The organism is Listeria grayi DSM 20601 (assembly GCF_000148995.1).
In the GTDB taxonomy this organism is placed as follows: domain Bacteria; phylum Bacillota; class Bacilli; order Lactobacillales; family Listeriaceae; genus Listeria; species Listeria grayi.
In genome coordinates this window covers 980,149-1,028,760 of record NZ_GL538352.1, presented here as the reverse complement: position 1 = coordinate 1,028,760, position 48,612 = coordinate 980,149, and the positions used below count along the sequence as shown (strand labels likewise).

Genomic DNA, 48,612 nt, shown 5'->3' with positions numbered 1-48,612 from the left:
ATGATCAGGTAGATAGGTTTGGAGTGGAAGTATGGCAACATATGGAGCGGACAAATACTAATCGATCGAGGACTTAACCAATAAAAATGATTATCGGTGAAAACTTTACAATCTTTCTTCTCTAGTTTTGAGAGAATGTTTTTCTCTTATATTGTCTGGTAGTTATGGCGAGAAGGTCACACCCGTTCCCATCCCGAACACGGTAGTTAAGCTTCTCTGCGCCAATGGTAGTAGGGGGTTTCCCCCTGTGAGAGTAGGTCGCTGCCGGGCAGTAATTTGGAGGTTTAGCTCAGCTGGGAGAGCATCTGCCTTACAAGCAGAGGGTCAGCGGTTCGATCCCGTTAACCTCCACCATTTTTGCCGGCTTAGCTCAGTTGGTAGAGCAACTGATTTGTAATCAGTAGGTCGCGAGTTCGACTCTTGCAGCCGGCACCATTTTTCTTGTTTGAGCCGTTAGCTCAGTTGGTAGAGCATCTGACTTTTAATCAGAGGGTCGATGGTTCGAGCCCATCACGGCTCACTTTTATGCGGGTGTGGCGGAATTGGCAGACGCACCAGATTTAGGATCTGGCGCCGCAAGGCGTGGGGGTTCAAGTCCCTTCACCCGCATTATATTTGTTATAAGTTGCGGAAGTAGTTCAGTGGTAGAACATCACCTTGCCAAGGTGGGGGTCGCGGGTTCGAACCCCGTCTTCCGCTCCAATTTATTCCAAATATTGCCGGGGTGGCGGAACTGGCAGACGCACAGGACTTAAAATCCTGCGGTGAGTGATCACCGTACCGGTTCGATTCCGGTCCTCGGCACTTTTATAAATCTATATTGTTTTTGCGCCCGTAGCTCAATTGGATAGAGTACTTGACTACGAATCAAGCGGTTAGAGGTTCGACTCCTCTCGGGCGCACTTCTTTAGTACGGGAAGTAGCTCAGCTTGGTAGAGCACTTGGTTTGGGACCAAGGGGTCGCAGGTTCGAATCCTGTCTTCCCGATTTTTATTCTTTCTTTTTGGGGCCTTAGCTCAGCTGGGAGAGCGCCTGCTTTGCACGCAGGAGGTCAGCGGTTCGATCCCGCTAGGCTCCACTTTACAGGTAAATATACTCATATTTAGAGTAGATAGCACCATTATTATTATGGCGGTGTAGCTCAGCTGGCTAGAGCATTCGGTTCATACCCGAAAGGTCGTGGGTTCAACTCCCTCCGCCGCTATCTCTTTATGGACCTTTAGCTCAGTTGGTTAGAGCAGACGGCTCATAACCGTCCGGTCGCAGGTTCGAGTCCTGCAAGGTCCACTTATCACGTTATTGCTATATTGTAATGGAGGAATACCCAAGTCTGGCTGAAGGGATCGGTCTTGAAAACCGACAGGCGGGTAAGACCGCGCAGGGGTTCGAATCCCCTTTCCTCCTTTTTTGTTGTGATTGGTGGACAAAAATTTTATATTATTATCGCGGGGTGGAGCAGTCTGGTAGCTCGTCGGGCTCATAACCCGAAGGTCGCAGGTTCAAATCCTGTCCCCGCAATTCGGTTCCGTGGTGTAGGGGTTAACATGCCTGCCTGTCACGCAGGAGATCGCGGGTTCAAATCCCGTCGGAACCGCCATTTGGCTTGGTAGCTCAGTTGGTAGAGCACTTGATTGAAGCTCAAGGTGTCGGCAGTTCGATTCTGTCCCAAGCCACTTTTACATGCTTTTGCCATGGCGGATGTGGCGAAGTGGTTAACGCACCTGATTGTGGTTCAGGCATTCGTGGGTTCGATTCCCATCATCCGCCCTTTGTTAATCCGTTTTATATATGCGGGTGTAGTTTAGTGGTAAAACTACAGCCTTCCAAGCTGTTGTCGTGGGTTCGATTCCCATCACCCGCTCTTTGTTAATATTCTATTTATCTGTGAAGGGCCTATAGCTCAGCTGGTTAGAGCGCACGCCTGATAAGCGTGAGGTCGATGGTTCGAGTCCATTTAGGCCCATTTTATTCCACAGTAGCTCAGTTGGTAGAGCAATCGGCTGTTAACCGATCGGTCGTAGGTTCGAGTCCTACCTGTGGAGTTATTCTTTAGAAGAATAGATTTTTTAAAACATTTGGGGAAGTACTCAAGTGGCTGAAGAGGCGCCCCTGCTAAGGGTGTAGGTCGCGAAAGCGGCGCGAGGGTTCAAATCCCTCCTTCTCCGCCAGATGTAGGCCCGTTGGTCAAGCGGTTAAGACACCGCCCTTTCACGGCGGTAACACGGGTTCGATTCCCGTACGGGTCATAATTTTAAAAAAGTAATGCCAACTTTGGTATTACTTTTTTTATGTATGTAGAAAGAAGGTGTCTTCATGACGGATAGATTCCGATTTTGGGTCTTAACTACAGTAGTTGCAATATCAGGATTATCTCAGGGGTTATTGCTGCCTTTGATTGCAATTATTTTTGAAGAAAAAGGTATTTCTTCGAGTATCAACGGATTGCATGCCACGGGAATTTATATTGGCGTGTTGCTAGTATCACCTTTTATTGAGGCACCTCTTCATAAATATGGCTTTAAACCAGTTATTTTAGTCGGAGCAGCGATAGTAGGGGTCGCCATTCTTTTATTTCCGATCTACTTTAATCTTTATTTTTGGTTTTTACTGCGCTTGCTAATTGGAGTCGGTGATCATATGCTTCACTTTTCTTCACAAACCTGGATCGGGGCGATAAGCGACCCTTCTAAAAGAGGAAGGAACATGTCCATCTATGGACTGTTTTTCTCCGTAGGGTTTGCCGTGGGACCACAGTTAGTTAATCTAGCAAGTTTCTCACAAAATTTGCCATTTTATTTGTCTGGACTATTAATTTTAGTCACTTGGATCATTCTGTGGAAATTAGATAATGGTTTTATTTCCTCGGGCAAAAAAATCCGAGCGATTTCTTTCTTTGATAGTTTTAAACGGTTTTCCAGCGTGCTGAAAACAAGCTGGGTCGCAATGATTCCGCCATTTCTATATGGCGTATTGGAAACAGGATTGAATGCTACTTTTCCAGTTGTTGGCCTGCGTGAAGGGATGGGGACGGCTGTTATTACCATTATTATATCCTCATTTTCAGTAGGGACGATTCTATTTCAACTGCCGATCGGGATTTTTAGCGACCGGGTAGGAAGAGGAAACTTATTGCCGTTTCTGACGATTGGGGGAGCATTTTTGTTTTTAATACTTGCTTTTGTTCATCACACGCTACTTTTTATTCTCCTGTTCTTTATTCTAGGGATTTTTCTTGGTTCGCTGTATTCCCTCGGCTTATCCTATATGACAGATTTAACGGCATTGGAGCTATTGCCGGCTGGAAATATCCTCGTAGGGATGTGTTTTAGTGCTGGGAGTATCGTGGGGCCGATCTTTACGGGGAATTTGATTAGTCACTTTGGTCCGGCTAGTTTTTATTACACGGTGGCCGCCCTATTGTTGGCCGGTACAGTGTTGCTTTTTAATGGAGGAAATAATAAACAAAATTCAGTTAATTTCTAAAAAAGGGGTTGCTTTTCATGATATGGCTATGTATAATTATGAAAACAATACAAGTTAACACCAACTAAATATTAGCTCTTATTATGAGTGGTAGAGGGACTGGCCCGATGAAACCCAGCAACCTTTCAATTTTTTATTGAAAAGGTGCTAATTCCTGCAAAGCTTCAGTAAGCTTTGAGAGATAAGAGAGATGCGATATTATTTTTTCAGTGATAAATCAACCTCTCTAATTCTCTAGGGAGGTTTTTTCGTGTGTTGGAAGCTCGGAGAAAGGAGAAAAGATATATGGTAAAAGCAATTAGTTCAAATTTGGGGTATCCGCGTTTAGGGGAGAAAAGAGAATGGAAGCGAGCATTAGAGCGCTATTGGAATGGTGCGATCTCGCAAGAAGAATTGGAAAAGGAAACGAAACAAATTCGGTTGCAGTCATTGAAGAAACAACAGGAGAAGGGTGTAGAACTGATTCCTGTAGGCGATTTTAGTTATTATGATCATATTTTGGATACAAGTTTGACATTCGGTGTTATTCCGAAGCGTTTCGAAACGGATCAACCTTCCTTAGATACATATTTCGAAATTGCCCGAGGACGAGAAAACGCAGTTGCTTCAGAAATGACGAAATGGTTTAATACGAATTATCATTATATCGTGCCGGAATTAAAAGATGCAGCACCGCATTTAGCTTTCAACCGCCCGTTAAAATATTATTTGGAAGCAAAGGAAGAGCTTGGGATCGATGGTAAACCAGTTGTGGTGGGGCCGATCACTTATTTAAAATTAGGGAAAGGAAGCGAAGGCGATTTTGAAGGGTTATTAGATCAATTTATCCCGCTATATACTCAATTGATCAAAGAACTAGAAGAAGGCGGCGTGAAGTGGGTACAGATCGACGAACCTTATCTAGCAACAAGTTTTCCGAAAGAAGAGCTGGCACTTTATAAAAAAACATATGAAGCTATCCGTGCTGCGGCACCAGAAATAAAAATCGAGCTCCAAACTTATTTTGAAAGTTTGGACTATTATGAAGATATTGTTAAATTGCCTGTCGATGCGATTGGTATCGATTTTGTACATGATCATGGGGAATCTTTGGAAGCACTTGAGAAATTTGGCTTTCCAGCTGATAAAATTTTGGGTGTCGGTATCATCAATGGGCGTAATGTATGGCGGAGTGATTTGGCAAAACAAAAAGCATTGCTTGAAAAAATCGTTACACTTGCAAAGGCCGAAATCATTTTCGTCCAGCCGTCAAACTCTTTACTGCATGTACCTGTAACTAAAAAGACGGAACCTGATCTAGAAGAGGTATTGTGGAATGGCTTATCATTTGCTGATGAAAAACTAGATGAGATCGTTCTTTTGACAAAAGCACTGAATGGTGAAGAAACTGCTGATTTCGCGGCTTCTACCAATGCGGTTGCAGCACTGAATGCTTCCTCGCACCGTAATAATAATGAAGTCCAAACAGCGATCAAGAATTTAGAAAATGTCACGGTAGAACGGGACTTACCATTTGCAGAACGTATCAAACAGCAGCACGAATGGTTAAAACTACCATTACTTCCGACGACGACGATCGGTAGCTTCCCACAATCACCTGAAGTACGGAAAAAACGAGCAGAATGGCTGAAAGGTAATTTATCCGACAGTGATTATGATACGTATATCAAAGCAGAAATCAAACGTTGGATCGAGATCCAAGAAGATCTAGATATTGATGTATTAGTACATGGTGAGTTCGAACGTACGGATATGGTCGAATATTTCGGTCAGAAATTAGCTGGCTTTAAGGCGACAAAATTCGGCTGGGTACAATCCTATGGTTCCCGCGCGGTACGTCCACCACTTATTTACGGAGATGTCGCTTTTACAGAAGAAATCACTGTAAAAGAAAGTGTATATGCCCAATCGCTGACAGATCGTCCTGTAAAAGGAATGCTCACTGCACCGGTAACGATCATCAACTGGAGCTTTGTGCGTGACGATATCCCAAAAAGCGAGGTCGCGAATCAAGTTGGTTTGGCACTCCGTACAGAAGTAGAGGCGCTTGAGGCAAATGGCATTCGGGTCATCCAAGTTGATGAGCCGGCACTTCGCGAAGGACTGCCGCTTAAAGAATCACGTTGGAAAGAATATTTAGAGGATGCCGTTTACTCATTCAAGCTAACAACGACTTCTGTCAAAAATGATACGCAGATCCATACGCATATGTGTTACTCGGATTTTGATGATATTATCGATACGATCAGCGCACTAGATGCCGACGTGATTTCGATCGAGACCTCGCGAAGTCATGGTGAGATCATCTCTACGTTTGAAGAAGTAACTTATGATAAAGAGATCGGTCTGGGTGTTTATGATATCCACAGTCCACGTGTTCCAACCGTGGAAGAGATCCAAGACAACATCAAACGTGCGCTTCGTGCAATCGATGTCAAACAATTTTGGATCAACCCTGATTGTGGACTGAAAACGAGAAAAGAGCCAGAAACGATTGCAGCCTTAAAAGACATGGTCAAAGCGACTAAAGAAATTCGTGCGGAATACCAAGTAACGGAAAAGTAGAAAAGGAGGAGATAGGATGACTAAGCTAAATAAAGAAACAATAGTGGCGCAAATTGGAAATCGAAAATGTGAAACGACTGGTGCAGTTAATATGCCGATTTATTTTTCTACAGCTTACCGTCATACAGATCTCGGCGTTTCTACTGGATATGATTATACCCGCACTGGTAACCCGACTCGAGATGTGCTGCAAGAGGCACTTGCCAAGCTGGAAAATGGGAAACACGCTTTTGCAACGAGCTCTGGAATGAGCGCCATCCAGCTTGTATTCCAATGTTTTAAAAGCCACGACCACATCATTACGAATCAAGATCTATATGGCGGGACTTTTCGCTATTTTAAACAATTGGAAACTCAATATGCCATTGATTTTTCTTATTGGAATGGCGGTGTAGAGGAGTTAAAAGAAATTGTCACGGATCAAACAAAAGCCATTTATATTGAAACGCCTACTAACCCATTGATGCAGGAAACGGATATCAAAGCAGTAGCCGCATTCGCACATACGCATGATTTGCTAATAATCGTTGATAATACATTCTATACACCTGTGTTACAGCAGCCGCTAAATGATGGTGCGGACATCGTTATCCACAGTGCAACGAAATATCTTGGCGGGCATAATGATCTGCTCGCTGGGGTCGTTGTAGTAAATGATGATGATTTAGGCGCGTTTTATTTTGATCAGCTGAATGCGACGGGGGCTGTGCTCTCTCCGTTTGACAGTTGGTTATTGATCCGTGGTTTAAAAACACTGGTCTTGCGAGTAGAACGACATCAGGAGAATGCGAGAAAAGTTGCTTCTTTCCTAGAATCACATCCGCTTGTGGAAAAAGTACTTTATCCCGGAAAAGGTGGGATGATCAGTTTTTACATCAAAAACGAAAAACAAGTTTCTCCGCTTCTAAAGGCCTTGGAATTATTTTCGTTTGCAGAAAGTTTGGGCGGCGTGGAGAGCCTGATCACTTATCCGGCAACGCAGACGCATGCTGATATCCCCGAAGACTTGCGAAAATCATATGGACTTACGAATGAACTTTTGCGTATTTCGGTAGGTATCGAATCCAGCGATGATCTGATTCACGATCTCAAACAGGCATTTGATACCCTCACGAAAGAGGTGACGCAAAATGTCTGATAAAAAACAGCCAGCAACAGAAGTGATCGAAGCAGCTCTTGGAATCGATAAACATACAGGTGCCCTCAATACACCGATTTATTTGTCCTCGACATTCCACCAGCATGACTTTGATGATTATCATGAATATGATTATGCCAGAAGCGGAAATCCGACTCGAGCGGCTGCTGAAAAAGCGGTTGCAGCTCTGGAAGGTGCCGAACATGGTTTTGCTTTCGCCAGTGGAATGGCAGCGATCTCTGCCGCTTTATTCACATTATCAGCCGGCGACCACTTTATTATTTCAAAAGATGTGTACGGTGGGACGTATCGCTTGGTCGAGCAAGTATTGCCACGCTTTGGGATTCGTTATACATTTGTTGACACGACGAATCTGGATGAGGTAGCAGCAGCGTTTGAAGTCGAAACAAAACTGGTCTATGTGGAAACTCCTTCCAACCCACTGCTTCAAGTGACAGACATCGCGACGGTCGCCAAGCTAGCAAAGGCACATAACAGCTATTTATTTGTGGATAATACCTTTTTAACGCCAATCATTCAAAAACCGCTTGAACTTGGCGCAGACCTGGTTATCCATAGTGCGACGAAATTTTTGTCGGGGCACAGTGATATTTTAGCAGGAGCTATTGCTACCAATCGCTCGGAATTAGCGGAGCAGATCTACTTTTTGCAAAATTCAACGGGCGGTGTGCTCGGTGCGCAAGATGCCTGGTTATTATTGCGCGGTATCAAGACGCTTCATGTGCGAATGGAAAAAAGCGCCGAATCGGCATTACAGCTGGCTACTTTTTTAGAAAGCCATCCAGCAGTGGAAAGTGTTTATTATCCAGGGCTGATCTCTCATTTAGGCTATACTATCCAGGAGGCGCAAGCTAGAAATGGCGGAGCGGTATTGTCCTTCGATCTTGGTAGCGAAGAAAATGCTCGCAAATTTGTTGAACAAATCAAGATTCCGGTCTTTTCTGTGAGCCTTGGAGCAGTAGAAAGTATTCTTTCCTACCCAGCGAAGATGAGTCACGCAGCGATGCCGAGGGAGGAACGACTTAATCAGGGGATAACGGATGGACTACTGCGTTTCTCTGTTGGATTGGAAGCGATTTCCGATCTGCTTGCTGATTTTGAGAATGCTCTTCAAGTACTTTCAGAAGGGTGTGAAGTGAAATAATGAATCTTCGTAGAGATTTGAATGAAAAAGTATTGATCGCTGACGGAGCAATGGGGACGTTGCTATATTCCTATGGGATCGACCGTTCGTTTGAAGAATTGAACCTTTCTCATCCGGATGATGTCAGCGGTATCCATCGTGCCTACATCGAAGCCGGTGCAGATATTATTCAGACCAATACGTATGGCGCGAATTACATCAAGCTTTCTCGATATGGTCTGGAAGATGAAGTGAAAAAAATCAACCAAGCAGCAATCAGACTTGCGAAAGAAGCTGCTAGAGGGACTGGGACATATATTCTAGGAACGATGGGTGGTATCAACGGCTCAAGCGATACGAAGTTGCCGCTTGCTTCCGAAGAAGAAGTCAAACGCAGTTTTAGAGAACAGCTTTACTGTTTTTTATTAGAAGGTGTTGATGGTTTGCTGCTCGAAACTTTTTACGATGTCGATGAGCTCAAAACGGTACTCAAGATCGTACGAGAAACGACCGATCTGCCAGTTATCGCCAATGTTTCGATGCATGAACCAGGACTTCTCCAAAATGGCCAGCAACTGCCGGAGGTCTTAAAGGAACTTGAAGCACTTGGCGCGGATTGTGTGGGTATGAATTGCCGATTAGGTCCTTATCACATGGCGAGAGCCCTTGAAACAGTACCGATTTTGCAAAAAAGTCATTTAGCCGTTTATCCGAATGCCAGTCTGCCAGAAGTTCGCGGGGGAAAAGTCGTCTATCATACGGAAACAGAATATTTCCAAAACTATGGAGAGATTTTTCGCCAAGAAGGTGCAAGGATCATTGGCGGCTGTTGCGGAACAACTCCAGAACACATACGAGCATTGCGCGAAGGTCTGAAATCCTTTGAACCAGTAACAAGTAAAAAAGTCCGACCGATCATTGAACTGGTTCCTGCTGAAAAATTAGAAGACGATGGCGAAGAGCGTTTGTTGGATAAAGTGAAGCGCGAGCATACGATCTTGGTAGAACTGGATCCGCCCCGGACGTTTGATACCGATAAATTCTTTGAGGGAGCAGAAGCGCTGCATGAAAATGGTGTCGATGCCATTACGATCTCCGATAATTCACTCGCTTCTCCGCGAATCAGCAATATGGCGCTGGCTTCGATCTTAAAACACCAATACGGCATCAAACCATTGGTACATTTAACGACGCGTGATCATAATCTAGTCGGTATGCATTCTCATATCATGGGCTTCCACAAGCTAGGCCTCCATGATGTTTTAGCGATCACTGGTGATCCAACGAAGGTAGGTGATTTCCCTGGAGCTTCTTCCGTTTTCGACCTACGCTCAGTCGAACTTGTCCAGCTGATCAAAAAATATAATGCCGGTATTTCCTATACTGGAAAATCGTTAAAAGAAAAGGGCCGTTTCCATGTAGCAGCAGCTTTTAACCCGAATGTATTGAATGTGGAAAAAGCAGTCAAGTTGATTCAGCGGAAAGTGGAGTACGGCGCGGATTATATTATTACGCAGCCAGTCTACGATAAAGAAAAAATTGCGATCTTAAAGGATGCACTGCAAAAAGCAGATATCAAGGTGCCACTTTTCATTGGCGTAATGCCGCTTTTGTCAGGTAGAAATGCCGAATTCTTGCACAATGAAGTTCCGGGAATCAGACTCCCAAATGAAGTAAGGGAACGGATGCGGGAAGCTGAGGCGGCGGATCGTTCCAAAGAAGAAGGAATGAAGATCGCGAAGGAAATTATCGACAGTATCTATACCGAATTCAATGGTATTTATATCATTACACCTTTTCTTCGCTATGATTTGTCGGTGGAACTTGCGACATATATTCAAAATAAAAAAGAGACCCATGTGCTTGAAAAATAGCAGGGTCTCTTTTTTTAATTCAATAAATTGCGTGACAATAATCCTAATAAAAATCCAACGGCAAGCATCACGCCGAAAATCGTGATCGCTTTCGAGGTAGCTTTCATTCCCGGCATCATGGAAACTGGTTCCGATTTGCCGATGTAAGCAACAACCGCTTTGATGGCATGAGGCAGACTGAGTAAGATCAAGAGGATCCACCATGTTGCCTGATGCGTAAAGATCAATGAGATCTCGAAAATATAGGCAAATAGGAAAGCGGCAGCGAATAAAAAGGTTGCAGCTTTGCGTCCTAAAAGAATAGCCAGTGTCAATCGACCATTTTGTTTGTCAGGAACAAGGTCTCGCAGACTATTGGCTAGCAGCAAGTTGCCGACGAGTACCATGATCGGGATCGATACATAGACGATAAACGGACCGACAAAACCGGTTTGCAGGAAAAAAGAAATGAAGGTAATGATGCCTCCCATGAAAAAACCGGCCATGATCTCTCCGAAGGGTGTATAAGCGATCGGATAAGGCCCCCCTGTGTAAAGAAAGCCGACGATCATACAAATTGCCCCAAGTAGACCTACATACCAGGTCGTTTCCAAGGAAAGATAGACACCGCCTAGAATCGATAATGCATATAGGAAAATAGCTAAGAAAAGAACAAAGCCAGGACGCATGCCGTTCCGGACGATCGCACCGCCATTTCCGACTGAATGTTCATCATCATGGCCTTTGCGGTAATCATAATATTCATTGAATAAATTTGCTGATGTTTGAATGAAAAAGCATGAGATCAACATCACGAGAAAACGTGTGAAGTGAAAATTAGAGTAATTCATTGCTACTGCTGTTCCTAAAAAGACTGGTACAAAAGAAGCAACAAGTGTGTGTGGTCTGAGGAGCTGCCACCATTTTTGGAATCCAGTTTGTTTGGCAATGACTGGTTTTGAAGCTGTCGCCATTAATTCTCTCCCTTTCTATGTCTGTTTTTGAACAGACGCTCTTCTTTACATTTTAGAGAATAACGGGTTCGTAGTCAATGAATATCGCTCTAAAGGAAAATAAACACAAACCAAGCAGCATCTGCCGATTTTTGATATAATGGAAGATGTGAACGTTAAAGGAGAGTTGAAAAATATGAGCGTAAAGGATGCCCTTGAATTATTTGAGCAAGCAAAACAAGTCGCTGCGACGAAACAAAATACCTTACTCAGCTGGGTAACAGAACTGCCTGCTGATACAAATGTAATAAATGTTTTTGAAAAAGCAGCTTCTTCTTTTCGGGGAGAACGTTTTTTTTGGCAAGACCCTGAGCAAGGGTTTACGTATGTGGGTCTCGGCGTAACGAACCGTTATACGGCCGAGGAAGAAGATTCTTTCCAAGGATTAAAAGAGCGAATGGCAGAGCTAAAAAAACATCTTGTGACAAATAAGGTCGAAGTGGGCACAGGGCCATTATTTATGGGCGGTTTCCGTTTTGATAAAGAAAAAGCTGTGGCAAAGGAATGGCACAGTTTCCGTAAGGCGACTTTTTACTTGCCACTTTATTTGTTGAGCGAAGTAGGCGGGAAAGTATATCTGACCGTCAATACCTTTGTTTTTCCAGATGACAGCACTAAAAAATGGGCAGCAATGAAGGAACAGTGGGAAAGAATCATTTCCAGTGATGTACCGAAATTACAAGCACCGGAGCTCACTTTGGCGAAAGAATTAGATAAGGATTATTTCTTGCAATCAACACAAGAAGTGATCGATTTGATCAACCAATCCGAAAAGGTCAATAAAGTAGTCATGTCGAGAAGAATGTCCCTTAAATTCGGAAAACAAGTCGATAATAATTATGTCTTAGAAAAAATGTTGGAAACACAAGAAAACAGTTATTTCTTCATTATGGAAAATGGTAATACTAGTTTCTTCGGTGCTTCGCCGGAGCGATTGATCGCTATCAACGACGACACATTGATGTCTTCTTGTGTAGCTGGTTCAACGCCGCGCGGGAAAACCCCAGAAGAAGATGAAAAATTAGGAAGCGTTTTATTGCAGGATGGTAAAAATGTCAAAGAACATCATTATGTCGTAGATTATATGCAGGAGAAATTAGCACCATTTACAAATGATCTTACGTTGGCAACCGATCCGATCTTGCTTAAAAATCGTGATATCCAGCATCTTTACATTCGGATCGAGGCAGAGAAGAAAGCAGAAGCAGAGTTGCTTGATATCTTGCAAACGATCCATCCGACACCCGCACTTGGAGGCACTCCGCAAAAAATGGCGATGCAGATCATCCGCTTAAAAGAAGAATTGGACCGCGGCTTTTACGGCGCTCCGATCGGTTGGATCGATTTTGACGGGAATGGTGACTTTGCGGTTGCGATCCGTTCAGGTTTGATCACGGATGCAAACGGTTATTTATATGCTGGCTGCGGAATCGTAGCAGATTCTGTGCCAGAAGAAGAACTGCAAGAAACTGCAGTGAAGTTTCAGCCAATGTTGCGCATTATGGGAGGATTGAAAAATGACTGAACATCAGAAACAAATGACAGATTATTTAGCAGCTTTTGTAGAAGAAATTGTACAAGCAGGCGTTAAAGAAGCCGTTATCAGTCCTGGTTCAAGGTCAACGCCGCTTGCGCTATTAATGGAAGAACATCCAACGTTAAAAACATTTATCGATGTGGATGAGCGTTCTGCCGGCTTTTTTGCACTAGGAATCTCAAAAAACTCCAAGCGTCCGGTCGTTTTGCTTTGCACATCGGGAACAGCAGCAGCCAACTTTTTACCGGCGATCGCGGAAGCAAATCTTGCGCAAGTGCCGTTGATCGTGTTGACAGCTGATCGCCCGCATGAATTACGTCAAGTTGGCGCTCCGCAAGCGATCGACCAACTGCATTTATACGGTTCGCATGTAAAAGACTTTACGGACATGGCACTGCCGGAAAACAATCCAGAAATGTTGCGTTATGCAAAATGGCATGGCAGCCGTGCTGTGGACATCGCGATGAAGACACCGCGTGGACCGGTCCATATCAATTTCCCACTGCGGGAACCATTGATGCCGCTTTTAGATCCTTCTCCTTATACAATCAGCGATACGCCAAGACGTCATGTACATATCTATTATACGCATGAAGTTTTGGAAGAACGTGCTGTCAAAAGAATGGCAGAACAATTAAACAATAAGAAAGGGGTCATCGTGGTCGGCAGTTTGGATAAAAAGGAACTGGAACCTGCGCTGATAAGCCTAGCAGAAAAACTGCAATGGCCAATTCTGGCTGATCCATTATCGGGACTTCGCAGTTATGGCGACACCGATGATTTTGTATTAGATCAATATGATGCTTTCTTGAAAAATACGGAACAACTAGGCCAATTAGAGCCAGAAGTGATTGTCCGCTTCGGGAGCATGCCCGTTTCCAAACCACTGAAAAACTGGATGGAAGCTTTGACCAATACACGCTTATTTGTTGTAGATCCAGGAGCAGCATGGCGTGATCCTATTAAAGCCGTAACAGATATGATCCATTGCGACGAACGTTTTTTGATCGAAGCACTGCTAAAAGAAATTGCGGAAAGTGCTCCGGAAGCGTGGTTAGCGGATTGGCAACAAACGAATAGCATCGCCAGCGAAGTCGTTCGGGAAGTTATGGAGAATGCTACAAGCCTTGATGAGGGAAAGGTAGTAGACGTTCTTCGGACAGCTTTACCAGATCATGCCGGCTTGTTTATCGGAAACAGCATGGCGATCCGTGATGTCGATACGTACTTTGCGCAAACGAAAAAGAAAATCAAAATGCTTGCTAATCGCGGAGCAAATGGGATCGATGGTGTCGTTTCTGCAGCATTAGGCGCAAGTACCGTGACGCAACCGATGTATCTGCTGATTGGCGATCTATCCTTTTATCATGGGATGAATGGCCTTTTGATGGCTAAAAAATATCAGTTGAATTTAACGATTGTACTGATCAATAACGATGGCGGAGGTATATTCTCTTTCTTACCGCAAAATGATCATCCTAAGTATTTTGAGACGCTATTCGGTACAAGTACGGACCTTGATTTCACGCACGCAGCTAAGCTATATGGTGCTGATTATCAGCAAGTTACAGAAATCGATGCACTTAAAGATGCATTAGACCAAGCAGCTTATCATAAAGGGCTCGATATCATCGAGATCAAAACAAGTCGTCAAGCGAACAAAACAAACCATTTGGAACTATGGGAACAGATCGCTGGTAAAATGGCAGGTGAGTAAGTTTGCAAATAAATGGTGTCGCCTATCATGTAGTGGAAACAGGCGAGTCATCTCCGAATAAACCGACATTAGTGTTTTTACATGGTTTCACAGGAAGTTCGAAAACATATGCAGCATGGATGTCAGCATGGTCGGAAGCATATCATTGCCTAAGTTTCGATATGATCGGACATGGCAAAACAGATTCGCCCGCAACTAGCAGCCGTTATCACATGGAGAATGTTATTGCTGATATCTGGCAGATTCTCCAGGAAAAAGCGATTCGTCAAGTGGTACTGATCGGCTATTCAATGGGTGGTCGGGTAGCCATCAGTTTTGCCAGCCGATTTCCAGAAATGGTAAATGGCTTAGTCCTTATGGGCAGCTCGCCTGGCTTGCCGACTGCTGAAGAACGTGAACAGCGCCGGGCAAGTGATGAAAAGCTAGCTGCCTGGATCAAAACAGCTGGTATCGAAGAATTTGTTGATTACTGGCAAGAGCTGCCATTATTTGACTCACAAAAGCAGCTGACAGTAGAAAAGCAGAAAGCCGTCCGGAGCGAACGTCTTAAACAGCAACCGCTTGGTTTGGCAAACAGCTTGATCGGGATGGGGACGGGAGCACAGGAAAGCTATTGGGAGAAACTGCATCGCTTTACTTTCCCTGTTTTATTGATCACCGGAGAATACGATCAAAAATTCCAACAGATCGCGGCAAACATGCATACATTGTTGCCGATATCCGAAATCGCAATTATCGAACGGGCTGGGCATGCTGCTTACTTAGAACAGCCAGAAGTGGTACAATGGACAATAAATAATTGGTTAATGAACCAAATAGGAGGAAAGTTATCATGACAATCCAATGGAAAACAGAAAAAGAATATGAAGAAATCAAATATGAAAGCTACGAAGGAATCGCGAAAGTAACTATCAACCGACCGCATGTACATAATGCTTTTACCCCGAAAACAGTTATGGAAATGATCGATGCTTTCAACTTAGCACGTGATAATACGAATGTTGGCGTGATCATCTTAGCAGGAGAAGGTGAAAAAGCATTCTGTTCTGGTGGTGACCAAAAAGTTCGCGGTCACGGCGGCTATGTTGGCGATGATCAAATCCCTCGCTTGAACGTCCTTGACTTGCAACGCTTGATCCGCGTGATCCCGAAACCAGTGATCGCGATGGTAGCTGGCTGGTCGATCGGCGGCGGAAACGTCTTGCAATTGGTTTGTGACATCACGATCGCAGCAGACAATGCGAAATTCGGACAAACTGGACCAAACGTCGGTAGTTTTGATGCTGGTTACGGCTCTGGCTATCTAGCACGTGTCATCGGACACAAAAAAGCAAAAGAAGTTTGGTTCATGTGTCGTCAATACAATGCTCAAGAAGCGCTTGACATGGGCTGGATCAATACTGTTGTTCCACTTGCCGAACTCGAAACCGAAACAGTGAGCTGGGCAAAAGAAATGTTGAAGAAAAGTCCGACTGCTCTGCGCTTTATCAAAGCTGCTTTCAACGCAGATACAGACGGCTTGGCTGGTATCCAACAATTGGCCGGCGATGCAACTTTGCTTTATTACACAACGGACGAAGCAAAAGAAGGACGCGATGCTTTCAAAGAAAAACGCGATCCTGATTTTGATCAATTTCCAAAATTCCCTTGATTTAGGGGTGGCTTAAATGGAACTAACAAATTGGCTTGAAAAACGAGTGCGGCTTTCTGGAGAGAAGACCGCGCTTGTTTTTCAAAATAAAAGTGAAACATTTAATGAAGTTTATCAGGTTGTACGTCAATATGCCGACCGCTTATATGCGATCGGTATCCGCAAAGAGGATTATGTAGCGCTGATCGGGAAAAATGATCGTGCTACGTTTATGTTGATCCACGCACTACAGCAGTTGGGAGCAGTAACTGTTTTCTTAAATAATCGGCTTACTGCACGGGAACTTGCCTATCAGATCAAACAAAGTGATTCCAAATATGTCCTAGCGGCTGATGAATTTGCCGAGAAAATAACCGTGCCATTTCTTTATCGCTTTTCTGAATTACAGGCAGAACAAGCTGCAGAATTGGTGGCTGTTTTTGAGATGGAGCGACCTGCTTCGATTATGTACACTTCCGGAACAACTGGAAATCCAAAAGGCGTGATCCAGACTTATCAGAATCATTTTTGGAGTGCGATGGCTTCTGCCCTTAATTTAGGGATTTCTGATTCCGATAGTTGGCTGTGTACCGTCCCGATTTTTCATATCAGCGGTCTGTCGATTCTTATGCGTTCAGTCATTTATGGGATCCCTGTTTATTTGGAAGAAAAATTTGATGAGCGACGGATCAATGAGTTGCTCGTACATGGGGAAATTACAACGATTTCCGTCGTTACAACGATGTTGCAGCGGCTTTTAGCTATTCGCTCGGAAGCATATTCGTCTCGATTGCGAACTGTTTTACTTGGTGGTGGTGCTGTTAGTGATACTTTGCTGGAAGCATGTGCGAAGTATGATATTCCCTTGATCCAATCTTATGGGATGACAGAGACAGCTTCGCAGATCGTGACATTGTCAAAAGAGGATGCAGCTCGGAAACGCGGTTCATCAGGGAAAGCTTTATTTCCTTCTGAGGTGAAAATCGCAGCAGACGGCGAGATATTGTTGAAAGGGCCTAGCATCATGGCAGGCTATCTGAATAATCGGGCGGCTACGGAAGCTGCTTTTACAGATGGTTGGTTTAAGACAGGCGACATCGGCTTTCTTGACGAAGAAGGTTTTTTATACATTCAAGAACGGCGTAGCGATTTGATTATTTCCGGCGGAGAAAATATCTACCCGACCGAGATCGAACATATTCTGAGCGCCCATCCCAGTATCCACGAAATTGCAGTGGTAGGTAAACCTGACGAACAGTGGGGCCATGTGCCAGTTGCTTTTATTGTAGGGGATGAAACGGCAGAGGCAGCTATCAAGCAGTTTGCCGAAACGGAGCTTGCTTCTTATAAAGTGCCGAAAGCTTTCTATTTTATCAAAACGATGCCGCGCACCGCATCCAATAAGGTCCAGCGTCATCGGCTGATAGAATCTATGCACAAAAAAAGCTAGCGACGAATTTTTTTCGTTTCTAGCTTTTTTTATGATGATGATGCGAGCAGGCTTGTCCTTTTTGAGGAACAAAATCAATGCCGCCTTTATGAAAGGGATGGCATTTAGAAATTCGGATAATGGAAAGCAGCAAACCCTTGAGGGCACCATGTTCTTGAATCGCTTCTACACTGTAAGCAGAACAAGTTGGATAAAAGCGGCAAGTCCGCGGTGTGAAACGAGAGATATATTTTTGATAAAGCCGGATCGCTCCGATCAAGATATGTTTCAAAATCGTCACCTCTTTGATATGTTAGTTCTAGCTTATCATAAATTTTGAAAAAGAAAAGGAAGAAGAATCCATGTATAGATATCAAGATGAATTCCGCAATCAGGTAACGATCTCGCTAAAAGCACAAACAAAGGAAGCAGACGACTGTTTAGTGATCCCTGTTTATCAAGGGAAATTTCTCTTTACGATGCACAAGACCAGAGGAATCGAATTTCCGGGGGGGAAAGGCGAGCACGGTGAAACAACGCTCATGGCTGCTCATCGGGAGCTATTAGAAGAAACTGGCGCCCGTGCAGAGGAGCTTTATTTTGTGGCGGATTATTTAGTAGAAGGAAAAGAGCGAACGTTTACAAAGCGTGTGTTCTGCGCAGAGATAGCGACCCTAGAAGAACGAACCAATTACCTGGAAACAAATGGTCCGCTGCTACTTGGCGGGGAACTGCAGAAATTGATCAGACAGCCGGAATACAGTTTTTTCATGCGGGATGCGGGAATGCAGTTTATTGCTGAAGCTGCTGTCAGTCTTTTGCTGGAAAAAGGTATTCTGGAATAAAAAGATTGGTAGGCAGCAGCGATATTTTTTGCTATGATAAAGGTAATGGAGGTGAGAGCGATGGGAATGCCACTTGAAGTCAATACCATCATTGTCACAAAAGGAAAAGAAAAACGATTAGATGATAACTTTTTTGAATTGACGAAAGCAGGATATCGGATCTATCCGATCGACATCCCGGTTGATGTACGTAAAACAAGAGACGGGGAAACAAATGGGCAAGGGATCGCACGCAAACTGATTTGGGAAAATAACCAAACGATTATTAAATATGAATTGATGACACTTAATTCAAGTAATTAGAAAGAGGAGGCGAGGGCATGCGGAAACTTGGAATTATCGGAGTAGGTCATGTCGGGGCAGAAGTTGCTTTTTCCGTAGTGACGCAAGGCATTTGTGATGAAATCGTTTTAATAGACAAGAATCAGGAAAAAGCAGAAAGCGAGGCGATCGAACTACGCGATATGGCTTCGCTGACAGCTTTTCATACCACTATACATACACAGGATTACAATGAACTTCGCACGGCAGACGTTATTGTCATTGCTGTTGGGCAATCAGATCTGCTTCATGAAGATCGAATGGAAGAATTAAAAGCAACGAGTAAAATCATTAAAGAAATCGTTCCTAAAATCGTTGCGAGCGGATTTAAAGGGATCATCATCAATATCACAAACCCATGTGATGTAATCACGATGATGATTCAAGCGGAAAGCGGTTTTCCAAAGGACCGCGTCTTTGGAACAGGGACTTCCTTGGATACGGCGAGAATGAAACGTGTTGTCGGAGAAGCACTTGCGATCAATCCCAAGAGTGTAGATGGCTATGTTTTGGGTGAACACGGCGAATCGCAATTTATCGCTTGGTCAACTGTCAACGTGGCGGGTACAGCAATCCAATCGCTTCCAGAAGCGAAAGACTTTGACCTGCCAGCATTAAAAGACAGTGTGCGGGGTGGTGGCTGGAAAATTCTGCTTGGTAAAGGTTGGACCAGCTTTGGAATCGCTACGATTGCAGCGAAGCTCACAGCAGCAGTTTTCAATGACGCCAGACAAGTTTTCCCGTTGTCTGTTTACGATGAAGCACTAGACGTCTACATCGGCAAACCGGCATTACTTGGGAAAGAAGGAATTATTCACTCCGTAGCGATGCATTTAAAAGAGAGCGAAACAGCAGCGCTAGAAGCATCAGCGCAAGTGATTTCCGCTGCTTATCAAACTGTAAAATAAAAAGACCGGACAGTTCCGGTCTTTTTTATTTTGTATACGAATAAATCGTTTCGGCGATATCATTCAAGTTAGCATGAGCTGTTTGATTACCTAGGAAAATCACAAATTTTCCTGTGTCTGGATCGCCGTAGATGACTGAACCAAAGCCGCCTCGTTGTCCATCTGCCGAAATATTTCCGCTAAATCGGATCTTATCTGTAGCAGGATCCATAAATCCGGAAACTAGCAAGATCTTTTTCGTTGTTTGCGCAGTCAGCAGTTTATTCGTTGTCAACAAACTTTGAAAACGCCAGAGATCCTCGACATTGCTGTATAAATTACCAGCACCGAGCAGGCTACTCATTAATTTCTGAGAATATTGCAGTTCTTTCTGTGTATATTCTTGCTTGGTTGCTTCATCATATCGGTACTCATTCGGGAGAAAGGCAGTAGTAGGAAGTTCATCCCAGAAAAGGGTATGGGCGAGTTGCCATTTATCGAGCAGTCGCTTGTGAACGACCGCTTGATAACTTTTTTGTTCTAAATCAGCAATGATCGCTGCTAAATAGGTATAGTTGACATTAGAATAGGCATACGTCTGTTTATCCGAAAAAGTCGTATGCTGGATTGCATTCCTCAATTCAGTAGATTCGGTAGTCAATAGAGTGCTTGGCGCGGTTTCCGGCATGGAATAGCCTGAGGTATGGCTCAGTAACTGCTCGACAGTGACCTTATCAGCTTGAGGGGCAGTTTTTACAAAATCGGATAATTTGCTATCATAGCGAAGCCGGTGTTCTTCAATCAATTGTCCGACAATTACCGCCGTATATAATTTCTGCAAGGAGGCAATTGGATAGAGCTGCGCTTTTTGGTTCGCCTTATTTGTCGAATGATTCGCATCTCCATAAGTATGTATCGAGGTGACTTTGTGATCAGCGGCAAGCAGAAGCGTTCCACTCACATGTTTTTGTTTTATAAGATTGGAGATTTTTTTATCTGTTTTATCAGTTTGCGCTCGTTTTGGCTGGGCAGTTTTGTAATAAAAAAAGAATACCAGCAAAATTCCCAGAAAGACGATGCCAAACCAAAGCTGTTTTTGGTATCTTCGCATGCTTGTATCTCCTTTCAATAAAGAGCCCACTCTACACAGAATGGGCTCAGCTTGGCGAAAAACGCTCATCTTCGTCGTTAAAGCCTGCGTTCCGGTGCTCACGTACAGAAGTACGCTCCGCTTCGGTACTCAGCTTTGCCTAGAATCTAATCATTTTTCACCAAGCTGAAAACAGTAAAATAATGATTGAAATGGTGTTTTTCTTCAGTCTGAGCCCACTCTATACAGAATGGGCTCAGATTTTATGCTTTGGTTGCTTTTTTTGGCTTAGAGCCGCGCCGAACAAAGAGGTGGATCAGGCTGAGCAGCAGGGAAAAGATATAAGCTGCAAGTGTTGCTAAAAATAATGAGATCGCGATTTTGGTTTGACTTAAACCAGCCCCGTAAAAGCTGAAGAAAAAGATCACGCCACTTGCGATCAATGCGAGCGTCACGATCAAGTATTTGAACCAGCGCCATTTTAAAATAAATTCAAATAAACAAATCACTGCAAAAAAGCCAATAAAAATAATGCCTGCTAGAGGAAAAATATCCATAAAAAAACTCCTTTATACATCTTGCCAAATTAAAATCAGTTTCCGTTCAAGCAATGACTTGCTACTACCACGCTCGATAACGGAACTATATTTCTATTTTCCTATCATACCATATGTTTAAATTAATGATAAGCGGAAAAAGAAAAGTAGGAGGGGTTATGATGAAAGATATTGTCTTGTATGATGGAAACTGCGGGTTCTGCCGGCTTTCCAAAAATATGGCGAAAAAATTAGATTGGCTGCGAAATTTGGAATGGATCGAACTAGAGCGCTATCAAGGTGTTCTGTTTTCACAAGAAGAACTGGAATCAGAGATCCATCTAGTGACATCGAGTGGAAAAGTTCTGCGTGGCTTCAGCGCGATCAGAAGGATCCTTTGGCAGCTGCCACTGACAACGATTCTGTCTTTACTACTATATTTGCCTTTTGCAAAATGGTTTGGCGACCGCGTCTATGCTTTTGTGGCGAAGTATCGTGGCAAGATCATGGAGCTTTTAAATGCGATCGGAGTGGCGACTCCGGCTGTTTAAATGAAAATCTTGCAAGAACCCAACATTGTTTGATTTTCATATTGCTTTTATCCACAGTTTAATTTATAATTAGTTTTATCACTGATTGAAGAAGCGCATGAATTCTTCTAAAGATGTGGAAGTACAATCAAATATTAAATTTAATCTTATCCAGAGCGGTAGAGGGACTGGCCCTTTGAAGCCCAGCAACCTACATGAAATTGATGTAAGGTGCTAACCTGTTGCAGGAAAGTGATTTCCTGAACGATGAGAGCGAAGGTATACAAATTCTGCCTTTTCTCTGTGCGCCTATGGCCATATTAGAGAAAAGGTTTTTATTTAGCCCGGACGCCTTGTAAGATTTAAAGGAGGAAATACAATTGGCAAAGAATCGTCACTTATTTACATCAGAATCCGTTTCTGATGGGCATCCAGACAAAATCGCAGATCAGATCTCTGACGCGATTTTAGATGCAATCATTGCGAAAGATCCAGATGCACGAGTTGCATGCGAAACGACAGTTACTACTGGCCTTGTGCTTGTAGCAGGGGAAATCTCCACTTCTGTTTATGTAGACATCCCAAGGATCGTACGGGATACGATCAAAGGGATCGGATACACACGTGCTAAATACGGGTTCGATGCAGAAACCTGTGCGGTATTGACAGCTATTGATGAACAATCACCAGATATCGCGCAAGGTGTGGATGAAGCATTAGAAACGCGAGGGTTGACAAAGGATGAAGCAATCGAATCGATCGGCGCTGGAGACCAAGGGTTGATGTTCGGTTTTGCAACGAATGAAACAGAAACGTTAATGCCACTGCCGATTTACTTGGCACATGGCTTATCACGGAAAATCGCCGAATTGCGCAAAGATGGGACAATCGATTATTTACGTCCAGATGCAAAAACACAAGTTACAGTGGAATATGATGAAAATGATCAGCCTAGCCGTGTCGATACCATCGTTATCTCGACGCAGCACCATCCGGACATCGAGCAAGCGCAAATCGCAAAAGATCTGCATGAACATGTAATCAGTGCTGTTATTGATCCAACATTATTAGACGAAAATACAAAATACTTCATCAATCCAACTGGCCGTTTCGTCATTGGCGGACCACAAGGGGATGCCGGGTTGACTGGCCGGAAAATTATCGTAGATACATACGGTGGTTATGCAAGACATGGCGGCGGTGCGTTTTCCGGTAAGGATCCAACCAAAGTAGACCGTTCCGGTGCATACGCTGCTAGATATGTAGCGAAAAACATTGTAGCCAGCGGTTTGGCGGACAAAGCAGAAGTGCAGCTTGCTTATGCGATCGGTGTTGCTAAGCCAGTGAGTATCTCCATCGATACTTATGGAACAAGCAACTATTCGGAACAGGCTTTGATCGATGCGGTGAACCAATTATTCGACTTACGTCCGGCAGGAATCATCCAAATGCTTGATCTAAGACGCCCGATCTACAAGCAAACAGCTGCATTCGGTCACTTTGGCCGCGCGGATATCGATTTGCCGTGGGAAAAAACCGATAAAAAAGATGCTTTGCGTACCTTAGTAGAAAATGCTTGATTCAATGTCTCTTGCCAAGTAACCGGCAAGGGACATTTTTGCTTGTAAAACTATTCATTGTTTCACTATTCAAATACCGCTTTTTTATGATATGATAGACGTTGTGATATAACTAGATTTAAGAATTATGAAGATGAGGAGAATGAGCATGTGTGGATTTATCGGATGCGTGCATGACCGCATCGCCGAGATTACAGGCGAAGAAAAAGACGTATTTAGAGAAATGAATAAAATGATCACTCATCGTGGTCCAGATGACGAAGGCTATTATACAGATGAACATATCCAATTTGGATTTAGACGATTGAGTATTATAGATGTAGAAAACGGGCATCAGCCGCTTACTTATGAAAACGAACGTTATTGGATCATTTTCAATGGCGAGATCTATAATTATGTAGAGCTACGTGAAGGATTGGTAAAAGAGGGTATGCACTTTGAAACAGAAAGTGATACAGAAGTCATTATCGCAATGTATGCTAAACATAAAGAAGAAACGGCAAAACACCTGCGCGGTATGTTTGGATTTGTCATTTGGGACAAAGAAACAAACCAAGTTTATGGTGCGCGCGATCATTTTGGGATCAAACCATTTTTCTATGCAGAAGAAGACGGCAAGCTGTATGTTGGTTCTGAAAAGAAATCGATTTTGCATGCGCTGAAAAATCAAACATTAGACGAAGTTTCTTTGCAAAATTACATGACATTCCAATTTGTTCCCGAACCAGATACATTGACGACTTCTGTGAAAAAATTACTGCCAGGTCATTATTTCACGAAGAAAATTGGAGAACCAATGCAGATCACAAAATACTGGCAAACAAGTTTTGCACCCGTGAATACGGCTGAGCAAACATTGATCAAAGAAATCCGCGATGTGCTGTATGACTCTGTCAACGTACATATGCGTTCTGATGTACCAGTTGGTTCATTCTTATCCGGCGGGATCGATTCTTCGATCATTGCCTCGATCGCCAAAGAATACCACCCAGCCATCAAGACATTTTCTGTCGGTTTTGAACGCGACGGATTCAGCGAGATCGACGTTGCGAAAGAAACGGCTGATAAATTAGGCGTGGAAAATATCAGCTACGTGATCTCACCACAGGAATATATGGATGAATTGCCGAAAATCGTTTGGCACATGGACGATCCATTGGCTGACCCTGCTGCGATTCCGCTTTATTTCCTATCTCGTGAAGCACGCAAGCAAGTTAAAGTTGCATTGTCGGGAGAAGGTGCTGACGAATTGTTCGGCGGTTACAATATTTATAATGAACCCAATTCATTAGCCGGCTTTAACAAAATGCCAAAAGCACTGAAAACAATGCTTAACCGCGTTTCCCGCATCATGCCAGAAGGAATGAAAGGAAAGAGTTTCTTAGAACGCGGAACAACGCCGATGGAAGAGCGCTACATCGGAAACGCTAAAATGTTTACCGAAAAAGAAAAACGGATCTTGTTGCCGAAATATCAAGAAGGCCATGATTATACCAACATCACCGATCCATTTTATGCCGCAACAGAGGGCTACAATCCAGTGGAACGCATGCAGTACATCGATATTCACACATGGTTGCGCGGCGACATCTTGCTGAAAGCAGACCGTATGACGATGGCCAATTCGCTAGAAGTACGTGTACCATTCTTGGATAAAGAAGTATTCGATGTGGCAGCAAAAATTCCAGCATCCTTAAAAACAACCCAAGGAACAACGAAATATATCTTAAGAAAAGCTGCAGAAACATTTGTACCGGAACATGTACTGAACCGCCGCAAGCTAGGTTTCCCAGTTCCGATCCGTCATTGGCTGAAAGATGAAATGAACAGCTGGGTGAAAACGATCATCCGCGAATCTGCCACGGACCACTTGATCAACAAGGAATATGTCTTGCAATTGCTAGATGATCATTGTGCTGGCAAATTTGATTACAGCCGTAAGATCTGGACCGTCGTTATCTTCATGATCTGGTATTCGATCTATGTAGAAGATAAGTATGACTTTGGTAAATAATAAAAAAATAAACGCTCTCTGCATTTCCCTGCGGAGGGCGTTTTTTAAAATGAGGTGAATAGATTTGCTAGGATTCTTGATTGTACTTATTGTTTTTGTGATCACGGCAATTATCTTGATCCAGATCAGTAGCGCTAAACGGTCCAAACTTACTTGGGTCGAGACTAATGCAGAAATAACTGCCAGTGAATTTTCAAGCCATACATCAGGAAATGATATCAGCCGTGCTCGCGGTGAATCAAGTCGTAAAGTAAAACTGACAGTGACTTTCAAACTTAAAAACGGAGAAACTTATCAAGCGACCAGAAAAGTTTGGACCGCAACGAAAAACCGTAGCATGTTTGAGCAGGGCAAATGGGTCAGCATCGATTATGCGGAGGAGGATCCGAAAATATTCCGGCTGCATTATCAGTTATAAAAAATCCCTCAATCATGATTGAGGGATTTTGTTTATTTACTTTCGTTAGAAGCATCATAGGTTTTATGAATACCTGGGATCTTCGCACGTGATAAGAAGATAGAAACGATCAATCCTAAAATCGTAACAAGGGTAGCAACGATGAAAGCGTCGTTGATGCCTTGTACAGCGGAATGACGGGAAACATAGGTCACGATTTGACCAATGATGGTTTGCTGCGCTTCTTGTGCACTGATACCCATGCTTTGCATGAGGTGCATGATTTTTTCTTGAAGACTTTGCATAAAATGCATATTGTTCGTGGTGTAAACACTATTTGCAATCTCACGATGAACATTAGTACGTGTACTCATTACCGTAACAAGAATGGCTGTTCCTAGTGAACCAGCGATTTGCCGTAGTGTGTTGAATGTCGCTGTAGCATGAGCCGAAAGTTCACGTGGTACGCTGTTAAGAGCTTCGGTCATAATCGGCATCATAACAAGTGAGATACCAAATGAGCGGATCGTATATAATGTTCCAATATAAAGTAAGGAATCATCTAGTGTTAGATTCCCGAATTCCCATGTCGTAAAGATCATGACCAAAAGGCCAACGATCGCAAGCGGGCGGGCACCGACTTTATCAAAAAGGGCACCGGCTATCGGGGACATGATCCCCATGATGATCGCACCTGGAAGTAGCAAGAGTCCGGATTCTACTGGCGTAAAACCACGGATGTTTTGCAAGTAAACAGGTAGTAAGATCATACTTGCGAATAAAGACATCGTCACGATCAAATTGATCACAGATGCAAGGGTGAAAATCGGGAACTTGAAGACCCGCAAATTGAGCAGCGGATGATCCGTCAAGAATTCTCTGACGACGAAGGCGATTAGGAAGATAACCCCAATGGCAATCGTCACTTCCACGGTAGTGCTTGTCCAGCCGTCATTACCAGCTTCACTGAATCCGTAAAGTAGGGAACTAAGACCGATCGTGGAGAAAATGAGTCCCCATACGTCCAATTTCGGATAAGATCTTTCACCAACATCTTTAAAGTAGATTAGCGCTAGAATAATATCTAAAAGCGCGATTGGAAGCACGACCCAGAAGAGTAATCGCCACGTAGAATATTCAACGATATACCCGGAAAGTGTTGGTCCGATCGCAGGTGCGAAGATCATCGCGACCCCCATGATCCCCATGACGGAACCACGTTTTTCTGGTGGGAAAAGCACCATGAATAAAGTAGTCATAAGTGGCATGATGATACCAGCACCGACTGCTTGAACCATCCGTCCGATCAATAGGATCGAGAATGTAGGTGCGACCCCAGCGATCAAAGTACCGATCCCAAACATACTCATGGCAAAGATGAATAGTTTACGTGAACTGATCGTTTCAATCAAGAAAGCACTAAAAGGGATAACGACACCATTTACAAGCATATAGGCTGTAGAAAGCCATTGCGCTGTATTCGTGGTGACATTGAAGCTGTTCATGATTTTTGGTAGGGCATTATTTAGTAAGGTTTGATTCAAAATAGTAACAAAGGCACCCAAGATCAAAACCATCAATAAGGTGACGAGATGATCGGGGTAATTGTTATTTTTGCTAGGTGCTTGTGCTTTTGGTTCTTCAGAAGGAGCGGCAGGAAGCAACTCTTCTGTTTGATTTTGCTGTAGCGTTTCCTCTTTTGCCAGCGCAGTATCTTTCTCAGTAGCAGCTGGTTTCCTCGTTTTCTTAGGTCTGTTTTTTAAGGTATTGTTTCTGGACGAACGTTTCTTTAGAAGTAAGTTGAAAACAATCAGAAAAGCTAAGGCAGCAAGAGAGTAAACCAAAATAAATGTCATTTTTTTCAGCTACCTTTCTGTATAGATTCGATTTGCTTCATTAGATGTGTACCTTGACAGAAACATTCATACCTGGGCGAAGATCAAAGCCTTGCGCGTTATCGATCGAGATTTTGACCGGAACGACTTGACCGACTTTTGTATAGTTCGCATCAGAATTAGAAGAAGGAAGCAAGGAGAAAGAGCTAGCTGTCGCATTGGTGATCGTTTCGATATGACCAGTAAAGTCTTTATCTGCGAAAGCATCGATCTTGATGTCTACTTTTTGCCCTTTTTCAATTTTTTCGATTTTTGCTTCGTCGATATTTGCTGTGATGTACATGTCATCTTTATTGTATGCTTGGCCGATAGAAGCGCCTTGTTGTACTAATTGATCTTCTACATCATTGGCTTGTACGACTGTACCTTCTTGTGGTGCTTTAACAGGGACTTTTTTGGCTTTTCCAGAAGCATCTTGTGTAGTGATTTCTGCAATGGTATCATCTTTGGAAATATGTTTGCCGACTGTTAGGTCATAAGTGCTGAGCGTACCGGATGCAGAGGCACTAAGTGGGATGACTTTGGCATCGATCATAGCGTTATCTGTTTTTACAAAATTGGTGGATTGGTAATAGTAGAAGTAGCCAAGTGCTCCGCCTCCAACTAACACCACGATGATGATGATATTTAAAATAATTCCTTTTACTAAACGACTCATTATTTCTACCCCTTTATTCGTTGATTATTTTTCCTCAGTTTGCGCACAGTGCTTGTCGATAAGCGACTGCTCAATTAATTTTACGGAATGGATCAAGTTTTCCAATTGGGTCTCATCAAGAGGCGAAACCAATTGTTCCGTCAATTCATCCATTTGTTTGGTTACTTCTTGAAACAATTCTTCGTACTTGCTAGTTGTACGGATCAACTGCGCTCTGCGGTCATGCGGGTTATCTTTCCGAATGATCAGATCGCTTTTTTCCAAACGATCTAAAATCCCGGTGATCGTCGAACGCAATACATTTGTCTTTTCAGATAAAACAGCAGGCGAAATTCCATCAGGATAGGTTGTTTGATTCGCTTTGATTTCTTTGAGGATAATAAATTGCGGCAATGTCAAATTTTTCTCTGCTAACACTTTTGCAAATTCGATTTTTGCCAAGCGACTAACATTTCGGATGATTGGAATTAATTCCCCAGGGCTATTCATGGCGTGCTCCTTTCTTTAATTTTATAAATAGTTTCTGTAGTAATTATTTCTAGGGTAACTATTATTTTAACTTTTTCTATGTAAAAGTCAACATAATTGTTTCGATTTTTTAAGTTTAATTTTAGTAAGCGTTATCAAAGAAGGGAGAGGCGTTAGCGATATTTTTGAAAAAAAAACTGACCTTCTAAGCAGAAGATCAGTTTTCAGAAAAAGGAAGAGGTGGTTATTTTCTTTTTTCAATCACTAAAACATAGGGTGGGTTATTTTTCTGATTTACATAGCGATACTGCAACACATGAAATTCCTGCTGAGGTAGCTCGGTAGTGAACGCTTCAAGTTGTTCTTTTTCGATTTTTCCTTCAGGATGACCGTGATACACCACGATGATCAAAATGCCGTTCGGTTCGAGCAACGCTAGAATCTGTTCCACGCTCTTAATCGTAGAGCTAGCTCGCGTCGTGATTTGTTTATCGCCGCCTGGTAGATAACCGAGGTTGAAGATAGCAGCTTGGATGGGTGTTTTGACGTGCTCGGATATCTGGTCGTGCGAATCCTGGATCAAGGTAACGGGAGCCAGCAGATTTTGCTCAGTCAATTTCTGTCTGGTCGCTTCGATCGCCTGCGATTGGATATCGAATGCAAAAACTTGACCATTTTCCCCAACTAATTCGGCTAAAAGAACGGTATCATTGCCATTTCCACACGTGCCATCAATGACCTGACCACCCGGACGAATTGCTTTTTTTAAAAGATCATGTGCAAAAGGGAGAATGGGTAATAATGTCATCTCAGCTTTCCACCTTTTGCTTATATTTAGCGCCTTGATAGCTGCCGCGCTGCACGAGTTCCGCATCAATCGCATTCAATACTTCAAATTTACTCAAACTCCAGATTGGTCCGATTAAATCTTCGACCGCACCGTCTCCAGTGATTCGATGAATGACCATTTCGGGAGGGAGGATCTCCAACTGATCTGCAACCAAGCTGACATAGGCTTCTTTTGAAAGAAAAGTCAGATCACCATTTTGATAATCTTTTACCATCGGTGTTCCTTTTAATAGATGAAGTAAATGGATCTTGATACCATCTACGCCACTGTCCACGACCTTACGTGCTGTTTCCATCATCATTTCCGGCGTTTCTTTTGGTAGGCCATTGATGATATGCGTGCAAACACGGATCCCGCGGGCTTTTAGCTTTTGTACACCTTCTAAATAACACGCATAATCGTGAGCCCGATTGATCAAGATCCCGGTTTCATCATGAGCGGACTGAAGGCCGAGTTCGATCCAAAGATAAGTACGCTCATTTAATTCTGCCAAATAGTCTACCACATCATCAGGCAGACAATCGGGGCGAGTGGCGATGGACAAACCGACAACGCCGGGCTCATTCATGACTTGTTCATATTTTTCTCGCAGTTCGCTCACTGGCGCATGCGTATTAGTAAACGCTTGAAAGTAAGCGATATAACTCGCTTTTTTCCATTTTTGATGCATTTGATCGCGGACCACTGCGAATTGTGTCTTTAAATCAAGCGCGCGATCGCCCGCAAAATCGCCTGAACCGGCAACGCTGCAGAAAGTACAACCGCCTTTCGCAACTGTACCGTCACGATTCGGACAATCAAAACCGCCGTCTAATGAAACTTTAAAGATCTTTTCACCGAAATGTTCGCGCAGACAATAATTCCAAGTATGGTAGCGTTTATTGTCTTTGCTGTATGGGAAGGGATTGGTAGTCATCAATTTTTCGTCTCCTTTTACAAACTGTTTTTATTTTAACATAAAGTGCGTAATTATTCTTGTGAAATCGCTATTGGAAGATGTCGATAGAATAGACAAAGAAAAGGAACATTTCTAGGAAGCATTGTTTAGAAAAGCATGTTGATTTCACTTTTCCAAAAAACAAAAGAGGTGATATTCTTCTTGAATCTGCGTTGATTCTTGAGATAAATATAGATTTCCAATAACCGAATGTATTCGTTCCGAGAGTGAATTGTAAGATCTACAGTATTGCAAGCATCTAGGAACAATGACCTACAAGTTATATAACTCCGTATACAGAAATTATAATTTTACAACTGTTTTTTTATTGTTTAGGACAAAATATAGACCTTTCACGATAAGAATGTTGAAATCCTATTTCTATTATTTTAAAATTTTGTTAGTTGCGCAACTTAGATTATACAAAAATGGAGCTGACTATCAAATGAAAAAAGAGAATAAAAAAAGTTGGATTAAGTCCGTATGCGCATCCCTTGCTTTAGCAATGGGTATGTCTGTTGTTACACCTTCTATTGGGGTATATGCGGTTGAAAAAGAACAAATGCAAACTTCTGAAAAAGAGGAAGTAGGGTATCAACCTAGTTATGACGAATTAAAAGAGCTTGGCCTGACCGATGAAGAGATCAATGAACTTAAAAATATTAAAGATACTGGAATTACCCTCGAAAATGGTGTTGCTTATAAAGATGGAAAAGTTTTAAAAGACGGCAATTCTATGCAGAGAGGAAGGCTGTCATGGGCAGTAAAGGCTTTAAGAGCAGTATGGAAAAAAATTCCTAAAAAAGTTAAAAAGAAGCTTGGAGGAGTTGCTGGATTTGAAACCTTATTAGGATATATCGATCATTTTACTGGTAGTGTAGAGAGCAATATGCAAAAAGGACTTAGAAAAATGGGATTTGGAAAAACTACAGCATGGTGGATCACAAAAATATTAACGGCTATAGCATTTTGAGTAGGAGGTTAAAATGAAATTCAATAAAACTACTTGGATAGTTATTATTTTATTTATAATTTCATTTATTGTTCTACCATTACTTTTCCAGGATAGCTTGATAGTATTAATTGTTAATACTATTTTCTTTATCTTAATAATCATTGGGATTATTTATGATTTATTCGAGGAGAGAAGGACGAAAAAAAATAAATGAAGTTAAAACTTAAACCTCGCTTCTGCAGAGTGTTTATTTTTTAAAAGAGCTTGGGGGCATAAATCAGTTCCTTGCTTGGAATAAAGAATAACGGCAAAAAAGAATCGCTTAAAACAGCAAATGGATTTTAAGCGATTCTATCGTTATTTCGGCTTATTTCTCAGTCTCATTAACTTTCCTTCATGCCCCTAGTAATAGTCTTCTTTAGATTTATATAGATTTTTACACAAACTTGCTAATTTCCGTGAAATCAGCTACAATTGGGGTAATATAAATTGGCGTTGAAGAGGAGTAGTAATCTTATAAGTGGATGAGAAGAGAGTCAGCGGGTGGTGCAAGCTGAACATCGACTAAGATGAACTTGCCTTGGAGCTGGGCATTGCCCCGTTTTCCGCGTTAAGGAAAAATAAGTTGAGTGGTAAAACACTAATGTGGGTGGTACCGCGGGAGATGTCTCTCGTCCCATGGCCGAAGGAAGGCTATGAGATGGAGGGCTTTTTTTATGCAGAAAATGAAAGAGAGGACTAGAAATGACATTCAATCATCAAAAAGTAGAACCGAAATGGCAGCACTATTGGGAAGCAAATCATACTTTCCGTACAACTGAAAAAAATGGGAACAAGAAGTTCTATGCACTGGACATGTTCCCTTATCCATCAGGAGCAGGACTTCATGTTGGACATCCAGAGGGGTATACAGCAACTGATATCCTATCCAGAATGAAGCGGATGCAAGGTTTTGACGTTCTTCATCCGATCGGCTGGGATGCATTTGGGCTTCCTGCTGAACAATATGCGATCGATACTGGGAATGATCCAGCGATCTTTACTGAAAAAAACATTGCTACTTTTAAACGCCAGATCAAATCACTGGGTTTCTCCTATGATTGGGAACGTGAGATCAATACTACCGATCCGGAATACTATAAATGGACGCAATGGATTTTTGAAAAACTGTATGAAAAAGGCCTTGCCTATGAAGCGGAAGTCGCAGTAAACTGGTGTCCGGCTCTGGGAACCGTACTTGCGAATGAAGAAGTTATCGACGGCAAAAGCGAACGCGGCGGCTTCCCAGTCTATCGTAAGCCAATGCGCCAATGGATGCTTAAAATCACCGCGTATGCAGATCGTCTATTGGATGATCTGGAATTAGTCGACTGGCCGGAAAACATCAAAGACATGCAGCGCAATTGGATCGGTAAATCAGAAGGTGCCGAAGTAGAATTCCACATTCAAGATACTGACGAAAGTTTCACGGTCTTTACTACTCGTCCAGATACTTTGTTTGGAGCAACTTACACAGTGCTTTCACCAGAGCATCCGCTGATCGCGAAAATCACTACTCCTGAACAGCAAGTAGCTGTTTTGGCCTATCAAAAAGAAGTAGAGCTGAAAAGCGAACTAGAGCGCACCGATCTTTCTAAAGAAAAAACAGGTGCTTTCACAGGCGCATATGCCGTCAATCCTGCTAATGGCGAACCGATTCCAGTCTGGATCGCGGACTATGTACTTATGAATTACGGAACTGGTGCAATTATGGCTGTTCCTGCTCATGACGAACGCGACCATGAATTTGCGAAACAATTTGCTTTGGATATTCGTCCTGTTTTGGCGGGAGGAAATGTCGAAGAAGCTGCTTTTACCGGCGACGGTGAAATTATCAATTCCGAGTTTCTAAATGGTCTTGATAAAGCTTCTGGTATCGCGAAAATGATCGACTGGTTGGAAGAAAATCATCATGGCACCCGCAAAACGACCTATCGTTTGCGCGACTGGCTGTTCAGCCGTCAACGCTACTGGGGTGAGCCGATTCCAGTTATCCACTGGGAAGACGGCGAAACAACGCTTGTTCCGGAAGAAGAGCTACCGCTATTGCTTCCAAAAACAACCGAGATCAAACCGTCCGGAACTGGAGAATCACCACTTGCGAATTTGTCAGACTGGGTAAATGTGGTGGATGAGAATGGCAGAAAGGGACGCCGTGAAACGAATACGATGCCGCAATGGGCTGGTTCGAGCTGGTATTTCCTTCGCTATATCGACCCTACCAATCAAGAAGCCATTGCCGATAAAGCGAAATTGGAACATTGGTTGCCAGTAGATGTCTATATCGGCGGGGCAGAACACGCGGTGCTACATTTGCTTTACGCGCGCTTCTGGCATAAGTTCCTTTACGATATTGGTGTCGTACCAACGAAAGAACCATTCCAAAAACTATTCAACCAAGGAATGATCCTCGGTGGAAATAATGAAAAAATGTCTAAATCGCGTGGTAATGTAGTCAATCCTGATGATGTTGTTGCAAAATACGGTGCAGATACACTTCGTCTGTATGAAATGTTCATGGGACCACTAGAAGCATCAATCGGTTGGAACGACAACGGTCTAGAAGGAGCACGCAAATTCTTGGATCGCGTATGGCGTTTATTTGTTACTGACACGGGCGAGATCAGTGACAAGATCACAGCGGAACCAAATCACGATTTAGAAAAGAGTTATCATCAAACCGTCAAAGTAGTGACCGAACATTTTGAAAACCTTCGTTTCAATACAGGTATCTCACAATTGATGATTTTCATCAATGATGCTTATAAGCAAGCACATTTGCCAAAAGACTATGTAGAAGGATTCGTTCGTCTGCTAGCACCGATCGCACCACATGTTTCCGAGGAACTTTGGCAACTGCTTGGCCATACGGAAAGTTTGGCGTATGCCGAATGGCCGACTTTTGATGAAAGCAAACTGGTAGAAACCGAAGTGGAGATCGTCTTGCAAGTAAATGGCAAAGTCAAAGATAAAGTCCACGTAGCAAAAGACAGCAGTAAAGATGAATTGGAGAGAATCGCGAAAGCAAATGATAAAATGCAGGCGGCTATTAGCGGAAAGACCATTCGTAAAGTAATCGTCGTTCCAAGCAAACTTGTTAATATCGTTGCCAATTAAAGTCCTAGGTAGAATGGAGAATCGACATGAGCCAAGCAAGTATTCTTAATCGTATCGAAACGCTTTTTAAGGATTTGCCTAAATCAGAGAAGAAGGTCGCGGAAATGGTATTGCAGGACCCGGCCTTTGCCTCAGCTTCTTCGATCCACTCATTAGCCAAGCGAGCGGACACAAGCGCTGCGGCGATCGTCCGTTTTTGCAAATCGCTGGGATTAAAAAGTTTTCCCGACTTTAAAAGGCAACTGTACTCCGAGCTGTCTTCGCCGGTCGCCTCTGGTTATTATGACTTTGAAGAAGATGAATCTTTTGATGGTATTTCGCAAAAATTGCTGGCAAATTATTTCCAGACTCTAAACGATACTGCGGGGCAAATCAGCGAAGCGAAAATCCGAACGGTTTCTGAACAGCTGGAAAAAGCCGACACGATCTATACCTACGGGGTGGGAGCTTCTTGGCTAGTCGCACAAGACATCGCGCAAAAATGGCTGCGGGCTGGTAAACAAGTCGTTATTAGTCAAGATGAACATGTACTTGCGATGGCATTCGCTGCCCGAAAGTCTGGTGTGTTCTTTGCCGTATCCAACAGCGGCGAGACCACTTCGGTCATCGAGTTGGCCGAACAGGCGAAGCAAAATAATTTGACAGTTATTGGGCTTACACGTTTTGGACCAAGCAAGCTGAAAGCGAAAGCCGACTTCCTCTTAGAGACTTCCAGGGCACCAGAAGCAAAATTCCGTAGCACCGCGACCAGTTCCAAGCAAGCGCAATTCTTTATCATTGATGTCTTGTATTATCATTATGTTTCCAGACATTATGACCAAATGATCGAACAGATTCGCGAATCGCGTCAGGCAACGGATCGGTTTCGACAATAATAAAAACGGTTTGATATCAAGGCTAGCGGATTTCAAACCGTTTTTTTCATTCTTGCAATAAAAAGCGAATCTTTTTCATTTGTGCTGCATATGGCAGACAATCGTGAAATGCCGGATCGATATAACCAATGATATTGGTCTTAGGTTCGGGAGGAAGCGTTTTTTTGCTGATCATGACTTCACCTTGATATCGCCCGAAAAGCGAATTATCCATTGTAACGGCACCTGTTTCCCGAACTGGACTTGAGTCTTGCGGCGGGATCAACTGATCTTGAAAATAACTTCTGCTATTTCTGAGTCGGACAAAGTCGGCCGCTGTATCTGGTCGGTCACAATCGCCGTTAGTTAAATAGGTTGCCAACTGCGGGGAAATCGGATGAGCAAGTTTCAGCGGCAAAACAAGTTCGCGCTGACGAATATTTTTCCAAAAATAAAATCGCTCCGTCTTCATTTCCGCATCGCCGATATAAACATCATCGATCCCCAGCGACTTTAATTCTAAGAAAGCCGCATAGGGCGAGGCATAACGGTGAGCTTCTAATGTCGGTAGCCCCTCATGAAGCGGAAATCGTTTTGCAGCATCACCGGGAATAAAAGCAGATATTCGCAGGTCATGCTCTTTTAAAAAAGCATTTTTGGCAGTGAAAAAGGATTTGCTAAGGCCTGTTCCTGGTTTTGGGTAATAATTATGAAATGCCTCGATTGCTTCCATTCGCGGATGATAGTGGGCCAATTCGTGAAGAAACGAAGCCGTGATGGTACTGGCGTTCAAATAAACATTTAGCTGCTGCGAAAGCGAAGCAATATCAGCCGCCGCGACTCCGTCATCAATGCGCAAGCCGGTTACGCCAAGTGTCGTTAACGGCTTTGCATGCCGATAATCCGCCTTTAAATAGTGCAATGATTTTTCCGAAATATCCATAATCAGCTGCATGTTATGTGATTTAGCAAGAGCACTTAAGGAAGAGAGTGTTTGAAAATAAGTTTCAGGATCACCTTCCGGAATGTGCAGCGAGCTGAAAATAAGCTGAAAACCATTTTCAGCTGCCTGCTTGATTTTTTGAGGAGCCGCCGAGAGATCTTGCAAATAAACACTGATTCCAAGCATAAAGGATCTTCCTTTCTAACGATAGTTTCTACTTTTATTATAAAGGAATAAACAGCGACAAGCCACTAAAACAAAAAAATATTTTAAAATTAAATAAAAGTATTGAAATTATATTTCAGTAGTTTTATAATAGTGGCATAAGGAGTGATCATCATGTTGGAAAATTTAGCAACAGAAAAACGAAACAGCAAAACATTGCGTTTAGATGAACTAACCACTGCGGAAATCCTGGCGATCATGAATGAGGAAGATAAAACTGTCCCGCAGGCAATCAAACAAGTGCTACCAACGATCGAAAAAATAGTAAACGGTGTCATTTCTACTTTCCAAGCCGGAGGTAGGTTGATTTACCTCGGTGCCGGGACAAGTGGTAGACTTGGCGTACTGGATGCGGTGGAATGTGTGCCGACATTCGGCGTTGAACCTTCACAAGTAGTTGGTTTGATCGCAGGTGGCGAAAAAGCTTTTGTCCAAGCTGTAGAAGGCGCCGAAGATTCTATGATTCTCGGAGAAACAGATTTAAAAGAACTAGCGCTTACGGAAAATGATTATGTGATCGGTATTGCAGCAAGCGGCCGAACGCCCTATGTCATTGGAGCGCTAGACTATGCAAAGCGTATCGGGGCTAGAACGGCCGCTGTTTCTTGCAATGCGGATGCTGCTATTTCCAAACATGCAGAGCTAGCAGTCGAAGTGGTGACAGGTCCAGAAGTTTTGACCGGCTCAACACGCTTGAAGGCTGGAACAGCTCAAAAGTTGGTCCTCAATATGATCTCCACCGCTTCTATGATCGGGGTAGGCAAAATTTATAAAAATTTGATGGTCGATGTCAAACCGACCAATGAGAAGCTAGTCGAGCGCGCCAAACGCATTATTATGGAAGCAACCGATTGCGATTATGAAACAGCCGCTAAATTTTATCAATTAGCAGATACCCATGTCAAAGTAGCGATTGTCATGCTTTTAACGAATTCAACGAAGTTAGAAGCAATTAAAAAGCTTGAACAAGCAAATGGTTTTGTAAGAAAAACTTTATAAAAGGGAGTGTTCAGCATGACAAAAGAACAAGAAATCGCAAAACAGATCACCAGTAAAGTCGGCGGACTTGGAAACATTTCACGAATCGCTCATTGTATGACGCGAGTTCGTCTGGGCATCAAAGATCCTGCAAAAGTTTCTTTGGAAGAATTGAAAGCGATTCCTGGCGTTTTGGGAGTTGTAGAAGATGAAACCTTGCAAATCATCGTCGGACCGGGAGTAGTAAATAAAGTAGCTAAAGAAATGGCTGACATGGCAGGTGTTAAGATCGGCGATACGATTCCGGAAAATTTAGACCATGAACTGACCGACACCAATAAATCTGGAAAAGAATTAGTAGAGGAACGTGCAGCTGCTACTAAAGCAGAAATGAAAGCCAAGCAAAACAATTCGTCCAGCTTCAAAAGATTATTAAAATCTGTTTCTAATATTTTTGTCCCATTGATCCCTGGTTTTGTCGGAGCCGGACTGATTGCTGGGATTGCCGCTATCATAACAAATAATATCCTTGCTAAAAATCTAGATGCCGCAACATGGAATCAATTTGTCGACATTTTAGGTGTTTTGAATAAAGGGATTTTTGCTTTTCTTGCCATTTATGTAGGTATCAATACCGCCAATGAATTCGGTGGAACGCCAATTTTAGGCGGAGGCGTTGCCGGTGTGACATTGCTTCCTGGCCTTTTAGACGGGCATATCATCAAAAACATCTTTACAGGTGCGCCCATAACGGCAGGTCAAGGCGGAATCATCGGCGTTTTGTTCGCAGTGTGGCTAATGTGTGTGCTCGAACGTAACTTGCGCAAAGTGATCCCGAACGCAATCGATATCATTGTCACACCGACGATCATATTGCTTGTTATCGGCCTAATAACGATCTTTTTGATCATGCCAGTAGCTGGACTAGTTTCGACATGGTTGGTTACCGCAATCAATTGGGTCATCAGTGTTGGCGGCGTATTTGCCGGGTTCGTACTGGGGACACTATTCCTACCAATGGTTATGCTAGGGCTTCATCAAGTTTTGACCCCGATCCACGTAGAAATGATCAATCAAACCGGCTATACAGTTTTACTGCCGATCCTTGCCATGGCAGGCGGCGGACAAGTAGGAGCAGCGATCGCGCTTTGGATCCGTTGCCGTAAAAACAAACCGCTTGTTACTATGATCAAAGGTGGTCTACCAGTCGGCATCCTCGGCATCGGGGAACCACTTATTTATGGGGTAACGATCCCACTCGGTCGCCCATTCATCACCGCTTGTATCGGTGGCGGTATTGGCGGGGCAGTCGTCGGCTTCTTCGGAAACGTCGGCGCGATCGCGATCGGTCCAAGCGGCGTCGCACTGATCCCGCTCATTGCGAATAATATGTGGTTGGCATATGTGATTGGTTTGATTGCTGCATATATCGGTGGCTTTATTTTGACTTATCTATTTGGAACACCGAAAGACGCGATGGAAGCTGTGGAGAAATAAGAGGGAAGAGCACTGCATGTGGCAGTGCTTTTTTTGTGTGGGGAGTGTTAAAGGATTGTTGTTGTATATAGATAGATTCAAAGACTATTTTAAAAATCAAACGGGAACGATCCGATTGGTTATCAGCTTCTATATAAACAAGGGTAAAACTTGTTTGGGAAATGTCCGTACAAGTTCGTTTAAAATTAAAGAAAAGTCGCCCAAAGGACGACATTTTAATACTTATTTCTTTTTTCACAGCGGGAATAATCGCAACTGTATAAATCACTGTAGTAATTATTAGCATAATAATATTAAAGTTATTAAAAATAGGTGATGCCGCTGTGAAAAGAATAGCATAAAAACCGATGTATAGAATCCATTTAATATAAGACATCTAGTTGTTTCGCTTTTTTGTAAATTGAATCAAATTAGTAGCCACTATATAAACGATAGCTCCCCAAAGAAAATATCTTTTAGGACTATCTAAGTTTACATAAACGAATAGTAAGAACATAGCAGCTAAAATAATCTGAGTCATTACGTATGTTTTTTTACTCAAATTGGATCCTCCTTAACGTGTATATATATGACTGACTGTCTTTACATGTTTTTTGCGAGCTTTATCTCCATAAAACTTATAGACTACTTTTTCTTGATAAAGATATCGAGTCCCATTTTTATTATATCTCCATTTATAATAACTTAATTGAGTTACGTAGGCCTCTGAACCATACATACTATAAAAAAGTTGAGCAATCTGTAGCGGCACACGGTACTTAGCCCAAGGAATTATAGAAGAGATTGTAATTCCTATAGCACTAACTGTAAATTTCTGGGCTTTTTTACTATACTTAAGAGTGTTTGCAAGCATCCATCCGGATTCTCCTTTTTTACCGCCTCCACCACCATCAGTTTGATTAGATCGAACTGATATAGTTGGTTTTGCTACGTCGAATCCATCTTTAATTAAGGAATCATCAAGTTGTAAATAATCAAAATCAGCAATTACTTCTGCTTGATTCTCCTCTGTTTTTGGCATGCTCGCAGCTGATGCTACAGAAGGGGTCAATATGCTACCTAAAGCTAATAAAAGTGTTAATGCTGATGCTAAGATTTTTTTCATGTAAGTTCCTCTTTTCTATAGATGTGTTATTACAATTTCAATGTTAGCATAAACTTGCAGAAAAGTCTGTGAACATTTTGCGATAATTTTCAGAAAAATAAAAATTTTTATAGAAAACTTGACAAAGAAAAAGCCTTGCAATCACAGTGCGGCTTAATTTTTTGATTGCAAGAAATTAAGCATATTGAATTAAATCATTACATTTGCCTACGGATATATTGGCCAATAGTTCTACAACATCAAAGCCTATGTTATCGCTAATCAACTGGCTGGCAGTCAGGTTAAAATAATCCCCACTAATTTGATCATTGAGAAGTTGGGATAACTTCGCGCCAACACCGAATAAAACTGCTTGTAATACAATGTTCAAAAAACTATGAGGTATAATAAAAAACGTGAAAGACGCGCACAAATACACATTCGCATATTGCGCGATATTAACATTTATGTTATGATATTTAATGGTGTTAAATCACACACGCATGGTGACAAGCGAAAGGGTGCTTGATGAATTTCAAGTCTTTCATTTGGCTGACCTATGCGGAGGGCGATTAGTCGCAAAAAAATAAAACCAATAGGAGGGAATAACATGCCTGTTATTTCAATGAAACAATTGCTAGAAGCTGGTGTTCACTTCGGTCACCAAACACGCCGCTGGAACCCAAAAATGAAGAAATATATCTTCACAGAAAGAAACGGAATCTACATCATCGACTTACAAAAAACAGTTAAAAAAGTAGACGAAGCGTTCAATTTCATGCGCGAAGTTGCTGCTGACAATGGTACTATCCTTTTCGTAGGTACTAAAAAACAAGCACAAGACTCCGTAAAAGAAGAAGCAGAACGTTCTGGTCAATACTACGTAAACCATCGCTGGTTGGGTGGTACGTTGACTAACTTCGATACTATCAAAAAACGTATCCAACACCTTAAAAAAATCGAAAAAATGGCTGAAGACGGCACTTTTGAAGTACTTCCTAAAAAAGAAGTTGTCTTGCTTAAAAAAGAACAAGAAAAACTAGAACGTTTCTTAGGCGGAATCAAAGAAATGAAAGGCATTCCTGATGCTATGTTCATCGTTGATCCACGTAAAGAACGTATTGCAGTTGCAGAAGCTCGTAAACTTAACATCCCGATCATCGGTATTGTAGATACAAACTGTGATCCAGATGAAATCGATTATGTTATCCCTGCAAATGACGATGCAATTCGTGCGGTTAAACTATTGACTGCTAAAATGGCAGACGCAATCATCGAAGTAAACCAAGGCGAAGAATTAACAGAAGCAGACGTTGCTCCAGCTGAAGAAGCAAAACCTGAAGCTGCAGAAGAAACGAATGCAGAAGCTTAATTTTTCATTTTAAACAGACAAGGTGATAAGGCAAAAATCTTATCACCTTTTTTAAAGAATTTAATCTTGGAGGGAATATTAGATGGCAAATGTAACAGCTCAAATGGTTAAAGAATTACGCGAAAAAACTGGTGCAGGTATGATGGATTGTAAAAAAGCATTAGTTGAAACAGACGGCGATATGGAAAAAGCTGTTGACTTACTTCGTGAAAAGGGAATCGCAAAAGCTGCTAAAAAAGCAGACCGCGTGGCTTCTGAAGGTATTACACGTGTAGTAAGCAATGACAAACATGCGATCGTATTAGAAGTTAATGCAGAAACAGACTTTGTTTCTAAAAACGATAACTTCTTAAACTTAGTTAGCGACTTAGGTGATCACTTGCTTGCAGTGCGTCCAGACAACTTGGATGAAGCACTTAAAACAGAAATGTCGAACGGCAAAACTGTTCAAGACACGATCACAGAAGCAATCACTAAAATCGGTGAAAACATTTCCTTGCGTCGTTTTGAAATCAAAGAAAAATCAGAAGGCTCTGCTTTCGGTGAATACATCCACATGGGCGGACGTATCGGCGTATTGACACTTCTAGAAGGAACTACCGATAACGAACTTGCAAAAGACGTTGCAATGCACATTGCAGCAATCAACCCTAAATACATTTCGCGTGACGATGTCGATGCAGAAGAAATCGCACACGAAAAAGAAGTGCTAACACAACAAGCGCTTAACGAAGGCAAACCAGAAAAAATCGTTGAAAAAATGGTGGAAGGCCGCCTAACTAAATGGTTGAGCGAAATTTCCTTATTAGATCAACCATTCGTTAAAAACCCTGACATCACTGTTGGCCAACTAGTAAAAGAAAAAGGCGCAACAGTTGCTTCCTTCGCCCGCTTTGAAGTTGGAGAAGGTATCGAGAAAAAAGAAGATAACTTTGTTGAAGAAGTTATGAATCAAGTTAAAAAGTAGAAGTCGATTTCTATACTTTTATATGATTTTTAAAAACCCGTTAATCATCGCGATTAGCGGGTTTTCTTTAATTATCGATGTGTTAAAAGGTATGAAAGGGTATTTAAAAATGGGAACTAAATGGGAACTTTTTCTAGTTAACAAAAGTTCCCATATTAGTTAAATTTTTATCCATAATATCAACGAGCTTTTGTTTTCCTTCTTTTGTCGAGTGCGTATAGTAATCTGTCATGCTCATGTTTTTATGGCCAATAAAATTTTACACTTCTGATCGATCTATTCCGGATAATGCAGCTTGTGTTGCAAACGTATGTCTTAACATATGTGGATGGACGTGAAAGCCAGTTTTTTGCTCTACTTTTTTTAGTAATTCATTTAATCTAGTAATGGCCCAAGGCTTTCCAGAAACGGGATTCAAACTTACAACTTTTGATCGTTTAGGACAAAATATAGACCTTTCACGACGTTCCTATACAAATTAAACACCCATTTTGTTATCCTAAAGGGGATATTATATAATGGAGTGTGAGAAAATGAAATTAAAGCATCTACTGTACATATTAGCAGCTAGTTTAATGTTATTTTCTGTAAGTGTATCAGCGACTGTAGCAATAGCAAAAGAACAAACTGCTAGCCCTGCGGCAAATCAGACAGATGGGAGTGCACCTTCACCGGGTGTTGGAGTAGGACGTGCACATGCATCGGGCGGAGGGAATGCAAAGCCAGCTCCGAAACCAAAGCCAAAACCAAAATCGAACAAAGGAAAAAAGAAGAGTAAAAAGAAAAAGAAGAAGAAAAAGAAAAAGACTAAAGCTCAAAAATACAAGTCAGCTAAGAAAAAAGGTAAAAAGGTTAAGGGGAATAATAAGAAAGTCACGAGCGAGAAAAACTTTCCGAGAAAGTATAAAAAATATTCTTCAATTGATTACTATAAAAATGGCAAACTTATGAAGAGGCGTTACTATGGGAAAAATAGAGAAGCTCAAACAGACATCCATTACACGGACCATAATAATCCTAAGCAACATCCAAAAGTACCGCATCGGCACGATTGGTATAAGGATAAAAAAGGTGAACTGAAATTGAAAAAGAAATGGTACTAATGAGGAGGAAAACAGTTGACAAAAGAAGAGTGGAAGCAATTTAGAAAAGAAATTGAAGAGCACGATCAAGAACTTTCTTTTGACTATAAGAACGAGGAGTGGTGGATTAGCCGAGTGCCAGAAGAAAAAAGTTTCCTTCTGTCCGCTCCTAATTCAGATACACAATACTTTGAAACCGCAGAAGCTTTATTTATGCAAGGTATAATTGATGGGAAAACATTCATTGAGCAAGTTCCAAACTTAGAGTGGAACTAAAATAAACCTCGCTTCGGCCCGGAATTATTATTTTTTAGATCATAGAACTTTTTATGAGCCGAATCTATAAATAACGTAAAAACAATTATGAAAGTAACTTTCGGACGTTTAAAGGTTTTTTTGCTGATCTTATTGGTAAGAATAAATTTAGTCTTACGCTATTAGGGCAATGACCTTAAAAAAATTCCTTAAGTAGTTAATATAGTATTTACTTTTTATAAAAGCCAGGAAAGAAAATCTAGATTCATGATTTTCTTTCCTGGCTTCTTTGTTTCCATGTGCTTTTTAAATTCTAACTTGAAAATTATTATTGACCGTTGCTTTAACAATCGGGTGCCGTTTCAGGTAGTCAGCAATCAGTTCTGTCATATCTATTTGGATCTCGCGGATGATCTTACTGGCATCAAACATAGGATAATCACCGCCGCCGACCGCTCGATATTGGTTGATAACGATTTCCAGCACATCGTCAGGTTGAACTTGTTTTCCCTTGTAAAGAATCGGAGAAACGCGTTCGCCGATTGGTTGCTGAACGTGGATCGTATAATTGATGCCTTCGTACATATCGTAATTATAATATTGGGGTTTAGGACTGATGAATGTTGGATTGATACCAATCGAACCGTCAGCTTCCATTTGAAAGAAGGAAGCGGAACGCTCTAGAGCAGCGCGTAGATCCGCGCCAGTAACTTTTAAAACGGCCAATGTATTTGGATAAATATAATTGGTCACAACGTCACGCATGGTAATGGTATGACTGAATCCAGTTCCTTCGTTATTAAATAAAGCTGTCCCGGAAATGGCTGCACTGCTTGCCTCCATTTGTACTTTTTGGATAAATTCCACGTACGGATGTTCAAAGAGGCGGGCTTTATCGGGATCTGTGATACGCATATCGCCGCTTACTGTCCCCAGGGGGGCATCTAGCCAATTCTCTACTTCGGCAGCAATTGGCGCGATTTGTTCGCTGACGGTCTTATCCGGTATAGCATCTTTTGTCGCTAATAGGGAAGGCGTGGCACTTGTAATGCTGTAATTGCCGTTATCAGCTGCCAATTCTAAAACTATCTGCCCGACATATTCCCCGCGAAAGCCTGGCTGGATAATGGGGACACCGTTGATAGTATCTGCGATCACGCGATGCTGATGGCCGGTAATGAGGGCATCGATGCCTGGGACTTCTTCCAAAAGTTGGTAGCCTTGATTTTCTTTGGTCAGCGCTTCGGTTGGTTCGCCACTTATTAAATCACGCTCAAAACCGCCATGGTAGCTAACGATCACGATATCTGCCAGTTCGCGAAGCTTGGGAATATATTTTTTTGCAGTTGTGGCTACATCTAAAAACTGCAGGCCCTCAATATGGCTAGGATGTTCCCAGTTTGGAATATAGGAAGTCGTCAGACCTAGAATAGCGATCTTGAGACCTGCTTTTTCTAAGATCGTGTAGGCTTTGCCAAATGCTGGTGAACCATTTGCATCAATGATATTTGCGCAAAGGATGGGATAGTGATAGGCTGCTGTCGCTTGTTCTAGATAATCGCGACCATAGTTAAACTCATGATTTCCTAAAATGCCGGCATCATAGCCGATTGCATTTGCGACATTCGTCAACAGTTCGGGGGATCCAGCTTGCTGCTTAGCAATATAATAACTCAATGGTGAGCCTTGGATAAAATCGCCGTTTTCAATGACAACTGTAGGTCCGTCCGCATGATTTCTAGTCGCTTCGATGACTGCTGCAGCTTTTGCGGCACCAAATGGCTGGTTCTGTCCGCGGCTGCCGAAATTGGTTGGTTCGATATAGCCATGCAGGTCACTTGTTGCTAAAATAGTTAGTTTCATCTTCTTATAACCTCACTTCTTAAACTAATTTTTTGCGGAGGGCGCCTGAAATCAGATCAATACAGGTGACCATAACAATTATCCCGATCAAAATAATGCCGACACGGTCCCAAGAACGGCCGTCGATCGCAAAGATCATCGGCGTCCCGATCCCGCCGGCGCCAACAATACCTAAAATCGAAGCGGAACGAACAGCGAGTTCGAATCGATAAAGGGTGTAGGAAATAAATTCAGGAATCAATTGTGGCAAAGTAGCAAAGAACAGAATGTTTACTTTACTACCACCAGAACTCATCACCGATTCACTCGGGCCATGATCCATATTTTCGATTGCTTCGCTGTAAAGTTTTGCCAGCATGCCGATCGAATGGATACTCACGGCTAAAACGCCGGCGTAAGAACCTGGTCCAACCATTTTGATAAAGATGATCGCCAGTACGATTTCTGGGAATGTCCGGATCGCGGTCAGAATGATCTTTCCAGAACCAGAGATTGCTCGGTTGCTTTTCCGATTTCGAGCAGCCCAAAAAGCAAGTGGTAAACTTAAAATTGCGGAGATGAATGTTCCTAGGAAGGCAATTGCCAGCGTTTGGATCAGCATACTGATCAAATCTTCGCCGTCACCTGTATAAATATAGTGCCAATCCGGATGAATGATTCCGGATAAAATCGATTTTGTTATCTCACCAGCGGAATCTTTGATGCCGACAAATGGTGTGCCTGCGATTGCCCAAACATAGATCAAGGCGATGATTATAATGGTGGCAATCATTTTATATCTATTTTTTCGCGGTTCAAGTGGTAACATTATAATAATCGCTCCCTTAATTTATTACTGATTGTATCGATAATAAGTACGACCACAAAAATAACGATAACAATAATAGAGGTACGGTCATAACGAAACTGACTGAGTGACCGTTGTAAGAAGATCCCGATCCCGCCAGCGCCGATGTAGCCAAGTACCGTGGAAGCACGAACGTTGATTTCAAACGCATATAGAAAATAGCTGAAGAAATGGCTACTTACTTGAGGAACAACTGCAAAACGAATGATCTGCCATTTGTTAGCGCCGGCAGCTGTCATTGCTTCGATCGGTCCTTCGTCGATAGTTTCGATGGCTTCGTAAAATAGTTTCGAGATCATTCCGAATGAAAAGATCGCAAGGGTGATAATACCAGCCACAGGGCCAATACCGACGATCGCCACAAACATAGCGGCTAACATCAAATCAGGGATCGTACGAATGATATTTAAAACAAAACGCAGTACTGCGTTGATTATTCGATTTTTAATGATATTACGCGCGGCTAGGATCGAGAAAGGCAGCGCGACAATTGCACCGATCGTAGTACCTAGGACCGCCATGCGAATCGTTTCTAATAAAGGTTCGATAATGATTGTAATGTATGCCCAGTCTGGGTGTGCCATTTTGGAAAGGATAGATGTGATCTGATTGCCATTTGTCAACAAAGAGGCGATATCTACGCCGGAAAGATCGGAACTGTAGAGCAAAGCAACGATAAAAATCGCCAACCACAGCCAATTTTTCCATTTGCTTTTTGGCTTCGGTAAAAGTGTAGCGTTTTCTTTCATTATTCCACTCCCTCATTTTCTTCGAGGATTTTTTCTCCATAGATTTCTCGAAGGGTCTCATCTGTCGCCGCAGCAACAGGTCCATCAAAAACCAGTTCGCCATCGCGCAGACCAATGATCCGTGTCCCGTATTCTCTAGCTAATTCCACGGAATGGAGGTTGACAACGACAGTGATATGTAGATCTTGATTGATACGCTTCAAGTCATTCATTACTTTTTGAGTCGTAAGCGGATCAAGTGAAGCGACCGGCTCGTCAGCCAAAATGATTTTCGGCTCTTGTGTCAAGGCGCGGGCAATGGAAACACGTTGCTGTTGACCACCGGAAAGTTCGTCGGCGCGTGTATAGATCTTTTCTGCAAGGTTTACGCGCTGTAATGCTTGATAAGCGAGTTCTTTATCTTTAGTGGGGAAGAGGTTGAACATTGTTTTCCAAGTTGGATGATACGCGACACGCCCAGTCAGCACATTTCGCAAAACAGAAGAGCGCTTAACTAGATTGAAACTTTGGAAGATCATCCCAATATCACGGCGGATCAAGCGCAGTGTTTTGCCTTTTGCTTTTGTGATCGAATTGCCATCGATTTGGATATCGCCTTCAGAAATCTCATGAAGCCGGTTGATCGCACGAAGCATGGTGCTTTTTCCAGCTCCAGATAATCCGACAACAATGACGAATTCACCTTTTTCGATTTCAATATTGATATTTTTTAATCCTTTAACCCCATTTGGATAGATTTTGCTGACATTTTTAAATGAAATAATCGATTGTTTTGCATTTAGTGCTTCCATACAATTATATTCCTCCAGTAGATTGCGTTTCTCTTTTTGATAGCAGAAAAGGTTATCTCCCGCCGAAGCAGAAGACAACCTCATTCTATCGGTTTTCTTACTTAAACTGCGTATCGGTTATCATTGACCGACTTCTTTAGCGTATTCACGAACGATATCAAAGTTGCTGTCTTTTGATTTTTTATAGCCTTCATGAGAATAAACAGAAGAAATGATATCGTGGCCTTTTTTCGATTTACCGATTTTGATAAAAGCATCTTGGATTTTTTTATCCCATTTTTTGCTCATATCCGAACGGACAGTGATTGTATCGTTGGGAATCGGTTTTGTGAAATAAACGGGAACTACTTTGTCAAAGATATCTGGAACATCTTTTGCTACTGTATTACGAGCATCTTCAAAGACAAAAGCGGCGTCCACGTCACCATTCAATACGGAAAGAACGGCTTGGTCATGGCCTTTGACTTGTACTGTCTT

General features: G+C 42.4%; 44 protein-coding genes, 21 tRNA genes, 1 rRNA gene, 2 riboswitches and 1 other annotated feature (1 of these 69 only partly in view). Of the genes, 48 read left to right on the top strand and 18 right to left on the bottom strand.

Annotated features, from left to right (window positions below; translation table 11 throughout):
- The first annotated feature begins 154 nt into the window (after positions 1 to 154).
- The 27 genes from rrf to HMPREF0556_RS05095 all read left to right on the top strand — a co-directional run bounded on the left by rrf (position 155) and on the right by HMPREF0556_RS05095 (position 10,204).
- Positions 155 to 270, top strand: a 5S ribosomal RNA gene (gene rrf, locus HMPREF0556_RS05225).
- An 8-nt stretch (positions 271 to 278) separates the two neighbouring features.
- Positions 279 to 354 (top strand) — tRNA-Val (locus HMPREF0556_RS05220).
- A gap of 5 nt (positions 355 to 359) precedes the next feature.
- Positions 360 to 435 (top strand) — tRNA-Thr (locus tag HMPREF0556_RS05215).
- Positions 436 to 447: 12 nt separating this feature from the next.
- Positions 448 to 520 (top strand) — tRNA-Lys (locus HMPREF0556_RS05210).
- Between the two features lie 7 nt (positions 521 to 527).
- Positions 528 to 609, top strand: a tRNA-Leu gene (locus HMPREF0556_RS05205).
- A gap of 18 nt (positions 610 to 627) precedes the next feature.
- Positions 628 to 702 (top strand) — tRNA-Gly (locus HMPREF0556_RS05200).
- A 16-nt stretch (positions 703 to 718) separates the two neighbouring features.
- Positions 719 to 804 (top strand) — tRNA-Leu (locus HMPREF0556_RS05195).
- A 24-nt stretch (positions 805 to 828) separates the two neighbouring features.
- A tRNA-Arg gene (locus HMPREF0556_RS05190) sits at positions 829 to 902 on the top strand.
- A gap of 11 nt (positions 903 to 913) precedes the next feature.
- Positions 914 to 987: transfer RNA gene (locus HMPREF0556_RS05185), tRNA-Pro, on the top strand.
- 18 nt (positions 988 to 1,005) lie between these two features.
- A tRNA-Ala gene (locus HMPREF0556_RS05180) sits at positions 1,006 to 1,078 on the top strand.
- Between the two features lie 52 nt (positions 1,079 to 1,130).
- A tRNA-Met gene (locus HMPREF0556_RS05175) sits at positions 1,131 to 1,204 on the top strand.
- 9 nt (positions 1,205 to 1,213) lie between these two features.
- Positions 1,214 to 1,287, top strand: a tRNA-Ile gene (locus HMPREF0556_RS05170).
- 27 nt (positions 1,288 to 1,314) lie between these two features.
- A tRNA-Ser gene (locus HMPREF0556_RS05165) sits at positions 1,315 to 1,404 on the top strand.
- Positions 1,405 to 1,444: 40 nt separating this feature from the next.
- Positions 1,445 to 1,518, top strand: a tRNA-Met gene (locus HMPREF0556_RS05160).
- A 3-nt stretch (positions 1,519 to 1,521) separates the two neighbouring features.
- Positions 1,522 to 1,597, top strand: a tRNA-Asp gene (locus tag HMPREF0556_RS05155).
- A gap of 3 nt (positions 1,598 to 1,600) precedes the next feature.
- A tRNA-Phe gene (locus tag HMPREF0556_RS05150) sits at positions 1,601 to 1,673 on the top strand.
- Between the two features lie 21 nt (positions 1,674 to 1,694).
- Positions 1,695 to 1,767 (top strand) — tRNA-His (locus HMPREF0556_RS05145).
- 23 nt (positions 1,768 to 1,790) lie between these two features.
- Positions 1,791 to 1,861 (top strand) — tRNA-Gly (locus HMPREF0556_RS05140).
- A gap of 28 nt (positions 1,862 to 1,889) precedes the next feature.
- Positions 1,890 to 1,963: transfer RNA gene (locus tag HMPREF0556_RS05135), tRNA-Ile, on the top strand.
- 6 nt (positions 1,964 to 1,969) lie between these two features.
- Positions 1,970 to 2,042: transfer RNA gene (locus HMPREF0556_RS05130), tRNA-Asn, on the top strand.
- 35 nt (positions 2,043 to 2,077) lie between these two features.
- Positions 2,078 to 2,168 (top strand) — tRNA-Ser (locus tag HMPREF0556_RS05125).
- Between the two features lie 6 nt (positions 2,169 to 2,174).
- Positions 2,175 to 2,246: transfer RNA gene (locus HMPREF0556_RS05120), tRNA-Glu, on the top strand.
- A 67-nt stretch (positions 2,247 to 2,313) separates the two neighbouring features.
- A complete protein-coding gene (locus HMPREF0556_RS05115) occupies positions 2,314 to 3,483 on the top strand; it encodes an MFS transporter (RefSeq protein ID WP_003756196.1) in 1,170 nt (389 codons plus the stop codon).
- 75 nt (positions 3,484 to 3,558) lie between these two features.
- Positions 3,559 to 3,671, top strand: a riboswitch (SAM riboswitch).
- A 97-nt stretch (positions 3,672 to 3,768) separates the two neighbouring features.
- Entirely contained in the window at positions 3,769 to 6,048 is a 2,280-nt protein-coding gene (gene metE / locus HMPREF0556_RS05110; RefSeq protein ID WP_040486492.1) for a 5-methyltetrahydropteroyltriglutamate--homocysteine S-methyltransferase, read from the top strand.
- Positions 6,049 to 6,064: 16 nt separating this feature from the next.
- Positions 6,065 to 7,186, top strand: coding sequence for an aminotransferase class I/II-fold pyridoxal phosphate-dependent enzyme (locus HMPREF0556_RS05105; RefSeq protein ID WP_003756193.1), 1,122 nt, complete (start codon positions 6,065 to 6,067; stop codon positions 7,184 to 7,186).
- Positions 7,179 to 8,351 (top strand): cystathionine beta-lyase, encoded by a 1,173-nt coding sequence (metC, locus tag HMPREF0556_RS05100; protein ID WP_003756192.1) that lies wholly within the window; start codon positions 7,179 to 7,181, stop codon positions 8,349 to 8,351. The genes HMPREF0556_RS05105 and metC overlap by 8 nt, the downstream gene beginning before the upstream one ends.
- Entirely contained in the window at positions 8,351 to 10,204 is a 1,854-nt protein-coding gene (locus HMPREF0556_RS05095; RefSeq protein ID WP_003756191.1) for a bifunctional homocysteine S-methyltransferase/methylenetetrahydrofolate reductase, read from the top strand. Before metC ends, HMPREF0556_RS05095 begins: the two co-directional genes overlap by 1 nt.
- Positions 10,205 to 10,218: 14 nt before the next feature.
- On the opposite strand, the gene HMPREF0556_RS05090 is transcribed toward HMPREF0556_RS05095, so the two are convergent.
- On the bottom strand, positions 10,219 to 11,157 hold the full coding sequence (locus HMPREF0556_RS05090) for a 1,4-dihydroxy-2-naphthoate polyprenyltransferase (RefSeq protein ID WP_003756190.1): 939 nt from the start codon (positions 11,155 to 11,157) through the stop codon (positions 10,219 to 10,221).
- Positions 11,158 to 11,332: 175 nt separating this feature from the next.
- Here HMPREF0556_RS05090 and HMPREF0556_RS05085 point away from each other — a divergent pair, with 175 nt between their 5' ends.
- Genes HMPREF0556_RS05085 through HMPREF0556_RS05065 form a run of 5 tightly spaced genes read left to right on the top strand, consistent with a single transcriptional unit; the run spans position 11,333 to position 17,530 of the window.
- Entirely contained in the window at positions 11,333 to 12,721 is a 1,389-nt protein-coding gene (locus tag HMPREF0556_RS05085; protein ID WP_040486491.1) for an isochorismate synthase, read from the top strand.
- Positions 12,714 to 14,450 carry a 2-succinyl-5-enolpyruvyl-6-hydroxy-3-cyclohexene-1-carboxylic-acid synthase gene (gene menD, locus HMPREF0556_RS05080; RefSeq protein WP_003756187.1) on the top strand — a complete coding sequence of 579 codons (1,737 nt, stop codon included), beginning with the start codon at positions 12,714 to 12,716 and terminating at the stop codon, positions 14,448 to 14,450. Before HMPREF0556_RS05085 ends, menD begins: the two co-directional genes overlap by 8 nt.
- A gap of 2 nt (positions 14,451 to 14,452) precedes the next feature.
- On the top strand, positions 14,453 to 15,286 hold the full coding sequence (gene menH, locus HMPREF0556_RS05075) for a 2-succinyl-6-hydroxy-2,4-cyclohexadiene-1-carboxylate synthase (protein WP_003756184.1): 834 nt from the start codon (positions 14,453 to 14,455) through the stop codon (positions 15,284 to 15,286).
- Positions 15,283 to 16,101, top strand: coding sequence for a 1,4-dihydroxy-2-naphthoyl-CoA synthase (menB, locus tag HMPREF0556_RS05070; RefSeq protein ID WP_003756183.1), 819 nt, complete (start codon positions 15,283 to 15,285; stop codon positions 16,099 to 16,101). The genes menH and menB overlap by 4 nt, the downstream gene beginning before the upstream one ends.
- Before the next feature lie 16 nt (positions 16,102 to 16,117).
- Positions 16,118 to 17,530, top strand: coding sequence for an o-succinylbenzoate--CoA ligase (locus HMPREF0556_RS05065; RefSeq protein ID WP_003756180.1), 1,413 nt, complete (start codon positions 16,118 to 16,120; stop codon positions 17,528 to 17,530).
- 19 nt (positions 17,531 to 17,549) lie between these two features.
- On the opposite strand, the gene yidD is transcribed toward HMPREF0556_RS05065, so the two are convergent.
- Positions 17,550 to 17,801, bottom strand: coding sequence for a membrane protein insertion efficiency factor YidD (gene yidD / locus HMPREF0556_RS05060; protein WP_003756178.1), 252 nt, complete (start codon positions 17,799 to 17,801; stop codon positions 17,550 to 17,552).
- Between the two features lie 70 nt (positions 17,802 to 17,871).
- On the opposite strand from yidD, the gene ytkD reads away from it, so the two are divergent.
- The 3 genes from ytkD to HMPREF0556_RS05045 are packed head-to-tail and all read left to right on the top strand — an operon-like array spanning position 17,872 to position 19,583.
- A complete protein-coding gene (gene ytkD, locus HMPREF0556_RS05055; protein ID WP_003756175.1) occupies positions 17,872 to 18,354 on the top strand; it encodes an RNA deprotection pyrophosphohydrolase in 483 nt (160 codons plus the stop codon).
- A gap of 60 nt (positions 18,355 to 18,414) precedes the next feature.
- The gene (locus HMPREF0556_RS05050) at positions 18,415 to 18,657 is read left to right on the top strand and encodes a DUF2584 domain-containing protein (protein ID WP_040486490.1); all 243 of its coding nucleotides are present in this window, start codon (positions 18,415 to 18,417) and stop codon (positions 18,655 to 18,657) included.
- A gap of 17 nt (positions 18,658 to 18,674) precedes the next feature.
- Positions 18,675 to 19,583: an L-lactate dehydrogenase gene (locus tag HMPREF0556_RS05045; RefSeq protein ID WP_003756172.1), complete on the top strand. Its 909-nt coding sequence runs from the start codon at positions 18,675 to 18,677 to the stop codon at positions 19,581 to 19,583.
- 25 nt (positions 19,584 to 19,608) lie between these two features.
- On the opposite strand, the gene HMPREF0556_RS05040 is transcribed toward HMPREF0556_RS05045, so the two are convergent.
- Positions 19,609 to 20,673: a serine hydrolase domain-containing protein gene (locus HMPREF0556_RS05040; protein WP_040486489.1), complete on the bottom strand. Its 1,065-nt coding sequence runs from the start codon at positions 20,671 to 20,673 to the stop codon at positions 19,609 to 19,611.
- Between the two features lie 242 nt (positions 20,674 to 20,915).
- Entirely contained in the window at positions 20,916 to 21,209 is a 294-nt protein-coding gene (locus HMPREF0556_RS05035) for a hypothetical protein (protein ID WP_003756168.1), read from the bottom strand.
- A gap of 161 nt (positions 21,210 to 21,370) precedes the next feature.
- Between HMPREF0556_RS05035 and HMPREF0556_RS05030 the strand changes: the two genes are divergently transcribed.
- From HMPREF0556_RS05030 to HMPREF0556_RS05015, 4 genes are all read left to right on the top strand, one after another.
- On the top strand, positions 21,371 to 21,739 hold the full coding sequence (locus HMPREF0556_RS05030; protein WP_050776991.1) for a thiol-disulfide oxidoreductase DCC family protein: 369 nt from the start codon (positions 21,371 to 21,373) through the stop codon (positions 21,737 to 21,739).
- Positions 21,740 to 21,882: 143 nt separating this feature from the next.
- Positions 21,883 to 21,992: riboswitch (SAM riboswitch) on the top strand.
- A 106-nt stretch (positions 21,993 to 22,098) separates the two neighbouring features.
- A complete protein-coding gene (metK, locus tag HMPREF0556_RS05025) occupies positions 22,099 to 23,298 on the top strand; it encodes a methionine adenosyltransferase (protein WP_003756163.1) in 1,200 nt (399 codons plus the stop codon).
- Positions 23,299 to 23,446: 148 nt separating this feature from the next.
- Positions 23,447 to 25,312, top strand: a complete 1,866-nt coding sequence (asnB, locus tag HMPREF0556_RS05020; RefSeq protein ID WP_040486488.1) for an asparagine synthase (glutamine-hydrolyzing) — start codon at positions 23,447 to 23,449, stop codon at positions 25,310 to 25,312.
- Positions 25,313 to 25,376: 64 nt separating this feature from the next.
- Positions 25,377 to 25,730: a DUF3592 domain-containing protein gene (locus HMPREF0556_RS05015; protein ID WP_003756160.1), complete on the top strand. Its 354-nt coding sequence runs from the start codon at positions 25,377 to 25,379 to the stop codon at positions 25,728 to 25,730.
- A gap of 32 nt (positions 25,731 to 25,762) precedes the next feature.
- On the opposite strand, the gene HMPREF0556_RS05010 is transcribed toward HMPREF0556_RS05015, so the two are convergent.
- The 5 genes from HMPREF0556_RS05010 to mnmL all read right to left on the bottom strand — a co-directional run bounded on the left by HMPREF0556_RS05010 (position 25,763) and on the right by mnmL (position 30,499).
- Positions 25,763 to 27,565, bottom strand: a complete 1,803-nt coding sequence (locus tag HMPREF0556_RS05010; RefSeq protein WP_003756158.1) for a DHA2 family efflux MFS transporter permease subunit — start codon at positions 27,563 to 27,565, stop codon at positions 25,763 to 25,765.
- 40 nt (positions 27,566 to 27,605) lie between these two features.
- Entirely contained in the window at positions 27,606 to 28,262 is a 657-nt protein-coding gene (locus tag HMPREF0556_RS05005) for an HlyD family secretion protein (protein WP_003756156.1), read from the bottom strand.
- A 24-nt stretch (positions 28,263 to 28,286) separates the two neighbouring features.
- The gene (locus HMPREF0556_RS05000; RefSeq protein ID WP_003756154.1) at positions 28,287 to 28,751 is read right to left on the bottom strand and encodes a MarR family winged helix-turn-helix transcriptional regulator; all 465 of its coding nucleotides are present in this window, start codon (positions 28,749 to 28,751) and stop codon (positions 28,287 to 28,289) included.
- 223 nt (positions 28,752 to 28,974) lie between these two features.
- Positions 28,975 to 29,538 carry a tRNA 5-(aminomethyl)-2-thiouridylate-methyltransferase MnmM gene (gene mnmM, locus HMPREF0556_RS04995; protein ID WP_003756152.1) on the bottom strand — a complete coding sequence of 188 codons (564 nt, stop codon included), beginning with the start codon at positions 29,536 to 29,538 and terminating at the stop codon, positions 28,975 to 28,977.
- A 1-nt stretch (position 29,539) separates the two neighbouring features.
- Complete coding sequence (gene mnmL, locus HMPREF0556_RS04990) at positions 29,540 to 30,499, bottom strand: tRNA modification radical SAM protein MnmL/YtqA (protein ID WP_115345550.1); 960 nt, start codon at positions 30,497 to 30,499, stop codon at positions 29,540 to 29,542.
- Between the two features lie 463 nt (positions 30,500 to 30,962).
- Here mnmL and HMPREF0556_RS13000 point away from each other — a divergent pair, with 463 nt between their 5' ends.
- From HMPREF0556_RS13000 to HMPREF0556_RS04970, 3 genes are all read left to right on the top strand, one after another.
- On the top strand, positions 30,963 to 31,490 hold the full coding sequence (locus tag HMPREF0556_RS13000) for a hypothetical protein (RefSeq protein ID WP_050776990.1): 528 nt from the start codon (positions 30,963 to 30,965) through the stop codon (positions 31,488 to 31,490).
- A gap of 468 nt (positions 31,491 to 31,958) precedes the next feature.
- Positions 31,959 to 32,154 (top strand) — a binding site (T-box leader).
- 62 nt (positions 32,155 to 32,216) lie between these two features.
- Positions 32,217 to 34,628: a leucine--tRNA ligase gene (gene leuS, locus HMPREF0556_RS04975; RefSeq protein WP_003756145.1), complete on the top strand. Its 2,412-nt coding sequence runs from the start codon at positions 32,217 to 32,219 to the stop codon at positions 34,626 to 34,628.
- A 26-nt stretch (positions 34,629 to 34,654) separates the two neighbouring features.
- Positions 34,655 to 35,503, top strand: coding sequence for a MurR/RpiR family transcriptional regulator (locus tag HMPREF0556_RS04970; RefSeq protein ID WP_003756143.1), 849 nt, complete (start codon positions 34,655 to 34,657; stop codon positions 35,501 to 35,503).
- Between the two features lie 46 nt (positions 35,504 to 35,549).
- On the opposite strand, the gene HMPREF0556_RS04965 is transcribed toward HMPREF0556_RS04970, so the two are convergent.
- Entirely contained in the window at positions 35,550 to 36,611 is a 1,062-nt protein-coding gene (locus HMPREF0556_RS04965; RefSeq protein WP_003756141.1) for a MupG family TIM beta-alpha barrel fold protein, read from the bottom strand.
- Between the two features lie 153 nt (positions 36,612 to 36,764).
- Between HMPREF0556_RS04965 and murQ the strand changes: the two genes are divergently transcribed.
- Together murQ and HMPREF0556_RS04955 are read left to right on the top strand one after the other, a co-directional pair.
- Positions 36,765 to 37,649 carry an N-acetylmuramic acid 6-phosphate etherase gene (murQ, locus tag HMPREF0556_RS04960; protein ID WP_003756140.1) on the top strand — a complete coding sequence of 295 codons (885 nt, stop codon included), beginning with the start codon at positions 36,765 to 36,767 and terminating at the stop codon, positions 37,647 to 37,649.
- Positions 37,650 to 37,664: 15 nt separating this feature from the next.
- On the top strand, positions 37,665 to 39,125 hold the full coding sequence (locus tag HMPREF0556_RS04955; protein WP_003756139.1) for a PTS transporter subunit EIIC: 1,461 nt from the start codon (positions 37,665 to 37,667) through the stop codon (positions 39,123 to 39,125).
- A gap of 376 nt (positions 39,126 to 39,501) precedes the next feature.
- On the opposite strand, the gene HMPREF0556_RS13405 is transcribed toward HMPREF0556_RS04955, so the two are convergent.
- A complete protein-coding gene (locus HMPREF0556_RS13405; RefSeq protein ID WP_169308993.1) occupies positions 39,502 to 39,666 on the bottom strand; it encodes a hypothetical protein in 165 nt (54 codons plus the stop codon).
- 12 nt (positions 39,667 to 39,678) lie between these two features.
- The gene (locus tag HMPREF0556_RS04950) at positions 39,679 to 40,230 is read right to left on the bottom strand and encodes a hypothetical protein (protein ID WP_003756138.1); all 552 of its coding nucleotides are present in this window, start codon (positions 40,228 to 40,230) and stop codon (positions 39,679 to 39,681) included.
- A gap of 589 nt (positions 40,231 to 40,819) precedes the next feature.
- Here HMPREF0556_RS04950 and rpsB point away from each other — a divergent pair.
- Both rpsB and tsf read left to right on the top strand, forming a co-directional pair.
- Positions 40,820 to 41,581 (top strand): 30S ribosomal protein S2, encoded by a 762-nt coding sequence (gene rpsB / locus HMPREF0556_RS04945; RefSeq protein WP_003756134.1) that lies wholly within the window; start codon positions 40,820 to 40,822, stop codon positions 41,579 to 41,581.
- An 82-nt stretch (positions 41,582 to 41,663) separates the two neighbouring features.
- Positions 41,664 to 42,548, top strand: a complete 885-nt coding sequence (gene tsf / locus HMPREF0556_RS04940; protein ID WP_003756132.1) for a translation elongation factor Ts — start codon at positions 41,664 to 41,666, stop codon at positions 42,546 to 42,548.
- A gap of 259 nt (positions 42,549 to 42,807) precedes the next feature.
- On the opposite strand, the gene HMPREF0556_RS13775 is transcribed toward tsf, so the two are convergent.
- Positions 42,808 to 42,966: a site-specific integrase gene (locus HMPREF0556_RS13775; RefSeq protein ID WP_390620691.1), complete on the bottom strand. Its 159-nt coding sequence runs from the start codon at positions 42,964 to 42,966 to the stop codon at positions 42,808 to 42,810.
- A gap of 115 nt (positions 42,967 to 43,081) precedes the next feature.
- Between HMPREF0556_RS13775 and HMPREF0556_RS04935 the strand changes: the two genes are divergently transcribed.
- Both HMPREF0556_RS04935 and HMPREF0556_RS04930 read left to right on the top strand, forming a co-directional pair.
- A complete protein-coding gene (locus HMPREF0556_RS04935; protein ID WP_139028049.1) occupies positions 43,082 to 43,651 on the top strand; it encodes a hypothetical protein in 570 nt (189 codons plus the stop codon).
- 15 nt (positions 43,652 to 43,666) lie between these two features.
- Positions 43,667 to 43,906 (top strand): hypothetical protein, encoded by a 240-nt coding sequence (locus HMPREF0556_RS04930; RefSeq protein ID WP_003756127.1) that lies wholly within the window; start codon positions 43,667 to 43,669, stop codon positions 43,904 to 43,906.
- A 285-nt stretch (positions 43,907 to 44,191) separates the two neighbouring features.
- Here HMPREF0556_RS04930 and HMPREF0556_RS04925 read toward each other — a convergent pair whose 3' ends face one another.
- The 5 genes from HMPREF0556_RS04925 to HMPREF0556_RS04905 form a co-directional block, all read right to left on the bottom strand.
- On the bottom strand, positions 44,192 to 45,748 hold the full coding sequence (locus HMPREF0556_RS04925; protein WP_003756125.1) for a bifunctional metallophosphatase/5'-nucleotidase: 1,557 nt from the start codon (positions 45,746 to 45,748) through the stop codon (positions 44,192 to 44,194).
- 19 nt (positions 45,749 to 45,767) lie between these two features.
- Positions 45,768 to 46,556, bottom strand: coding sequence for a phosphonate ABC transporter, permease protein PhnE (phnE, locus tag HMPREF0556_RS04920; RefSeq protein ID WP_003756123.1), 789 nt, complete (start codon positions 46,554 to 46,556; stop codon positions 45,768 to 45,770).
- The gene (gene phnE, locus HMPREF0556_RS04915; RefSeq protein WP_003756121.1) at positions 46,556 to 47,344 is read right to left on the bottom strand and encodes a phosphonate ABC transporter, permease protein PhnE; all 789 of its coding nucleotides are present in this window, start codon (positions 47,342 to 47,344) and stop codon (positions 46,556 to 46,558) included. Before phnE (HMPREF0556_RS04915) ends, phnE (HMPREF0556_RS04920) begins: the two co-directional genes overlap by 1 nt.
- Positions 47,344 to 48,108, bottom strand: coding sequence for a phosphonate ABC transporter ATP-binding protein (gene phnC, locus HMPREF0556_RS04910; protein WP_197531923.1), 765 nt, complete (start codon positions 48,106 to 48,108; stop codon positions 47,344 to 47,346). Before phnC ends, phnE (HMPREF0556_RS04915) begins: the two co-directional genes overlap by 1 nt.
- Before the next feature lie 147 nt (positions 48,109 to 48,255).
- Positions 48,256 to 48,612 carry the 3' end of a phosphate/phosphite/phosphonate ABC transporter substrate-binding protein gene (locus HMPREF0556_RS04905; protein WP_040486486.1) on the bottom strand. It continues 570 nt past the right edge of the window, so 357 of the gene's 927 nt are visible here — the last part of the coding sequence; the start codon falls outside the window, past its right edge; its stop codon occupies positions 48,256 to 48,258.

What these genes read in the sequence shown, in the direction of transcription:
- HMPREF0556_RS05115 (WP_003756196.1), top strand. Translation starts at nt 2,314, where the DNA reads ATGACGGATAGATTCCGATTTTGGGTCTTAACTACAGTAGTTGCAATA.
- metE (WP_040486492.1), top strand. Translation starts at nt 3,769, where the DNA reads ATGGTAAAAGCAATTAGTTCAAATTTGGGGTATCCGCGTTTAGGGGAG.
- HMPREF0556_RS05105 (WP_003756193.1), top strand. Translation starts at nt 6,065, where the DNA reads ATGACTAAGCTAAATAAAGAAACAATAGTGGCGCAAATTGGAAATCGA.
- metC (WP_003756192.1), top strand. Translation starts at nt 7,179, where the DNA reads ATGTCTGATAAAAAACAGCCAGCAACAGAAGTGATCGAAGCAGCTCTT.
- HMPREF0556_RS05095 (WP_003756191.1), top strand. Translation starts at nt 8,351, where the DNA reads ATGAATCTTCGTAGAGATTTGAATGAAAAAGTATTGATCGCTGACGGA.
- HMPREF0556_RS05090 (WP_003756190.1), bottom strand. Translation starts at nt 11,157, where the DNA reads ATGGCGACAGCTTCAAAACCAGTCATTGCCAAACAAACTGGATTCCAA.
- HMPREF0556_RS05085 (WP_040486491.1), top strand. Translation starts at nt 11,333, where the DNA reads ATGAGCGTAAAGGATGCCCTTGAATTATTTGAGCAAGCAAAACAAGTC.
- menD (WP_003756187.1), top strand. Translation starts at nt 12,714, where the DNA reads ATGACTGAACATCAGAAACAAATGACAGATTATTTAGCAGCTTTTGTA.
- menB (WP_003756183.1), top strand. Translation starts at nt 15,283, where the DNA reads ATGACAATCCAATGGAAAACAGAAAAAGAATATGAAGAAATCAAATAT.
- HMPREF0556_RS05065 (WP_003756180.1), top strand. Translation starts at nt 16,118, where the DNA reads ATGGAACTAACAAATTGGCTTGAAAAACGAGTGCGGCTTTCTGGAGAG.
- ytkD (WP_003756175.1), top strand. Translation starts at nt 17,872, where the DNA reads ATGTATAGATATCAAGATGAATTCCGCAATCAGGTAACGATCTCGCTA.
- HMPREF0556_RS05050 (WP_040486490.1), top strand. Translation starts at nt 18,415, where the DNA reads ATGGGAATGCCACTTGAAGTCAATACCATCATTGTCACAAAAGGAAAA.
- HMPREF0556_RS05045 (WP_003756172.1), top strand. Translation starts at nt 18,675, where the DNA reads ATGCGGAAACTTGGAATTATCGGAGTAGGTCATGTCGGGGCAGAAGTT.
- HMPREF0556_RS05040 (WP_040486489.1), bottom strand. Translation starts at nt 20,673, where the DNA reads ATGCGAAGATACCAAAAACAGCTTTGGTTTGGCATCGTCTTTCTGGGA.
- HMPREF0556_RS05035 (WP_003756168.1), bottom strand. Translation starts at nt 21,209, where the DNA reads ATGGATATTTTTCCTCTAGCAGGCATTATTTTTATTGGCTTTTTTGCA.
- HMPREF0556_RS05030 (WP_050776991.1), top strand. Translation starts at nt 21,371, where the DNA reads ATGAAAGATATTGTCTTGTATGATGGAAACTGCGGGTTCTGCCGGCTT.
- asnB (WP_040486488.1), top strand. Translation starts at nt 23,447, where the DNA reads ATGTGTGGATTTATCGGATGCGTGCATGACCGCATCGCCGAGATTACA.
- HMPREF0556_RS05010 (WP_003756158.1), bottom strand. Translation starts at nt 27,565, where the DNA reads ATGACATTTATTTTGGTTTACTCTCTTGCTGCCTTAGCTTTTCTGATT.
- HMPREF0556_RS05005 (WP_003756156.1), bottom strand. Translation starts at nt 28,262, where the DNA reads ATGAGTCGTTTAGTAAAAGGAATTATTTTAAATATCATCATCATCGTG.
- HMPREF0556_RS05000 (WP_003756154.1), bottom strand. Translation starts at nt 28,751, where the DNA reads ATGAATAGCCCTGGGGAATTAATTCCAATCATCCGAAATGTTAGTCGC.
- mnmM (WP_003756152.1), bottom strand. Translation starts at nt 29,538, where the DNA reads ATGACATTATTACCCATTCTCCCTTTTGCACATGATCTTTTAAAAAAA.
- HMPREF0556_RS13000 (WP_050776990.1), top strand. Translation starts at nt 30,963, where the DNA reads ATGAAAAAAGAGAATAAAAAAAGTTGGATTAAGTCCGTATGCGCATCC.
- leuS (WP_003756145.1), top strand. Translation starts at nt 32,217, where the DNA reads ATGACATTCAATCATCAAAAAGTAGAACCGAAATGGCAGCACTATTGG.
- HMPREF0556_RS04970 (WP_003756143.1), top strand. Translation starts at nt 34,655, where the DNA reads ATGAGCCAAGCAAGTATTCTTAATCGTATCGAAACGCTTTTTAAGGAT.
- HMPREF0556_RS04965 (WP_003756141.1), bottom strand. Translation starts at nt 36,611, where the DNA reads ATGCTTGGAATCAGTGTTTATTTGCAAGATCTCTCGGCGGCTCCTCAA.
- murQ (WP_003756140.1), top strand. Translation starts at nt 36,765, where the DNA reads ATGTTGGAAAATTTAGCAACAGAAAAACGAAACAGCAAAACATTGCGT.
- HMPREF0556_RS04955 (WP_003756139.1), top strand. Translation starts at nt 37,665, where the DNA reads ATGACAAAAGAACAAGAAATCGCAAAACAGATCACCAGTAAAGTCGGC.
- HMPREF0556_RS04950 (WP_003756138.1), bottom strand. Translation starts at nt 40,230, where the DNA reads ATGAAAAAAATCTTAGCATCAGCATTAACACTTTTATTAGCTTTAGGT.
- rpsB (WP_003756134.1), top strand. Translation starts at nt 40,820, where the DNA reads ATGCCTGTTATTTCAATGAAACAATTGCTAGAAGCTGGTGTTCACTTC.
- tsf (WP_003756132.1), top strand. Translation starts at nt 41,664, where the DNA reads ATGGCAAATGTAACAGCTCAAATGGTTAAAGAATTACGCGAAAAAACT.
- HMPREF0556_RS04935 (WP_139028049.1), top strand. Translation starts at nt 43,082, where the DNA reads ATGAAATTAAAGCATCTACTGTACATATTAGCAGCTAGTTTAATGTTA.
- HMPREF0556_RS04925 (WP_003756125.1), bottom strand. Translation starts at nt 45,748, where the DNA reads ATGAAACTAACTATTTTAGCAACAAGTGACCTGCATGGCTATATCGAA.
- phnE (WP_003756123.1), bottom strand. Translation starts at nt 46,556, where the DNA reads ATGTTACCACTTGAACCGCGAAAAAATAGATATAAAATGATTGCCACC.
- phnE (WP_003756121.1), bottom strand. Translation starts at nt 47,344, where the DNA reads ATGAAAGAAAACGCTACACTTTTACCGAAGCCAAAAAGCAAATGGAAA.